48 protein-coding genes (1 of these 48 running past the window's edge) are annotated in these 57494 nt (G+C 71.3%); 27 read left to right on the top strand and 21 right to left on the bottom strand.

What is annotated here, in order from left to right; all coding sequences use genetic code 11:
* Positions 1–1635, top strand: the 3' portion of a protein-coding gene (locus MZC64_RS41385) for an ABC transporter permease (protein ID WP_247764847.1). Its footprint begins 834 nt before the window's first position; the window shows 1635 of its 2469 coding nt (coding positions 835–2469); its start codon lies off the left edge, out of view; its stop codon occupies positions 1633–1635.
* A 184-nt stretch (positions 1636–1819) separates the two neighbouring features.
* Here the strand turns inward: MZC64_RS41385 and MZC64_RS41380 are convergent, their stop codons facing one another.
* Together MZC64_RS41380 and MZC64_RS41375 are read right to left on the bottom strand one after the other, a co-directional pair.
* Positions 1820–2683, bottom strand: a complete 864-nt coding sequence (locus MZC64_RS41380) for an NAD(P)H-binding protein (RefSeq protein WP_247764848.1) — start codon at positions 2681–2683, stop codon at positions 1820–1822.
* Positions 2684–2774: 91 nt separating this feature from the next.
* Positions 2775–5450: an FAD-dependent oxidoreductase gene (locus tag MZC64_RS41375; protein ID WP_247764849.1), complete on the bottom strand. Its 2676-nt coding sequence runs from the start codon at positions 5448–5450 to the stop codon at positions 2775–2777.
* 171 nt (positions 5451–5621) lie between these two features.
* Between MZC64_RS41375 and MZC64_RS41370 the strand changes: the two genes are divergently transcribed.
* Positions 5622–6086 carry a PaaI family thioesterase gene (locus MZC64_RS41370; RefSeq protein ID WP_247764850.1) on the top strand — a complete coding sequence of 155 codons (465 nt, stop codon included), beginning with the start codon at positions 5622–5624 and terminating at the stop codon, positions 6084–6086.
* A gap of 146 nt (positions 6087–6232) precedes the next feature.
* Here the strand turns inward: MZC64_RS41370 and MZC64_RS41365 are convergent, their stop codons facing one another.
* The gene (locus MZC64_RS41365) at positions 6233–7171 is read right to left on the bottom strand and encodes a catalase family peroxidase (protein ID WP_247764851.1); all 939 of its coding nucleotides are present in this window, start codon (positions 7169–7171) and stop codon (positions 6233–6235) included.
* A 133-nt stretch (positions 7172–7304) separates the two neighbouring features.
* On the opposite strand from MZC64_RS41365, the gene MZC64_RS41360 reads away from it, so the two are divergent.
* The 7 genes from MZC64_RS41360 (at position 7305) to MZC64_RS41330 (ending at position 19812) form a co-directional block, all read left to right on the top strand.
* The gene (locus tag MZC64_RS41360) at positions 7305–7979 is read left to right on the top strand and encodes a TetR/AcrR family transcriptional regulator (RefSeq protein WP_247764852.1); all 675 of its coding nucleotides are present in this window, start codon (positions 7305–7307) and stop codon (positions 7977–7979) included.
* Between the two features lie 11 nt (positions 7980–7990).
* Positions 7991–9097, top strand: coding sequence for an NAD(P)/FAD-dependent oxidoreductase (locus MZC64_RS41355; RefSeq protein WP_247764853.1), 1107 nt, complete (start codon positions 7991–7993; stop codon positions 9095–9097).
* A gap of 134 nt (positions 9098–9231) precedes the next feature.
* Positions 9232–13530 carry a hypothetical protein gene (locus MZC64_RS41350; RefSeq protein ID WP_247764854.1) on the top strand — a complete coding sequence of 1433 codons (4299 nt, stop codon included), beginning with the start codon at positions 9232–9234 and terminating at the stop codon, positions 13528–13530.
* 112 nt (positions 13531–13642) lie between these two features.
* Complete coding sequence (locus tag MZC64_RS41345) at positions 13643–13867, top strand: mersacidin/lichenicidin family type 2 lantibiotic (RefSeq protein ID WP_247764855.1); 225 nt, start codon at positions 13643–13645, stop codon at positions 13865–13867.
* A 92-nt stretch (positions 13868–13959) separates the two neighbouring features.
* Positions 13960–17244, top strand: a complete 3285-nt coding sequence (locus tag MZC64_RS41340) for a type 2 lanthipeptide synthetase LanM family protein (RefSeq protein WP_247764856.1) — start codon at positions 13960–13962, stop codon at positions 17242–17244.
* Entirely contained in the window at positions 17241–17657 is a 417-nt protein-coding gene (locus MZC64_RS41335; protein WP_247764857.1) for a hypothetical protein, read from the top strand. The genes MZC64_RS41340 and MZC64_RS41335 overlap by 4 nt, the downstream gene beginning before the upstream one ends.
* Positions 17658–17670: 13 nt before the next feature.
* Entirely contained in the window at positions 17671–19812 is a 2142-nt protein-coding gene (locus MZC64_RS41330; protein ID WP_247764858.1) for a peptidase domain-containing ABC transporter, read from the top strand.
* Between the two features lie 88 nt (positions 19813–19900).
* Here the strand turns inward: MZC64_RS41330 and MZC64_RS41325 are convergent, their stop codons facing one another.
* The 3 genes from MZC64_RS41325 to MZC64_RS41310 all read right to left on the bottom strand — a co-directional run bounded on the left by MZC64_RS41325 (position 19901) and on the right by MZC64_RS41310 (position 25651).
* Complete coding sequence (locus MZC64_RS41325; protein WP_247764859.1) at positions 19901–20170, bottom strand: LuxR C-terminal-related transcriptional regulator; 270 nt, start codon at positions 20168–20170, stop codon at positions 19901–19903.
* Positions 20171–20234: 64 nt separating this feature from the next.
* Positions 20235–22895: an AAA family ATPase gene (locus tag MZC64_RS48370; RefSeq protein WP_282106721.1), complete on the bottom strand. Its 2661-nt coding sequence runs from the start codon at positions 22893–22895 to the stop codon at positions 20235–20237.
* Positions 22892–25651, bottom strand: a complete 2760-nt coding sequence (locus MZC64_RS41310) for an AAA family ATPase (protein WP_247764860.1) — start codon at positions 25649–25651, stop codon at positions 22892–22894. The genes MZC64_RS48370 and MZC64_RS41310 overlap by 4 nt, the downstream gene beginning before the upstream one ends.
* A gap of 304 nt (positions 25652–25955) precedes the next feature.
* On the opposite strand from MZC64_RS41310, the gene MZC64_RS41305 reads away from it, so the two are divergent.
* Genes MZC64_RS41305 through MZC64_RS41290 form a run of 4 tightly spaced genes read left to right on the top strand, consistent with a single transcriptional unit; the run spans position 25956 to position 28510 of the window.
* Positions 25956–26462, top strand: a complete 507-nt coding sequence (locus MZC64_RS41305) for a YbaB/EbfC family nucleoid-associated protein (RefSeq protein WP_247764861.1) — start codon at positions 25956–25958, stop codon at positions 26460–26462.
* Positions 26463–26474: 12 nt separating this feature from the next.
* Positions 26475–26822, top strand: a complete 348-nt coding sequence (locus MZC64_RS41300; RefSeq protein ID WP_247764862.1) for a WXG100 family type VII secretion target — start codon at positions 26475–26477, stop codon at positions 26820–26822.
* A complete protein-coding gene (locus MZC64_RS41295; RefSeq protein WP_247764863.1) occupies positions 26819–27955 on the top strand; it encodes a hypothetical protein in 1137 nt (378 codons plus the stop codon). Before MZC64_RS41300 ends, MZC64_RS41295 begins: the two co-directional genes overlap by 4 nt.
* Positions 27956–27964: 9 nt before the next feature.
* Positions 27965–28510 (top strand): hypothetical protein, encoded by a 546-nt coding sequence (locus MZC64_RS41290; protein ID WP_247764864.1) that lies wholly within the window; start codon positions 27965–27967, stop codon positions 28508–28510.
* Here the strand turns inward: MZC64_RS41290 and MZC64_RS41285 are convergent.
* Entirely contained in the window at positions 28497–29945 is a 1449-nt protein-coding gene (locus MZC64_RS41285; RefSeq protein WP_247764865.1) for an MFS transporter, read from the bottom strand. The two genes, MZC64_RS41290 and MZC64_RS41285, sit on opposite strands and share 14 nt — an antisense overlap.
* Positions 29946–30133: 188 nt before the next feature.
* On the opposite strand from MZC64_RS41285, the gene MZC64_RS41280 reads away from it, so the two are divergent.
* Together MZC64_RS41280 and MZC64_RS41275 are read left to right on the top strand one after the other, a co-directional pair.
* Positions 30134–30973: a GNAT family N-acetyltransferase gene (locus tag MZC64_RS41280; protein ID WP_247764866.1), complete on the top strand. Its 840-nt coding sequence runs from the start codon at positions 30134–30136 to the stop codon at positions 30971–30973.
* 196 nt (positions 30974–31169) lie between these two features.
* Complete coding sequence (locus tag MZC64_RS41275) at positions 31170–31616, top strand: MarR family winged helix-turn-helix transcriptional regulator (protein WP_247764867.1); 447 nt, start codon at positions 31170–31172, stop codon at positions 31614–31616.
* 183 nt (positions 31617–31799) lie between these two features.
* On the opposite strand, the gene MZC64_RS41270 is transcribed toward MZC64_RS41275, so the two are convergent.
* Complete coding sequence (locus MZC64_RS41270; RefSeq protein WP_247764868.1) at positions 31800–32393, bottom strand: TetR/AcrR family transcriptional regulator; 594 nt, start codon at positions 32391–32393, stop codon at positions 31800–31802.
* A 57-nt stretch (positions 32394–32450) separates the two neighbouring features.
* Here MZC64_RS41270 and MZC64_RS41265 point away from each other — a divergent pair, with 57 nt between their 5' ends.
* Positions 32451–32801, top strand: a complete 351-nt coding sequence (locus tag MZC64_RS41265) for a hypothetical protein (RefSeq protein ID WP_247764869.1) — start codon at positions 32451–32453, stop codon at positions 32799–32801.
* Between the two features lie 11 nt (positions 32802–32812).
* Here MZC64_RS41265 and MZC64_RS41260 read toward each other — a convergent pair whose 3' ends face one another.
* From MZC64_RS41260 to MZC64_RS41245, 4 genes are read right to left on the bottom strand one after another with little or no spacing between them, the layout of a single operon-like run.
* Positions 32813–33460, bottom strand: a complete 648-nt coding sequence (locus tag MZC64_RS41260) for a response regulator transcription factor (protein ID WP_247764870.1) — start codon at positions 33458–33460, stop codon at positions 32813–32815.
* Positions 33453–34697 (bottom strand): sensor histidine kinase, encoded by a 1245-nt coding sequence (locus tag MZC64_RS41255; RefSeq protein WP_247764871.1) that lies wholly within the window; start codon positions 34695–34697, stop codon positions 33453–33455. The genes MZC64_RS41260 and MZC64_RS41255 overlap by 8 nt, the downstream gene beginning before the upstream one ends.
* Positions 34688–35449 (bottom strand): ABC transporter permease, encoded by a 762-nt coding sequence (locus MZC64_RS41250; RefSeq protein WP_247764872.1) that lies wholly within the window; start codon positions 35447–35449, stop codon positions 34688–34690. The genes MZC64_RS41255 and MZC64_RS41250 overlap by 10 nt, the downstream gene beginning before the upstream one ends.
* Positions 35446–36360, bottom strand: a complete 915-nt coding sequence (locus MZC64_RS41245; RefSeq protein ID WP_247764873.1) for an ABC transporter ATP-binding protein — start codon at positions 36358–36360, stop codon at positions 35446–35448. Before MZC64_RS41245 ends, MZC64_RS41250 begins: the two co-directional genes overlap by 4 nt.
* A gap of 120 nt (positions 36361–36480) precedes the next feature.
* On the opposite strand from MZC64_RS41245, the gene MZC64_RS41240 reads away from it, so the two are divergent.
* Together MZC64_RS41240 and MZC64_RS41235 are read left to right on the top strand one after the other, a co-directional pair.
* Positions 36481–37995 (top strand): NAD(P)/FAD-dependent oxidoreductase, encoded by a 1515-nt coding sequence (locus MZC64_RS41240; protein WP_247764874.1) that lies wholly within the window; start codon positions 36481–36483, stop codon positions 37993–37995.
* Positions 37992–38414 carry a DUF6314 family protein gene (locus tag MZC64_RS41235; RefSeq protein WP_247764875.1) on the top strand — a complete coding sequence of 141 codons (423 nt, stop codon included), beginning with the start codon at positions 37992–37994 and terminating at the stop codon, positions 38412–38414. The genes MZC64_RS41240 and MZC64_RS41235 overlap by 4 nt, the downstream gene beginning before the upstream one ends.
* Here the strand turns inward: MZC64_RS41235 and MZC64_RS41230 are convergent.
* From MZC64_RS41230 to MZC64_RS41220, 3 genes are read right to left on the bottom strand one after another with little or no spacing between them, the layout of a single operon-like run.
* Positions 38404–39654 (bottom strand): AAA family ATPase, encoded by a 1251-nt coding sequence (locus MZC64_RS41230; protein WP_247764876.1) that lies wholly within the window; start codon positions 39652–39654, stop codon positions 38404–38406. The two genes, MZC64_RS41235 and MZC64_RS41230, sit on opposite strands and share 11 nt — an antisense overlap.
* Entirely contained in the window at positions 39651–40511 is an 861-nt protein-coding gene (locus tag MZC64_RS41225; protein ID WP_247764877.1) for a tetratricopeptide repeat protein, read from the bottom strand. The genes MZC64_RS41230 and MZC64_RS41225 overlap by 4 nt, the downstream gene beginning before the upstream one ends.
* Positions 40508–40951: a hypothetical protein gene (locus MZC64_RS41220; protein ID WP_247764878.1), complete on the bottom strand. Its 444-nt coding sequence runs from the start codon at positions 40949–40951 to the stop codon at positions 40508–40510. The genes MZC64_RS41225 and MZC64_RS41220 overlap by 4 nt, the downstream gene beginning before the upstream one ends.
* 53 nt (positions 40952–41004) lie before the next feature.
* Here MZC64_RS41220 and MZC64_RS41215 point away from each other — a divergent pair, with 53 nt between their 5' ends.
* The gene (locus MZC64_RS41215; RefSeq protein WP_247764879.1) at positions 41005–41460 is read left to right on the top strand and encodes an NUDIX domain-containing protein; all 456 of its coding nucleotides are present in this window, start codon (positions 41005–41007) and stop codon (positions 41458–41460) included.
* Here MZC64_RS41215 and MZC64_RS41210 read toward each other — a convergent pair.
* Genes MZC64_RS41210 through MZC64_RS41200 form a run of 3 tightly spaced genes read right to left on the bottom strand, consistent with a single transcriptional unit; the run spans position 41457 to position 43240 of the window.
* Positions 41457–41813 (bottom strand): hypothetical protein, encoded by a 357-nt coding sequence (locus tag MZC64_RS41210; RefSeq protein WP_247764880.1) that lies wholly within the window; start codon positions 41811–41813, stop codon positions 41457–41459. The two genes, MZC64_RS41215 and MZC64_RS41210, sit on opposite strands and share 4 nt — an antisense overlap.
* A complete protein-coding gene (locus tag MZC64_RS41205; RefSeq protein WP_247764881.1) occupies positions 41810–42817 on the bottom strand; it encodes a WXG100 family type VII secretion target in 1008 nt (335 codons plus the stop codon). Before MZC64_RS41205 ends, MZC64_RS41210 begins: the two co-directional genes overlap by 4 nt.
* Positions 42818–42832: 15 nt before the next feature.
* The gene (locus MZC64_RS41200; protein WP_247797781.1) at positions 42833–43240 is read right to left on the bottom strand and encodes a hypothetical protein; all 408 of its coding nucleotides are present in this window, start codon (positions 43238–43240) and stop codon (positions 42833–42835) included.
* 229 nt (positions 43241–43469) lie between these two features.
* On the opposite strand from MZC64_RS41200, the gene MZC64_RS41195 reads away from it, so the two are divergent.
* Positions 43470–44885 (top strand): hypothetical protein, encoded by a 1416-nt coding sequence (locus tag MZC64_RS41195; RefSeq protein ID WP_247764883.1) that lies wholly within the window; start codon positions 43470–43472, stop codon positions 44883–44885.
* Between the two features lie 158 nt (positions 44886–45043).
* Here MZC64_RS41195 and MZC64_RS41190 read toward each other — a convergent pair whose 3' ends face one another.
* Genes MZC64_RS41190 through MZC64_RS41180 form a run of 3 tightly spaced genes read right to left on the bottom strand, consistent with a single transcriptional unit; the run spans position 45044 to position 49093 of the window.
* On the bottom strand, positions 45044–45463 hold the full coding sequence (locus MZC64_RS41190; protein ID WP_247764884.1) for a hypothetical protein: 420 nt from the start codon (positions 45461–45463) through the stop codon (positions 45044–45046).
* Complete coding sequence (locus tag MZC64_RS41185; RefSeq protein ID WP_247764885.1) at positions 45456–46100, bottom strand: response regulator transcription factor; 645 nt, start codon at positions 46098–46100, stop codon at positions 45456–45458. Before MZC64_RS41185 ends, MZC64_RS41190 begins: the two co-directional genes overlap by 8 nt.
* 14 nt (positions 46101–46114) lie before the next feature.
* A complete protein-coding gene (locus tag MZC64_RS41180) occupies positions 46115–49093 on the bottom strand; it encodes an endo-alpha-N-acetylgalactosaminidase family protein (protein ID WP_247764886.1) in 2979 nt (992 codons plus the stop codon).
* Between the two features lie 169 nt (positions 49094–49262).
* Between MZC64_RS41180 and MZC64_RS41175 the strand changes: the two genes are divergently transcribed.
* The 7 genes from MZC64_RS41175 to MZC64_RS41145 all read left to right on the top strand — a co-directional run bounded on the left by MZC64_RS41175 (position 49263) and on the right by MZC64_RS41145 (position 57350).
* The gene (locus MZC64_RS41175) at positions 49263–50156 is read left to right on the top strand and encodes an ABC transporter ATP-binding protein (protein ID WP_247764887.1); all 894 of its coding nucleotides are present in this window, start codon (positions 49263–49265) and stop codon (positions 50154–50156) included.
* Between the two features lie 11 nt (positions 50157–50167).
* Positions 50168–50884, top strand: a complete 717-nt coding sequence (locus MZC64_RS41170; RefSeq protein WP_247764888.1) for an ABC transporter permease — start codon at positions 50168–50170, stop codon at positions 50882–50884.
* A 14-nt stretch (positions 50885–50898) separates the two neighbouring features.
* Complete coding sequence (locus MZC64_RS41165) at positions 50899–51990, top strand: sensor histidine kinase (RefSeq protein WP_247764889.1); 1092 nt, start codon at positions 50899–50901, stop codon at positions 51988–51990.
* Positions 51987–52592, top strand: coding sequence for a response regulator transcription factor (locus tag MZC64_RS41160; protein ID WP_247764890.1), 606 nt, complete (start codon positions 51987–51989; stop codon positions 52590–52592). Before MZC64_RS41165 ends, MZC64_RS41160 begins: the two co-directional genes overlap by 4 nt.
* Positions 52593–52700: 108 nt before the next feature.
* Positions 52701–55415: a BTAD domain-containing putative transcriptional regulator gene (locus MZC64_RS41155; protein ID WP_247764891.1), complete on the top strand. Its 2715-nt coding sequence runs from the start codon at positions 52701–52703 to the stop codon at positions 55413–55415.
* A 307-nt stretch (positions 55416–55722) separates the two neighbouring features.
* Positions 55723–56910 (top strand): oxygenase MpaB family protein, encoded by a 1188-nt coding sequence (locus MZC64_RS41150; protein WP_247764892.1) that lies wholly within the window; start codon positions 55723–55725, stop codon positions 56908–56910.
* 11 nt (positions 56911–56921) lie between these two features.
* On the top strand, positions 56922–57350 hold the full coding sequence (locus MZC64_RS41145) for a nucleoside deaminase (protein WP_247764901.1): 429 nt from the start codon (positions 56922–56924) through the stop codon (positions 57348–57350).
* Positions 57351–57494: the final 144 nt, after the last annotated feature.

Here is a 57494-nt window from a genome sequence, read left to right as displayed (position 1 = left end):
GAACTTGCCCTAGCCCGTTGTGTGGGGGCGTCGGCGCGTCAGGTGTTCGCCAGTGTGGTCGCTGAGTCGGCGCTGGTCGGCACTTTCGCGGCAGCGCTCGGGCTCGGCCTGGGTATCGGTGCCGGGTATCTGGCGCTGGCGGTGATGGGCGCGAGTGGAGCCGGGCTGGGCACCGAGATGTTCACCCTGACGCCGCTGACCGTGGCGCTGAGCATGCTCGCCGGTGTGGCTGCCACGATGGCTGCCGCGTTGCTGCCCGCGCGGGCAGCAACGCGGGTGGCACCGATCGCGGCGCTGGGCGTTCAGCCCGAGTCGAGGACGCATCGGTTGCCGCGTTCTCGACTCGTGTGGGCACTGGTGTTGTGCGCCGCCGGGGTGCTCGGCGCCGTCGCCGGACTCGCCACCAACGCGCGGATTTACCCGCTGGTACTGGTCGCGGGCGGCGGGCTGCTGTTCTTCGTCGGCGTGATCGTGGCCGGACCTGCGCTGGTCCGGGTGCTGGCCGGAGCCGTCGGTCTGCCGTTTCGCCGATTTCTTGGTGTGCCGGGGAAACTGGCCGTGGCGAACGCGCTACGCAACCCCAGCAGAGCAGCGACCACGGTGCTGGCACTCATCATAGGCATCACGCTCACCACGGGCGTCTCGGTGATCACCAGATCGTTGGAGTCTTCTGTTGGAGCCGGTGTGGGTGCGGCGATCCCCGCCGACTACCTCGTCACCCCGCCGGGTACCGACGCTGACGTGACTCTGCCGCGTTCGATCAGCGTGGACCTGCGTGGCCGGTCGGAGGTCACCGAGCTGACCCAGGTCCGCGAGGCACCGGTGACCGTCAGGGGTGAGACCGCGATGATGTCCACGATGGAGGGTGCCATCCGGCCTGCGGTGGTGCGGGGGTCGCTGGCGGGCTTCGGGCGTGACCAGGTGGCCCTGCGGCCCGAGCGCGCCGCCGAACTTGGCGTGGATGTCGGCGACACACTGGCCATGACGGTCGGCGACCGTCTGGTCCGGGCTACGGTGGTGGCGCTGGTGACTGGAAACGTCGTGCCGCGCACCTTGGCGTCGCCATCCTGGTTCGACGAACTGTTCCCGCATCGCGGCGACACCAGCCTCCTGGTCCGCTTCACTCCCGGCCTGCCCGCCTCGGCGAGCCGCGCGATCATGGACAAGGCCACCGACCCTGTGCCCACTGCGAAGATCATCGCAACCGCCGACGCCAAGGATCGCTTGGAAAGCTCGCTGAACCAGGTCACCACCGTCGTCACCGGGTTGCTGGCCTTCGCGGTGCTCATTTCACTGATCGGCATCGCCAACACGATGACGCTGTCGATCCTGGAGCGTTCCCGTGAATCGGCCATGCTCCGCGCGCTGGGACTGGCCCGCCGTCAGCTCCGGCTTATGCTGATCATCGAGGCAATGATCTTCGGTATCGTCGGCGGCCTGGTCGGCGTGGCACTGGGCACCGGCTTCGGCTTGATGGCCGCGCGGGTGATCAATGACAACATCGTGCTGAGCCTGCCGTACGGGCGGATCGCGCTGATCCTGGTGGGCGCGGCGCTCGCCGGCATCCTCGCAGCGCTGATACCGGGGCGGCGGATCGCAAAGGACTCGGTGATGGCCTCGTTGGCGCGCAACTGATGCCCATGGGGCCTGACCGAGTGGCCGGGCCACCTTCGTTGTCGGCTGGCTGACGGATCGAGCAGGCTGGTGCGGGCGGGACAGACGGTGCCATGGGGTTTCTCCGCACGGGGCATGTCACCGGATTGTCCGGAACGGGGTTGTCCGGCGCCGAGGATTCGCACCGGACAACCCGAATTCCGTACTACAGCGCCGTGCGAAGGAACTCGGCGAGGGTGGTGCCGGGGCGGCCGGTCAGGCGGGGGATGTGGTGGGTGAACACGTCGGCCCAGCCGTCGACCGCGCTCCGCCAGAACATCTCGCCGGCGCGGAGGGCGTCCGGGTTGTCCCTGGCGGGCGGGGGCAGGCGGGTGGCGAAGGACTCCAGGGGTTCGTCGACGGTTGGGTCGTGGCGGACGGGGCGGCCGGTGGCCTCGGCCAGGGCGGCGGCGATGCCCGCGTGGTCCAGGGGCTGCGGGCCGGTGAGGTCGAGGATCTGGCCGTCGTGACCACCGGTGGCCAGCACGGCGGCGCCGGCGGCGGCCAGGTCGTCGCGGGTGACGTAGGCGATGTGGCCGGAGCCGAGGGTGCCGGGCAGGACACCGGTGTCGACGGCCTCGCGCAGGGGGAGCAGGAGCTGGAGCATGTCCATGTAGATGCCGTTGCGCAGCAGGGTGAACGGCAGGCCAGAGTTGAGCAGGAGTTGTTCGGTCTCGCGGTGCTCGAACAGGATCGGGCTGGCGTTGCCGGGTTCGCCCGCGCGGATCATCGAGGTGTACAGGAACCCGCCCACCCCGGCCTGCTGGGCGGCGGTGATCGCGTTGGCGTGCTGGGCGGTGCGGCGGCCAACCGCGTCGGTGGCGACGACCAGCACCCGCTCGGCGCCGCCGAAGTGCGGGAGCAGGGATTCCGGCTGGTCCAGGTCGCCGTAGTGGGCCTGGACGCCCAGGTCGGCGAGCTTGTCCGGGGTGCGGGACAAGGCGATGATCTTGCCCGCGTCCACGTGCTCGCGGAGGTGGGTGACGATGCGGCGGCCGAGCTGGCCGGAGGCGCCGGTGACGACGTGCATGGCTGGTTCCCTCTCGATGATGTGCTGACCATCGAGAGGGAACCAGCGTCGGGGTCAGCCGGTAAGAAGGCACATTGATGTGCCCGCCTCGCTAGGCGTTGAGCCTGCGGGACATCAGCTGCCCGTCGCCGCGGCGGACGCCGGCCACCAGCACGCCGTCGGTGCCCGCGCCGGCGGCCACCGGGCCGGTCAGCGCGCCGCCCAGGTCCTGCCAGGCAGTCCAGTTGCCGCCGTCGAGGTGGCTGCCGTGCAGGCGGCCGGCCCGGTCCAGGCCGAGCAGCCAGGAACCGGCGCCGGTCAGACCGACGGTCGGGTCCAGTCGCGGACCGGCGGGCAGGGCGCGCCAGGGCTGCCAGCGCACCGCCAGCTCACCGGTCAGCTCGATCGCCTCGAAGGCCCGGCCTGCCGGGTCGACTACCAGCGTCCGGACCACGCCGTGTGGATCGCGGAAGGCCAGCGGGTGGCTGCCGGGCTGGGCGCCCAGGTCCTGCCAGGCGGTCCAGCCGCTCGCGCCGCCGGGGCCGGTCTGCGCGCTCCACCGCACCTGCCCGGTGGGCCCGGCGGCGATGACCACGAGTTGGTCGCTGCCCTGGAAACTGCGTCCGCACACACTCGGCGGACCGCCCAGTCGCCCCGAATTCACCGGTGTCAGCCCGGCCCACGGCCCGCCCGGCCAGTGCGCCCAGGCCTGCAACAGTGCGCGCTGACGCTGGAAATCACCGCGGGCGAACAACTCCAGGCGGCCGTCGGCGTGTGCCGCGCCCACCGGATCGCCGTCGATCCCTTCGCCGTCAAGCTGTTCCCAGCGCGGGAAATCGCCGTTGGCTTCCTGGCGGCTGCGCAGCACCCGGCCGGTGGCGTCGGCGGCCAGGATCTCCAGTCGCCGTGCGCCCGCGAGTACCACCACCCTGGCCTGTGCGCCGATCGGCTCCGGCCGGACCGGTCGCCAGCCGCTGCCGATGGTGTTGGTGGAGTGCACGATCCGGCGTTCGTCGGCGACGAAGACCTGGTTTCCGGCCAGGGCAGGCGCGCCGCCCGCGCGGATGCCGCCGTCTGTCCACTGTGTCCAGTCGACCGGCCGGTCGACCTCCAGGCCGCGGCGGCGGGTGAAGGCGGTGCTGAACGTGGTGGATTCGCCTTCTGCGGCGGCGAGTTCGCCTCGCCAGGTGGTGAGCGCGCCGCCGAGGACCTGGGTGGTGCCCGCGCTGTCGAGTTCGTTGAGCTGGCCCCAGTGCAGGCGGCCGCCGTGCCGCACCGCGAGTTCGTGCAACAGGGTCAGCGCCATCCGGTTGCCGACCAGCCCGCGCAGCATGGCCACCTCGATCGCGCAGGACCGCTCGAACGGGGCCGGGGCCAGCAGTGACCGGCTGCCGCGCAGGAACCGCAGCGAGACGTACCCGCCGAGCGCGATCCCTTGCGCCCGCAGGGTTTCGAACACGCCGAGCACCCCGTCCACCCGCGCGGTCAGGTTGCCGTCGGCGGGGAAGAACAGTTCGGCGAAGTCCATCCGGAAGCAGTCGGAGTCGTAGTCGAAGAAGTCGCCGACCTCCCACCGGGTGCCGTGCACCAGCCAGGGCTGGTTGTCCGAGGGCCGCCGGGACGGTTTGAGCGCGTCGGTCACCGCCGAGGTGGCCACCTCCACCAGCTGCGGCAGGCCCAGCGTGGTGGTCAGGTTCAGCAGATCCGCGAGCACATCACCCAGGCGGCGGTCGGTGGGCAGGCCGAGCAGCTTGGCCACATCGGCCAGCAGCGGCGGCAACTCCTTGGCGCACAACGCCTGCCCGATCTCCGGCGGCAGAGTCGACCGCGAACGTTCGTCGAGTACCGGGGTGCTGGCCTGATCGCCGAGGCCGAAAGCCCGGCCGGCCACCGGAAGTTCGGTGTGTGGCAGTGATTTCCGTTGGCTCACCAGGCATTTGCGGTCGCCGTCGGCCTGGGTGACCGGGTTGATCAGGACCTCCAGGAACTCGTCCCCGGCCACCGCCTGATCGATCCGCGCGCCCAGTCCGGGAGACAGGGTTCGCCAGGTGCTCGGCCAGCGGTGCTCGACCAGCGCTACCTCGGTCTCGTCGTGCGCGGCCAGCACCGCGGTGTGCACGATGCCGAAGCGGCCCAGCGCGAGCACCGCCGCGTCCAGCGCCGCGTCACCGCGGAGTTCCCGCACGGTGGCGCCCGGCGGCAGCTCACCCTCGGCGATCAGGTTGTCCCGCAACAGGTTGACGTCCACCACGGCGATGCGCTGCACCAGGGTCAGCTGCCCGCCGGAGCCGACCAGCAGCAGCGCGTGCAGGTAGTCGCCGATGGCCGGGCGGGCCGCGTCCCCGCCGTGCGTGCCGGTGCCCACCGCCCCGGCCAGGCTCTGCCCGCACGCACCGCCCAGCGTCGGCAGGGTCCAGCGCCGTCCGCGCAACAACTCCGCGGGCGGGCCGGGTCGGCCGTCCGGACGGGGTCTGCCGTCCAGGGCCAGGCACAGGTTGCGGATGGTGATGCCGCCGCCCACCGCCACCAGCAGCCGGTCCGCCGGGCCGGGCTGGGCGATGGCGGACTGCACCGCCGCCGGGAACCCGGACAGCGCCTCGGTGCGCACCACCACCCCCTCGCAGTGCGCGGGCGCGGAGTAGGCCCAGGCCGAGCCGGCCGCGTGCACCGGCAACCCGGCCGCCTCCGCCTCCCGCACCACCTGGCACAGCTCGGCCAGGCTCTTCGGCGTGGCGAACCCGGCCACCGGGGCCTCGATGTTCTGGGTCCAGTTCTGGAACGTGTCCATACAGACGATCCCCCTCGTCAGTCCTCCCCGCGTGCACCCTTTCGAGGCGGACGCGAACTGACAAGTCCCTTCCGGGCAGACCTGTGGGCACCCTCGGCTGCCACCCGCCCGCCGGGGAGCCCGGGGCAGGGCTTACCTTGTCATGATCGTGTGAAGTGGGAGGGTGGCCCGATGGGGGACAACGAGTTCGGCGCGCTGTGGGAGCGATCGACCGGCGAGCAGATGCTGGTGGCGATGGCCGACGGCCGCGCCCCGCTGCCCCGGCACGCGGTGCCGATCGGGCTGAGCCTGCGCGAGGTGGTGCGCGGCCGGGTCACCCTGCGCTGGAAGCCCACCGAGGACGCCTGCAACTCCGCCGGTCAGGTGCACGGCGGCTATCTGGCCATGGTCCTGGACGACGCGGGCGCGATGTCCTGCGTGACGCTGACCGACCGGTACCGGCCGATGCTGACCATGAGCCTGCACATCGACTACCTGCGGCCGGTGCTGGCCGGGGTGGAGTACGTGGCCACCGGCGTGGTGGTGCACCCCGGCAAGCGGCGGATGCTGGCCGACGCGGAGATCACCGACGCCCAGGGCCGCCGGGTAGCCCGCGCCAGCGGCAGCTTCACCCCAAACCTGAGCTTCAACGGCTGAGCTGGATACCGCCGAGTTGGCCCAACTGGTACGCCCGGTTGGCCCAAGTGGGCGTACGACTTGGGCCAACTCGACGGTGGGTGGGGCCTGGAGGTAGGGATGGACGCCGCGCGGCGGCCCCTGCGCCACCGCGCGGCGTCCTGGTCTCAGCCGCCGTGGCTGCGGCGGGCGAAGGAGACGGCGTAGGCCCGGGTGCGGAAGGCCAGCACCGGGTCGTCGGACAGGTCGATGCCCGGCGTCACGCGGGTCGGGTCGAAGACCTGGCCTGCCCAGTGCTCCTGGTCGGCGGACTTCGCGGTGATGTCCAGGTGCCCCACCGCGATCTCGGTCCGCTCGGCGGGCCAGGCCTTGGTGCAGTCGTTGGTCGGATCGCCGTCCTCGCCGAGCTGCACGTGCAGGGTGAACCGGACCGGGCCGTTCAGCAGGCGCTGGGTCAGCTCCTCGGTCAGGTACTCCGGGGTCTGGTGGCCCGCGTCCTCGGGGGACAGCTCCTGCAGGCCTGCGGCGGGCTCCCACCGGTAGCGCACGAACCGGGACTCACCGGCGGCGTTGGTCCACTGGAAGGCGTGGATGGCCCAGTACTTGGCCGTGCCGTAGCTGACCGGGATGGGCATCGCGCCCGCGGCGGTGAAGCCGGGGATCGCCTCCGGGTTGTCCTTGATGTAGGCGCCCAGCAGCGCCGGGTCGTTCTGCCCGGTGTGCGGGTCCTTCTTCAGCGCGCCCAGCAGCTTGACGAAGTGCTCCGGGGTGGAGACCACGAACACCGGCAGGTTCACCGCGACCAGGTCGGTGTCCACGCCGTGCCCGAGGTGGAACTTCACCGCGATGCCGCGGCCGGAGCGGCGGCCGTCCGGGCTGTGCGGGTTGCCCTCGGAGTTGGAGAAGCGCACGGTCGCCTGGACCGGCTCCTGCTGCAGATGCGCGGCGGTGGTCAGTTCGGCGGCGGCGCCGGTGGGGGTGAAGGTGGCGTCGAAGCAGACACCGCGGGCGTGCGCCCGGCGATACCCGGGGTGGGTGCCGGAGACCTGTTCCATGCCGTCAACGGCGTCGACAGCAAGGTCATGCGTGGTGGGAGAGCTGGTCATAGCCGCAGCGTAAGCGCTTTCCAGCAGGTGGATGTCCTACAAAACGCCGACTTGAGATCAGCATCCTGGAAGACATCGTGGGCTTGCTCACGACGAACGCGTTCGTGACGAACATGTTCGTTATAGTGGTGCCATGCCCGCCGAGAATGATCAACCCCGAAGCCGTCGCGAGCGCCCGGCCAAGCCCGCGCTGAGTCGCGAGTCGATCATCGGCGCCGCGCTGGAACTGGTGCGCGCCGAGGGTTTGCCGCGGGTCACCATGCGCCGCCTGGCCCAGGAACTCGACACCGGCGCGGCCTCGCTCTACGTCTATGTCCGCAACACCGCCGAACTGCACGCCGCGGTGCTGGACGAACTGCTCGGCGCGGTCGACCGCGGGCCGGGCGGGGACTGGCGGACCCGGCTGGAACGGCTGCTCACCTCCTATACGAAGGTGCTCTTCACGCACCCCGGCCTGGCCCAGTCCGCACTGCTCGCCCGGCCGTCCGGACCGCACTACCTGAACCTGATCGAGACCATGCTCGCCCTGCTCGACGAGGGCGGGATCCCACCCGGCACGGCGGCCTGGGGGGTGGACCTGCTGCTCCAGCACGCCACCGCGACCGCGGCCGAACACAGCGAGGCGGCCCAGGATCCGGCGGACTGGGCAGCGTTGTCCTCGGCTATCCAGCGCGTCCCGGCGACCACCCACCCGCGGATCGCCGCGGCCGGCCAGGACCTGCTCTCCGGCACCCCGGAACAGCGGCTGTCCTGGGGTTTCCAGCTGCTGATCAATGGCCTCGCGCACACCCCGCGCCCCATCGACTGACGGAGTCCACCATGACCCACCATCCCGTAGTGATCATCGGCGCCGGTCTCGGCGGCCTGACCCTGGCCCGCGTGCTGCACCAGCACGGCATCGAGTCCGCGATCTTCGAACTGGACACCGGGCCGGACGCCCGGCCGCAGGGTGGGCTGCTGGACCTGCACGAGGACACCGGTCAGGCCGCGTTGCGTGCCGCCGGGCTGTATGAGCAGTTCCTGGCCGCGGTGCACCCGGGCGGCCAGGCATTCCGCATCCTGGACCGGCAGGCCGTGGTGCACCTGGACGAGCCCGATGCGGACGGCGGCCGTCCGGAGATCCCGCGCGCGGCACTGCGGAATCTCCTGCTCGACTCACTGCCCGCGGGCCTGATCCGGTGGGGTGCCAAGGCAATCGGCGTGCGCGCGCTCGGCGACGGACGGCATGAGATCACCTTCGCCGACGGCCCCTCGGTGACCACCGAGCTGCTCATCGGCGCGGACGGCGCCTGGTCCAAGGTTCGCCCACTGGTGTCCGACGCCGTACCGGGCTACACCGGAGTGTCCTTTGTGGACCTCTACCTGCACGAGGCGGACGAACGGCACCCGGCGGCCGCGGCGGCGGTCGGTGGCGGGATGATGTTCGCCCTGGGGGAGGGCCGCGGCTTCCTGGCCCACCGCGAACCCGGCGGCACCCTGCACATCTACTGCGCGCTCACCACCGAACCCGAGGCCATCACCGCCACCAAACCCGCGTTGCTGGCCGAGTTCGCCGACTGGCACGAGCAGCTCCGGGGATTCATCACCGGCGCGGAGAACCCCCTGACGAGCCGCCCCGTGCACGCGCTGCCCATCGGCCACCGCTGGCCGCGCACCCCGGGCGTGACCCTGCTCGGCGACGCCGCGCACCTGATGTCGCCGTTCGCCGGTGAGGGCGCGAACCTGGCCCTGATCGACGCCGCCGAACTCGGCGCCGCGCTGGCCAAACACGCGGGCGAGCCGGAGACCGCGCTGGCCGAGTACGAGCAGGCGCTGTTCCCGCGCAGCGAGGCCGCGGCCGCGATGTCGGCGGACGGCCTGGTGCTGTGTTTCCGCCCGGACGCCCCGCTCGGCCTGGTTGAGCAGATGGCCCAGTTCCGCGCCTAGGCCCTGGTCAGCCGGGGTATTCCGGCGCCGGTGGAAAGAGGATACGGCGCACCCCTGTCGCCGCGCCGGAACGCGGCCAACACTCTGCACGCCGACGGCCGCCCGGCCCGGCCAGCAGACAGGGGAGATCAGCGATGTCCAGACCCCGCACGCCCAGGTTCGGCGGCGCCCTGCGCGCGGCCGCCTGCCTGGCGCTGGTGGTGCTGACCACCGCCACCGGACTCAGCGCGCCACCCGCCGCCGCGGCGGCCCCGGCGGCCGTGCCCGCGGTCGCGCCACCCACCCGGTGCGCCTTCCCGGTGACCGGCAAGATCGCCCAGCGCTGGGCCGCGCTGCGCGGGGAACACGGTGGCCTGGGCTGCCCCACGGCGGCCGAGGGCGGCATCCCGGGCCGCAACGGGCGCAAGCAGGTCTTCGAACGCGGCGAGATCGCCACCGCGCCCGATCACGGGCCGGACATGGTGCTGGCCGCCTACCTGCGCGGCGCCGAGGTCGTCCTGGACTGGGGTGTGATGGACGGGCCCGAACACGGGACCTGGCGGCTGCACTGGACGCACAACGGCGCCTACGCGGGCAACGACGGCTTCACCTTCCGCGACCCGCGCTCCGGCACCTACAGCACCGTGCTCGGCCAGGGGCACGGCCGCTACGAGTTCGCCGTGGAGGGCATGGACCGGGAGACCCACTCCGACCGGGGCCGCACCGTGCCGGTCGGGGTCAACCTGGCCGATCTGCGCGCGCAGGCCGACTGCGGGGCGGTCCAGGTGGTCAACGGCACGCACGCGCAGCGCTGGCAGGAACTCGGCGGCAAGGACGGCATCTTCGCCTGCCCGAAGAACAACGCGTTGCCCACCGATGTCTTCGGCAAGCCGGAGGGGTCGCGGCAGTCCTTCGACCACGGCACGATCAGCACCTGGTTCCGCACGGTCGACGGCAAACCCTGGCTGGCTACCGCCTCGGCCGCCAACCACCTCAACTGGGTGCACCTGCGCTGGCACTCGCCGGACTTCTACGAGCGGTTCGTGATCGAGGTCAAGGGCGCCCAGCCGGGCACCTACTACAGCCGGGTGCCCGACTTCGACGGCGGCTTCATCGGTGCCCGGCGGGCCGACGGCGCGGTGTCCTTCCGGGCCTTCGGCCCCTCGGAGGTCACCATCCACGGCTGCCGGGCCAAACCGCTGGGCGGCGGGGTGGACTGCAACTACCCGGTGATGCAGACCAACGTGCTGCCCGACGGACCCAGGTCGATGGACCTGCCCGGGCTGACCACCGCCGATCCGGCCCAGGCCATGGCCAAACTCGGCGCCCGGCAGGCCGAAGCCGTGCGGTACTACGCCTGTTACCGGGTGGCCGAGCCCAACGGCCCGGACAACTCGGTCTTCTACCCGGAGCGCCCCGGCGACGACCAGGGTGTGCACCTGGCCGCGATGCTGGAAAGCGTCCGGCTCTTCGGCCAGGACTTCGCCTGTCCCGGCCAGCGCCCGGCGGTCGATCTGGCCAACGAGTTGCTGCGCAACCTGCGACCGCACGGCACCGGCACCTCGCACAAGGGTTTCTCAGCCGGACCGGCCTCCTGCCCCAGCCGGGTCGGTGACTACGACACCTTCCTCAAGTCGCTGATGATCATCGTGTACCGGCACTGGGACTTGCTGCGGCAGGAGACCCGGCAGTGGATCACCGGGCAGCTGATGACCGAGACCGGCCCGCATTCCCAGGACGATGAGAAGATCCGGCTGTGCGGGCTGGTCGACCTGCCCGAGTCGGAGAACCACCGGCTGATGATCGAGGCGGCCAAGTACCTGTCCAACCAGGTGCTGCTGGACCAGACCGGCAAGGCCGAGTTCCACAACGGCGGCAACGGCATGCGCGACGAGCTGCTGAAGATGCTGCACCGCTTCGCCCAGTTCGACCTGCTGGAGTTCAACTCCCGCAACTACACCCGCTACTCGATGCAGGCGTTGTTCAGCCTGCACGACTTCGCCCGCGACGAGGAGATCCGCACCGGCGCGCGGATCGTGCTGGACTACCTGACAACCAAGTTCTCCGCCAGTAGCAACGGGTTGCGCCGGGCCGGGCCGTTCCGCCGGGTCACGCCGAACATGGACTGGAAGAACAAGGTCTACTTCGCCGGCGGCTCCGACCCGCAGACGCCGTTCTTCATGCTGTGGACCGGTTTCCGGCCGGTGGACAACGCGGGCGAGCAGGACATGTGGTTCATCGCCCCGGATGAGCGCGGCGCCGGGTGGAAGGGCCGGGACGTGATCCCGGAGTGGTGGTCGCATGAGGCCGCGATCGCCTCGATGACCTGGTACCTGCCGCCGAACTCGGCCATCCGCACCGCGATGGCCCGGCCGGATCAGCCCTACCAGGTGGCCTACTACCACGGTGAGCGGCCGCGGCTGAGCTTCGCCAACGAGAATGCCGCGGGCGGGGTGGAGATCTACGCCCAGTCCAAGTCCTTCACCGTCACCGCGGGCGGCATGTGGCTGCCCAGCGGGTACGGGCTGGACGAGTGGTTCAACCGGTTCGCCGACAACGAGAACTACGCCTTCGCCCAGGCCACCACGCTGCTGCCGGTGCGCAACCACAAGACCGCGCCCACGGTGTGGGAGAACCTGATCCGCTTCAACGGTCGCGGTGACCTCAAATCGAACGGGAGCGGCGGCTGGTACTACAACGAGCGCGGCGTGGTCAACACCTGCGTGCAGGGCGGCTTCGCCTGCGGGCTGAACCTGGTGGTGCCCAAGGTGTGGCAGGACTGCGCGGTGCGCGATGTCAGCAAGCCGAACTGGGAGTTCCTCAACCTCAACACCGACGCCTGTGGCTGGCAGGGCATCTCGCTCGCGATCCGGTCCACAGTGGACAGTGAGATGGCATCGAAGGGGGTCAAGGGAAACGGCGGGTTCTTCTACGCCGCGGAGACCACGGACCTGCCGTACGCGCAGTTCGTGGACAAGGTGTACAACGCCAACAAGGGCCTGCCCGAGGTGCTGGAGGTGGGCAAGGAGCACACGTTCGTCAAACCCGACGGCAAGCCGCTGACCTTCTTCCTGCGCACCCCGGACAACAGCTACCACGCCCCACAGGTGGCCTCGGTGGACGGCGTGCGCAAGCCGAACTGGTCCAGCACCCCGCTGGCCCAGGGCGAAGCGCTCAGTACCGCCGGACACGACGGCCTGATCACCTTGGCGGACAAGGCATGTGGCAGCCGGACCGAACTGGACTTCCGCGCCGAGCTGAAGCCGGTGGTCCGGGCCAACCACGGCAGCTGCGGCATCACCCAGGCCGAGGCTGCGCTGCACGAGGCAACCAGGTTGTGGGGTCAGGGCAAACGCCCCGAGGCCGCGGCCAAGGGCCAGGAGTCGCTGGGGCTGCTGCGGCAGGCGGCCAGGGACGACCGGCGGGCAACAGTCCTCTTCGGACAGTGGGCGCGCTCGCCGATCGCGCAGTACCTCGGTGACGCCGAGGCGATCTCGGTGCTGCGTGAGGCGGTGAGCGGCTACCGGATGCTCAAGCTGCGCGAGCCCGAGCAGCGGGAGCATCAGGCGTATGAGGCCACCCTCGAACTCGACCTGGGCATCCGGCTGTACAACGCGGGGGATCGGTCGCAGGGTGCCGCGCACACCCGGATCGCGCTGAACCTGGTCCGGGATCTGGCCGCGGTGGACAAGAAGTACGCCGAAACCGTGGCCACCTGGGGGAACTGGCCGGTGAGCCCGTACCTGGCGGCCACCGGGCAGGGTCCGGAGGCGCTCGCGGTGCAGCGCGATTCCCGGGAGATCTACCAGCGCCTGGTCGCCGAGCAGCCCGGTAACAAGGAGTTGCGCAGCCGGGAGCAGCAGGCGCTGATCGGTCTGGGCACTCGGTTGTGGGAGGGCGGCGACCGGCCGAACGGCCTGGCCGCGGTGCTGGAAGGCGTTGGCCTGGCAAGGAAACTGGCCACCGAGGACCTCGCGTACGCCACCGTGTTCGGCGAGTGGCTGATGAACCCGGCCAGCGGCTACCTGGCCGAGTCCGGACGGCAGGCCGACTCGGTGACCCTGTTGCGCGAGGCGGTCGACACCTACCAGCGCCTGATCACCGCCCAGCCACAGACCGCGGTGCACCGCTACAACAAGGGCCGGGCCTTCATCTCGCTCGGACATCGGTTGTGGCACAACGGAACCAAGGACGAGGCCACCGCCCGGGTACTCGACGGCATCGCCCTGGTCCGCCAGCTGAGCACGACCGACCCGTCCTACCGGCCAACCTTGGCCGAGTGGCTGATCAACCCGGCCAGCCACTACCTGGACGGCACCGGCAAGCGCCCGCAGGCGGTGGACGGGGTGAAGGAGGCGATCAACCTCTACACCGCGCTCAACGCCACGGATCCGGCCACCTACGGGCCGAAGCTGGCGGCGGCGAAACGTCGGCTAACCGAACTAGGTGGCTGATTGTCCGAATCGCGGAAAAGAGTGTGGGAAACTGAAGTGATTCTCGGCGTACGTTCTTGGTGTCAGCCGAAATGGCTGGCGATATATCCGAGACAATTCCCGAGGAGCACTCATGGACATCGTGCGGGTTTGGAAGGACGCGGAATACCGTCGGTCGCTGGGCGTGGTGGCGCACCCGGCCGGTGAGGTCGACCTCTCCGACGCGACGCTGGCCACCGTGGCCGGTGGGGCTGCCGGAACCTGGGTCTGCCCCAGCAAGTTCCTCTGCCAGACCACTCAGCTGACCACGACCACCACCACCGCGCAGACCGCCAAGAGCGTCTGCCACTGCCCGTAAGGGTCCCGCCGGGGCCGTGCCTGCAGAAGGCACGGTCCCGGCGTTTTCATTTCCCGCCGCTCGTTTCGATAATTCCGAGGAGGGCAGGACGCATGTCCGTGCCGACCCACGCCATTCCGGCCGTTCCGAACACGGCCGTCGACCTGCCCTGGGAACTCGCCGCCACCATTGCCGAACGCCTGCGCGGAATTGCTCCAGCGCCGCGCTCCGCCGCCGAATCGGCCGACGGCGCCCGTCGCCTCCGGCTCTGGCGGGAACTCTCGCCGTTCCAGACCGAGGACCTGGACCGCGCCTTCGCACCGCTGGGGGTCAGCGCGGCGGAACTCGCCGATCTGCTCGGCGAAGCGCCCGAGCGGCTGCGCGCACGTCTGGGTGACGAACCGGCCTGGGTGCGGCAGTTCACCGCTGCGCTGACCAACGAGAAACCGCTGCCGCCCGAGGTGGACGTGCTGCCCGAGCACCTCGGCTTCGCCGAACTGGTGCGCCCGCAGCTGCGCCTGACGCTGGGCTGGCTGGCCGCCGCGCTGGACTGGACCACGTTGCCCGCCGGGCTGCTCACCGTGCTGGCCAACGGGATCCCGATCCTGCCACTGGCCCAGGCCGTGCAGCGCACGCTCACCCTGGAACTGAACGTGGCCAGAGTCCAGGGCAGGCTCGCCGGCGACACCCCGGAGGACCGGTTCCACAGCTTCACCCAGGCCCTGCGCGACCCCGAGACCGCGCTGACGCTGTGGCGCGAGTACCCGGTGCTGGCCCGACACGTGCAGGGCGTGCTGTGCCGCTGGTTCAGCACCAGGGTCGAGTTCGCCCAGCACCTGGCCGCGGACCGGGCCGAGCTGATCACCACCGTGCTGGGTGGCGCGGATCCGGGCCGGGTGACCGAGGTGGGCTTCGGCTCCGGCGACACCCATCGCGGCGGCCGCACCGTGGCCATCGTGCGTTTCGAGCGGGCCACCGTGGTGTACAAACCCCGCTCCCTGGCCGTCGACCTGGTGTTCAACCGCTACCTCGACTGGTTCAATCAGCGCGATCCCTTGCACCCCTTGCGGGTGCTGCGGGTACTCGATCGCGGCGAGCACGGCTGGGTCGAGTTCGCCCAGACCGGCCCGTGCGCGGGCGCCGAGGAGTTGCGGGCGTTCTACTGGCGCACCGGTGCCCTGCTCGGTCTGCTGCATTCCTTGCGCGCCACCGACATCCACATCGAGAACATCATCGCCGTCGGGGCCGATCCGCTGCTGGTCGACCTGGAAGCGTTGTTCCACACCAATCCGTGGGAGGGCGACGGCGCGGAGCTGTCGCCGCCGCAACGCGTCTACGCCGAATCGGTGCTGCTGGTCGGCCTGCTGCCGCAACCGGTGGTGGTGCGCGATCCCGAGGGCCGCAGCTTCACCGCGGATCTGTCCGGGGTGGCCGGGCGCGGCGGGCAGAGCCTGGAGGCGGTGCCAGTGCTGGAGGCCATGGGCACCGATGAGATGCGGGTGGTCAACCGGCACGTGGACACCGAGGGCTCCGGCAACCTGCCCAGCCCGGCCGACGGCGCCGAGGTCCGGGTGCAGGAGTACGCCGGTGACGTGCGGGCCGGGTTTTCCTTCTGCTACCGGCAGATCCTGGCCGACCGCGAGCAGCTGCTGGCCCCCGGCGGGCTGGTCGGCGAGTTCGCGGGGGTGACGTTGCGGCTGATCCTGCGGGCCACCCGGTTCTACGGCCGGGTGATGGAGGAGAGCCTGCACCCGGACTTCCTGCGCGATGCCACCGACCGGCAACGCGCGCTGTCCCGGCTGTGCGAGGCCCCCGAGGATCTCGGCCAGGCCACCGAGGTGCTGGCCGCCGAACTGCGCGCGATGTGGCTGGGCGACATCCCGTTCTTCGAGTTCACCCCTGGCGCGCGGGACCTGCTCCTGGACGACGGCCGGGTGCTGCCCGCGGTGCTGGACCGGGCGCCCCTGGAACTGGTGCGGGAGCGGATCGGGAGGATGAGCGAGATCGACCTGCGCCGCCAGCTCGGCCTGATCCGGGACTCCTTCTTGTTGCTGGAGGCCGGTCCCGAGGCCGGCGCGGTCCGCGCCATCCCACCGCGATCCGCCCCCGGCGCGTTGTCCGCCGAGGTGGAACCGCTGTCCAAGGACGAGTTGCTCGCGGTCGCTGAATCGGTGGGGGAGAGCCTGCTGAGCAGCGCACTCGCCGAGGGCAACCGGATCGGCTGGCTGGGCATCGACCTGGCCGACGAACGGCACTGGCAGATCGCGCCCGGCACCCAGGACCTCTACGGCGGCCTGGCCGGGATCGGCCTGTTCCTGACCTACCTGGCCAAGCACACCGGCCGGGACCGCTGGCACACCGCGGCCGGACTCGTCGCCGACGAGGTGGCCCGGCTGACCGCCCGGCGTGCCAGGGAATGGGCCAAGCTGTCCAGCCACCAGCGCGCCAACCTGGTCCGCGATCTGCCCTGGGACGTCGGCGGTTTCGGCGATCTCGCCGGCGGGATCTACTACCTGGCGCACGCCGCGGCCGTGCTGGAGCGGCCCGGCTACACCGACCACGCCGCCGAGGCATTGCCGTTGCTGCGCGCGGTACTGCACCGGGACGAGTCCTACGACGTGCTCGGCGGCTCGGCAGGCGCCATCCTCGGCCTGCTAGCCCTAACCGACAGTCCACATAGGACAGAGGCGCTCCAGTTGGCCGAGCTGGCCGCCGATCACCTGCTGACCCACCGCCTGGACACCGAGTCCGGCTACGGCTGGATCGCCACCGGCGCCACCCAGCCGCTGACCGGGCTCTCCCACGGCGGCGCGGGTATCGCGATGGCCCTGGCCCGGCTGCACGCGCTCGCCCCGCACCCGGACTACCTGCGCACCATCACCGGCACGCTCACCCACGAGAACAGCCACTTCGTGCCCGGCGCGGCGAACTGGCTGGACCTGCGCGAGTACACCCCCGAGGGCGGCGCCAGCCACGCCTGGTGCCACGGCGCGCCGGGCATCGCACTGGCCCGCCAGGACCTGCTGCGGCACGATTTCCTGGCCGGGCAGGCAGATCAGCTGCGCGCCGACCTGGCCGCCGCGATGCACACCACTGCTGTGGTGCAACGGGTCTCGGCGGACTGGGGCGGACTGGGCAATCACAGCCTGTGCCACGGCGAACTGGGCAACCTGGACATCCTGCTCAGCACCGGCGCCCTGCCCGCACCCGAACTCGACCTGCTGCTCGCCGCCCAGCTCGCCGACGCCGAACGGACCGGCTGGCGCTGCGCGGTGCCCGAGGGCACCAGCACCCCCGGCCTGATGCTCGGCCTGGCCGGGATCGGCTACGGCCTGCTGCGCTTCGCCGAACCCCAGGCCACCCCGTCCGTGCTGCTCCTGGAAGCACCCGCCCGATGAACGAGCTGTACCGGCCCGCGGCCGTGCGCGCGCACCTGGCCGCCCCGCGCGGCGGTGAACCCGAGGACCCGCACACCCGGCCGATCCGGCCGCGCTGGTGGCCGGCGGTGGCCGCGATCGGCATGCTGGCCGCCGCGGTGGCGACCTGCCTGCTGGTCCGGGTGCCGGTCACCGCGCGCGCCACCCCAACCGCGGTGGACGGCGAGACCGTCACAGCTCTGGTGGTCAACGGAAAACAGCCCGACCTCGGCGCCGTCGCGGAGGTGACGACCGGCGGCGGCACCTTGTCCGGCGAGGTCGTCGCGGGCGCACCCGAGTTGCGGATCCGGGTGCCGGGGCTGGCCGCGGACCGGGTCACCGCCATCGCGATCAACCTCGGCAGCCGCCCGTTGCTGCTCGACCTGCTGGACTGAAGGGGGAAACACCGTGCGCACGCGCCGAATCCGGGTCGAACTGCAGAACACCAACGCCGAATGCGGACTGGTCTGCCTGGCCATGATCCTGTCCAGCCACGGCTGCGCGATCTCCTCCCAGGAACTGCGCGACCGGCTCGGCACCGGCCGGGACGGCACCAGCGCCCTGGAACTCCTCCGCGTGGCCAGGGAATGGGGCCTGCACGCCGAGGCCAGACGAGTCGAACCAGCCGATCTGTCCACAATGGACACACCGTTGATCCTGCACTGGAACTTCAGCCACTTCGTGGTGCTGGAACGTTTCACCGCCGACCGGATCACCATCGTCGACCCGGCCTCGGGCCGCCGGGTGGTCTCGGCCGAGGAGTTCGACCGCAGTTTCACCGGCGTCGCCCTGGTCCTCACTCCGACCCCGGCCATGCCCCGGCGGACACGGCACACCCTGCGCGCGCTGATCACCTTTGTCCGCACGGTCTTTCCGCGAGCCAGGGCGGTGGTCGCGCTGGTGGTGCTGTGCTCGGTGCTGCTGGTCCTGCTCGGCCTGCTGCCCGCCCTGCTCACCCGGTACCTGGTGGACGAACTCGTTCCCGGCGGCCAGCCGGGCGCGCTCACCGCACTCGGCCTTGGCCTGATCGCCTTCGTCGCGGGCCAGGCCATGACCGGCTACGCCCGCGCGGAACTGTTGGTGTACCTGCAAACCAGGACCAGCCGGAACCTGTCTACCCGGTTCCTGCGGCGGCTGCTGGACCTGCCCTACTCCTACTTCCAGCTACGCACCGGCGGCGATCTGCTCAGCCGGTTCGGCAGCAGCGAGGTGATCAGGGACCTGGTCACCGCCCAGTTCCTGGCCGTGCTGCTGGACGGCGCGCTGGTGCTGCTCTACCTCGGCGTGCTCTTCGCCGGCTCGGTGCCCTTCGGCCTGGCGGTGGCGGGCACCGGCGTGCTCAACCTGGTGGTGCTGTGGGTGTTCGCCCGGCGCGCACACGAACTGACCGAGGTGCAACTCAACCGGATGGCCGGCACCCAGAGCTACCTCCTGGAAACGGTGGTCGGGGTGGAGACGATCAAGGCATCCGGCGCCGAGGACCGGGCCTACCAGCGCTGGTCGCGGATGTTTGACCGGCAGCTGCGGGTGAGCATGGACCGGCAGTCCCTGGACAACCACCTGGAGCTGTGGCTGACCGTGCTGCGGGTCGGGATGCCGTTGGGACTGCTGTGGTTCGGCGCGTACCTGGTGCTGGGCGGGCAGCTCGGACTGGGGGAGTTGCTGGCGATGAACACCCTGGCCGGCTCCGTGTTCGCACCGCTGACCTCGCTTGCTATGACCGGCAAGTCCTTCCAGACCGTGGGCGTGCACCTGGGCCGGATCCAGGACGTGCTGCGCGAACAACCCGAACAGCCCGACCGCGAGCACACCATCAGCCCGCGGATCAGCGGCGAGATCGAGCTGCGCCAGGTCAGTTTCGGCTACGGCCCGGAAGCCGAACCCGCGGTGCGCGAGGTCTCGGTGCACTGCCCTGCGGGCGCGAAGATCGCCATCGTCGGCCGCACCGGCTCCGGCAAAAGCACCCTGGCCCGCCTGCTTCTCGGCCTGCACCGCCCGAGCACCGGCACGGTCAGCTTCGACGGCATCCCGATGGGTCTGCTGGACCTGACCGCGTTGCGCGGCCAGTGCGGCGTGGTCATGCAGACCCCGCACATCTACAGCGGCTCCATCCTGGACAACCTCACCCTCAAAGCCCCCGACGCCACCTTCGACGAGGTGGTGCGCGCCGCGACCGTGGCCGAGGTGCACGAGGATTTGATGCGGATGCCGCTGAACTACCACACCGTGCTCTCCGAAGGCGGCGCCGGACTGTCGGGGGGCCAGCTGCAACGGCTGGCCATCGCGCGGGCGGTGCTGGGCGAGCCCAGGATCCTGCTCTTCGACGAGGCCACCAGCCACCTGGACGCGGCCACCGAGGCCGCCGTGCAACGGAATCTGGACGAGCTGGGCTGCACCCGGATCGTGATCGCGCACCGGCTGAGCACGGTCCGCAACGCCGATCTGATCATCGTGATGGGCGAGGGCGCGATCACCGAACTCGGCTCGCACGAAGACCTGCTCCGCAGCGGCGGCCCCTACAGCACCCTGGTCGAGTCCCAGCTGATCTAACCGCCCCCACCCACCCGCCGCCGTCGAGTTGGCCAAACTCGTACGCCCAGTTGGCCAAACTGGGCGTACGACTTGGGCCAACTCGGCGTTAGCTCGCCTCCGGCTCCGCGATCTCCCTGGCCACCCGCGGCGGCCAGGAACCGGCGACCAGCACCCCGGCCGCGTAGGCCCTGGCGACTAGGGTGACCCGGTTGGAGGCGGCGAAGGCGCGCTGCATGGCGGCCAGGTGGTATTCGACGCCGCGCACGCTCAGGTGTAGCCGGGCGGCGAGGCGCTGGGAGGTGGCACCGGCGGCGATGCCCTCCAGGATGCGAGCGCGGGTGGCGCTCAGGGCGGCGGTCCTGTCGTGCGCTGTCACCAGGTGATGATCTCGCCGGGATCCCCGCGAAGGCACCGTGGAACCACCACGAAAACAACGCGGATCAGGCCCGCAGCTCAGCCCGGCCGGTGATGCCGAGTTTGCGGTAGGTGGCGCTGAGGTGGCCTTCCACGGTCCGCTCGGTCAGGCCCAGCCGGGTGGCGATGTCCCGGTTCGTGCAGCCGTGCGCGGCCAGCGCGGCGACCCGGGACTCCCGGTCGGTGAGCGCGCCCGGACCGGTGGCCGGGCGGGGTGCGGCCGCGGCGCCGAGCCTGCGCCGGGCCGAGGCGGCCAGTCCGCAGGCGCCACAGGCGAAAGCCACCGCCCGCGCCTCGGCCAGGGCCTCGCGGGCCAGGCGGCACTGTCCGGCGGCCTGGCGGGCTTTGCCCAGGTCGAGCAGGGTGCGGGCCAGGTCGAGGCGGGCGGTGGTGGGGCGGAGCAGGGCCGCGGAATCCTGGAGCAGGTCCAGGCCGCGGCTGCCGCCGGTGACCAGGCCGAGGGTGCGCTTGGCGATGCCGAGTGCCAGGCCGGTGCCCCATTCCGCGGCCAGTTCGTGGGCCTGCTCGGCGAGTTCGCCGGCCAGGTGCGGTTGCTCGCGGCGCAGGTGGGCGCGGGCGGCCCAGGACCGCCAGTCGGGGGCGGCCGGGTTGCGGTGACCCAGTCGGGACTGGCGTTCGCCGCAGCTCAGCAGGTCGGCCAGGCCGCCGTCGAGATCACCACTGGCGAGCCGGGCCCGGCCGCGGGCGAGCAGGAAGGAGTTCCACAGGTAGGAGGATTCCAGGGCCGGGGTGCTGACCACGGTGTCCAGCAGGCGTAACGCCTGTTCCGGGCGGTCGCGGTCCACCAGGGCCTCGGCCAGCAGGCCCAGCGGCACCAGGTGCGGGAAGCCGGAGACCTCGGCGGGCAGCAGGTCGAAGGTGGCCCGCGCGGTGCGGATGGTCTCGCGCAGTTCGCCGTCGGCGGCGGCGTGGGCGGCGCGCAGGGACAGCATGATCGCCTGGTCGAATACCGAACCCGACTGCTCGGCGCGGTCGATGGCGGCGTCGATGTGCTTGCGGGCCAAGGTGTTCCGCCCCGACCACAGCAGCACCCACACCGGCGCGGCCGCGGCGACCCCGGCCAGCGGCCTCGCGCTCGCGGCCAGTGCACGCCGGGCCAGCGCGGCCGCCGGAGTGGCCGGGCCGCCGAACAGGGCGGAGGCGAAGGCGAGTGCGCCGAGCAGGGTTCGCTCGCCCTCGCTGTCGCCAAGAACGTTGTGCCGCAACCGGTTCACCTCGGCCCCGGCCTCGGCGGCGGTGCTCTCATCCAGGACACCCCAGGTCAGCCGCCGGGCATCCAGGGCCAGCGCGGCCTCCCGGTCGACTGGCCGCAGCCGGTCCGCCGTGCGGGCCAGCACCCGGACCGCCTCGTCCAGGCGGGATTCGCGGACCAGGTCGTCGCCGAGCACCTCGGCCACCGCGCGCTGCCGGGCCGGGTCGGTGAGCTGTTCCAGGGCCTGGGCGAGGTGCCGGGCGCCCGCCGCGGGCTGCGCCACCGACTCGGCCAAACCCAGTGCCACCACTAGATCCAGGCGGTCCGCGGCCGGTGGTGGTTCGGCCAGTGCGCGGCGCAGGTAGTGTGCGGCGGCTTCCGGCGCGCCGCGCTGGGTGGCCTGGTCGGCGGCGGCGCGCAAGGTCCACACCGGCCAGTCCTGACCCGCAGGTGACAGCCGGAGCAGGTGCGCGGCGATCTGCTCCACCGGCGCGCCGACCGCGGTGAGCAGCCGGGCGGCCGCCCCGTGTAGTTCCTGCCGCCGCGGCCCGCACACCCCGGCGTAGACCGCCTCCCGCAACACCGGGTGCGACCAGCTCAGCGCGTTGTCGGCAAGGAGCCCCGTGGCCCGCAGTTCCGCCGCGCACCGCCCGGCCTGCTCGATGTCCATTGTGGACAGTGCGGCGGGCAGTCCTGGATCGGCGGCCTCGCCGAGCACCGCGAGGGCCTCGGCGAAGCGCCACACCTCCGGTGGGAAACCGGACAGCCAGTCCAGCAGCGAGCGCCCGAACACCTGCCCGCCGAATCCGCTCAGCCGCCGGGCCGGATCCTGGGCCAGGGCCCGGCGCAGCAGCCCGGCCAGCAACGGGTTGCCACCGGTGAGCCGGTGACAGGTGGCCGGTTCGGTGCCGGTCAGGGTGGCGATCGCGGACTCGCTCAGCGGGCCCAGCGGCAGGTGCGTGCAGCCGGATTCCGGCCCACCTGGCCGCAGCAGCAGTTGCAGCAGCCGCAGGCGTGGGTGGCGGCCGCGCAGGTGCGCCAGCCAGCGCAGCGAGGCTTCGTCGGCGAACTGGGCGTCGTCGACGACCAGCACCGCCGCCCGCGCTCGCCCGAGCACGGTGCGGGTGAACGCGCACAGCCCGTGCGCCACCGCGAACGGATCCCGCCCGCCCTCGGCGATCCCGGTCAGCGCCGCGCGCGCCGGACCATGGCACGGCTCGGCCCCGGCGAGCACCGGTTCGAAGAGTTGCCGGGCCACTCCGTAGCCGAACTCGCGTTCCAGGTCGTCGCAGTGCGCGCGCAGCACCAGCACCCCGGCGGGCAGCCGGGCGGTGAAGGCCCGCACCAGGCTGGTTTTGCCGATCCCGGCCGGTCCGGTCACCAGCACGGTCCGCGCCGCACCGGCGCATACCCTGGCCAGTTCCGCGTCGAGCCGGGCCAGTTCGGCCGCCCGCTCCAGCAGTTCGCCGCTCATCCCGGCCAGCTCGGCAGTTCGGCCCGGGACCTGATGCCCAGCTTGCGGTAGCTGGTGCTCAGGTGGGTTTCCACCGTGCGCAGGGTCAGGTGCAGTTCGGCCGCGATCCGCCGGTTCGTGTAGCCGCAGGCCGCCAGCTCCACCACTCGCCGCTCGCTCTGGGACAGCGCCGGTATCCCGGCCGCCGGCCGGGTCGGACAGCGCCCGCCCGCGGCGGCCAGCCGGTCCCGCGCGGCCGCGGCCAGGCCACCGGCCCCGCACCGGTCCGCGGTCTCCAGGGCGCGGCGCAGGGTGCTGCGGGCGGCGGGCAGGTCACCGCGCTCGGCCTGGAGCGCGCCGGTGTCCAGCAGTGCCCTGGCCAGTTCCACCGGGGCCCCGGCGAGCAGACCGGTGGCCTCGGCGAGCAGCGCCAAGTCGCCGGTGGCCAATCCCACCAGTCCCTGTGCGGTGCCGATGGCGCGCGCGGTGCCCCACTGCCGGGCTAGTTCCAGGGACTCCTCGGCCAGCCACAACGCTTCCGCGGTGTCGTCCAGGGTGAGCAGTGCGCGCACCGCCCAGGCCCGCCAGGGCACCGCGACCGGGTTGTCGTGCCCGGCCGTCCGCATCACCTCGCCGACCGCCAGCAACTCGGTCAGCCCGGCCCGCACCTCGCCGCGTTCGATCCGGATCCGGGCCAGCACGGCCTGGTGGAACTCGGCCCCGATCACCGTCCTGGTCACCGGCACCGCGAGGCTGTGCAACAACTCCTCGGCCTCGGCCGCCCGGCCCTGGTCCAGCAGCACCGAACCGTGCACGCCGAGCTGGATGAACCGCTGGAACCCGGCCAGCTCCTCCGGCACCAGCTCATCGGCCTGCCCGGCGAACAGCTCCGCCTCGGCCAGCTTCCCCGCGAACAACGACACCTGGGCGCGCAGGGCCAGATGCAGGCCCAGGCCCAGGATGGCGTGCGTGCGCCGGGCCCCGGCGATGGCCTGATCCGAGTAGTGCGCGGCCAGGTCGAGTTCGTCGGCCCAGGTCAGCGCCGCGACGCTGGAGGTGTGCAGCGGATTGGCCAGTTCGGCCACCGGGGTAGCCCGCAACGCCCGCGCGGCCAGTGCCGCGGTTTCCGCCGCCGGGGCGTTGTACAGCGCTTTCCCGTGCGCCAGCGCGACCAGTCCGACCCGCTCGCCCGGGGTGGCGCAGGGGAGCGCGGCGCCGTCGGTGGCGAGGACTTCCGCCCGGTGCGCGGCCGTGTGGTCCACGCTCATCATCAGCCAGCGTCCACGCAGGATCCGGGCCACATCAGGTTCGGACCCGGCCAATTCGTCGGCGGCGCGGCCGAGCACCTCGATCGCCTCCGGCTCCCGGCCCTGCCCGGTCAGCGTTTCCGACAGTGCCACCGCGACCCGCAACCGGGTGGGCGGATCGGCGATCTCCGGCAGCACCCCGAGCAGGTGCTCGATGCCCGCGGCCGGACTGACGAAGGTCGCGGCGAGTCCGTGCCGCACCAGCACTTCCACCCGCTCGGCGGCCGGGGGCGGTTCGGCCAGCGCACGGGCCAGGTAGTCCGCGGCCACATCCGGCGCGCCGCGGCCGATCGCCTGGGTGGCCGCGCCGCAGAGCAGGCTCACCGTCCACGGATCCGCGGCGGGCGCGGCCTGCCGCAGATGCGCGCACACCTGTTCCAGTGGGGCGCCGTCGTCGTGCAGCAGGGTGGCGGCGCGGCGGTGCCAGTCGTCCCGCCGGCGCGGGCCGAGCTGCTCGTAGACCACCTCGCGCAGCAGCGGATGACTCCACCGCAGCGGCAGTCCCGGTCGCAGCAAACCCAGCTGCCACAGGTGATCCCCGGCCCGGTGGCAGTCGGCCAGGTCCAGTCCGGCCAGCCGGGCCAGCAGGCCGGGATCGGCGCATTCGCCCAGTACGGCCAGTGCCCCGGCGAAGGCCCGGCCGGCCTCGGTGAACCCGGCCAGCCAGCCCCGCACGGTCGCGGCGAACCGCAGGCTGGTGAACCGGGACAGCTCCCGCGGCCCCGCCGGGTCCATGGCCAGGGAGCGGGCCAGCAGCGGATTGCCGCCGGTGGCCTGGTGACAGGCCCGCACCAGCTCCGGCGTTGGCGGCTCGGCCAGCGCGGCGGTCAGCAACCGGCCCAGGCCGGCCTCGCTGAGCAGGCCGGGCCGGATCAGCCCGCAGCGCGGATCAGTGGCCAGCCAGGCCAGCGGATCCGGTGGCGCGTCCCGGTCGCTGGTCCGCCTGGTGAGCAGGAACAGCACCGGGTAGCCGCGCAGCCGCCGGCCCGCGTAGCGCAGCCAGCGCAGCGAGGGCGCGTCCGCCAGGTGCGCGTCGTCCACCACCAGGATCAGCGGTCCGCGGCGGGCGGCGTTGGCGCACAACCAGTACAGCCCGTGCAGCACCGCGAACGGCGCGTCCGCGGGCGGCTCGGCCCCGGCGTCCTCGGTCAGCACCAGGGCGGCGGGCCCGGCCGGGCCGGAGAGCAGATCGTCCCGGGCCACCCCGGCCAGCAGCGGCCGGAAAAGCTGCCGAACCATGCCGAATGCCGGGGCCCGTTCCCATTCCCCACACCAGGCCCGCAGCACGGTGGCGGTATCCGCGACGGCGCCGTTGGTGAAATGTTGAACCAAACTGGTTTTGCCTATTCCAGCCGGGCCTTCCACCAGTACCACCCTGGCCGACCCGGCCGCGGACAGTGCCGCTTCCTCGGTCAGCCTGGCCAGCTCATCCTCGCGGTCCAGCAGCTCAGGGGTGGTGCGCGGGCCCATGAGCATCCCTCTCGATCCGGCGGCATCGCATTTCTCCAGTCAGGTTAACCCCGGTTTGTACCGGGAATGTCACGCCCGCCCGGCGAAGGGATCGAATTGTCTGATCGCCATTCTCGCCGCTGTTGTCGAAATAGGTAAATAAACGGTAATCGGCTACCCGATAACCGTTGACCGTTCCGCCCGGCCCGCGGGGCAGCCCGCCACGCCGTGTGCGATCCTGGCGAACCCGGGCGTTTCCCCTCCGCGGAGCGGGTCCGCCCGTCATGCTGTTGGCCCATCGTTGCCCCGGAGCGAGGAGCGAGAAGTGTCCGCCGACTTGGAGCGGCTTGCCGCCGAGTTCGAGAAGTTCCAGGCCAAGATCAAGCAGGCCGAGGTGAAGTTCGCCGGCGTCGGGGAGATGCAGGAACGCCTCGGCCAGCTGGAAGCCTCGGTGACCTCGCCGGACCGCACCGTGACGGTGACCGCGGCCGCCGGTGGCACGGTGACCGGCATCCAGCTCACCCCGGACGCGGTGCGCCAGCCCGCCCCCGCGCTGGCCGCCACCATCATGTCCACCCTCACCGCCGCGGTCGCCGAGGCCGTGCGCCGCCAGGCCGGCATCGTGGACGACACCGTCGGCGCGGCCTTCGGCCTCAGCGCCACCGAACAGGTCCGCCAGGCCCAGGAGGCGAATCTGGGAACCGCGGTCGAGGAACTCACGTCACACCACGGCAAAGCACAGGCCCCGCCGCAGGCTCGCCCGGTCAAACGGGACGACGACGAGTACTTCGGCGACTACAGCGTGTACGGCGACGAAGAACCCCGGCACTGAGGACGGCAGAGGATGACAGGCCCCGGCAAGGTGAAAGTCAACGTTCCCGCGCTGACCAACTACGCCAAGCAGCTGGAGTACTACAGCTCCGAGGCGGACAAGTTCGGCCGCCTGGTCGACCAGGCCGATGTGACCAATGAGGCCTGGGGTGTCATGGGCGCCTTCGCCAAGGGCGCCTACACCGACCGGCTCGGCGAGCTGCGCGAGCTGCTGGCGGCGATGAAGGAGGGCGTCGCGGACCTCTCCGGCAAACTCCTGGACACCGCCGCGATCTACAAGGGCGCCGAGGACGACGCGGTGATCAAGTTCGGCAAGCACGAGGCCAAGATCGACGGCCCGCGCGGGGGGAAGAAGTCATGACCGAGCCACGGCAGAGCATCGCGGACGGCCTCAACGTCTCCCAGTACGACGAGAGTTTCGCCGCCAACGCGGACCGGGCGGCCACCAAGACGCCGATCATCGGCGACGCCTACAAGGCGGGCAAGTCCATCGCCGCGCACGCCCAGGAAATGGGCCAGGCCCAGGACGCCGGCGATCTGGCCTCCTCCGCGGGCAAGCTGGCCGGCGACGGCGCGGCATTCGTCGGCGGGGCCGCCGCGGACGTGACCACCTTCATGATGGACCCGATCGGCTGGCTGGTCAGCAACGGGCTCAACATCCTGCTCGAACTCGTGCAGCCGTTGCAGGACGCGCTGCACCAGGTCTCCGGCGATGGCCCGGCCATTGGGCACGCCTCGGACAACTTCGTCACCATGGCCCAGGGGTTTGTCGCGCTGGCCGAGGACTTCGAGAAGACCGGTGACACCTCGCTCAAGGACTGGGTGGACGAGGCGGGCGACGAGGCGCGCAAGGCCCTCGCGGACTTCTCCACCGGCATCCGCGGCGTCGGTTCCTGCGCGGGCTCGGTGGCCGAGGTGCTGCAGATGTGGTCCATGGTGATGGTGGTCATCGAGGAGGTGATCAAGGCGATCATCTCGGAGTTGATCTCCTGGCTGATCACCATCTGGCTGCCCGCGCTGGCCACCTCGATCATCTCCTTCGGCAGTTCGGTGGCCGCGGCCATGACCGCCTCCATCGCCAAGGCCGCCGCGGTGTTCAAGAAGGTCATGGGCTACCTCGGCAAGTTCGGCAAGCTGCTCAACATGTTCATGGAGTTCCTGGCCAAGTACGCCACCAAGGTCATCGAGTTCACCGGCAAGCTCCGGGTGGGCAAGGTGGTGGAAAAGGGCGACCGGGCCATCCCGCTGATCGGCAAGGTGGCCGACCGCACCGTGTTCCAGCCCAGCCGCCGGGTGATCACCACCGGCTTCGGCACGCACACCGGCGTGGGCCCGCTGGCCACCGGCATTGGCATCAAGGCCGGGGCGGGCGCGGGCAAGGGCGTGTACAAGGAAGGCAACGAGGAACGCAAGGAAGACGGCCCGATGTTCAACAAGAGCGGCATCGGCGGCGATCACAGCGTTGAGGAAACCCGCGGCAACCTGGACATGTAGCGTCGCGCCATGGCTGTCCCGAATCCCGAGTTCCGGCCGCGGGTGCGCGCCCTGGTCGAAGGCCAGTGGCGCGAACCCGTGGTCGTGCTGCACCTGGGCGATGTCGGCCCGGACTTCTTCGTGCCAGGCAGGCGCAAGGACGGCACGATCAAGGGCAAACGCCTGATCCGCCGGTTCTTCTGGAACCTGATCCGGATCCCGGTCGGGACCGTGGTCAGCGTGGTGCTCTCGGTCATGGGTGGCGGCGCGGCCAGCATCTTCGGCGGCAAGGGCGCGGTGCGCGGGCCGGAGCACGCCCAGGCGCTCGGGCTGGTCGACGCGGCCAAGGCGGCGGACAACCCTTGGCTGGTCTACTCGCCCTCGCACCTCGGCGTGGTGGACACCGGCTACTCCGACGATCCCGCGACCAACGAGCCCGCCAAGCTGGTCTGGCACGAGACCGCGCCGCACGCGCCCCGGCTGTGGCCGCGCAAGCAGACCCTGGTGTGGCCGGACAAGTCGGAGTTCCGGTTCGACCTCACCCACGAGGAACTGGGCATTCTCAAGCAGTCCTGACCCGCAGGGTGCGGTTGCGCAGTTCGGCCACGCCCAGCCCGAGCGCGATCATGGTCAGCAGGGCCGCGCAGACCATGGAAATGCTCAGGGACAACGGATAGTCCGCGCCGGTGGCGCTGATCGCGGTGTGGAAGACGGTGGCCAGCACCGCGGTGCCGACCGCGGTGCCCAGCCGCTGCCCGGTCTGCAACGCGCCACCGGCCACCCCGGCCATGGTGGTGGGCACGCGTTCCAGGGTGAGCGTGGTGTTGGGGGAGATGACCATTCCGCCACCGATGCCGGCGATCAGCAGCGGCAGCACCATGGCCCAGCCCAGCGAGTGCGCCGGGACGAGCAGGGCCAGCCCCGCCACCGCGAGCAGGCCGAAGGTGACCAGGCTCAGGCCGGTGACGGTGAGACGGCGGCCCCAGCGCTCGATCAGCCGCCCGGCGATGATCGCCGAGACGGCCGAGCCGACCGCGAACGGGGTCACCGCCAGCCCGGACTCCAGTGGCGTGAAACCCAGTCCCTGCTGGAAAAACACCGCGAAGACGAGCCAGATGCCGGTGAACGCGCAGAAGTAGACGGTGCCCAGGGTGGCCCCGCTGGCAAAGCCCGGCACCGTGCTGAACAGCCGCAGGTCCAGCAGTGGCGGGCGACCCAGCCGGACCAGCCTGCGCTCCCACCACACGAAGACCGCGCCCAGCACGATCGCGAGCGGGAACAGCCACCACACCTGCCCCAGGTTGCCCTGTTCGATCTCCAGGATCGGGAACAGCACACCCACCACGGCCAGCCCCAGCAACACCGCGCCGAGGAAGTCCAGTTCGCGGGCCACGCCGCGCAGCCGGGCCGGGGACTTCGGCAGCAGCCGGGCGGCCAGCACCAGGGCCAGCGCGCCGATCGGGATGTTGACCAGGAACACCCAGCGCCAGCCCTCGGGATCGCCGAACACGGCCAGGATCACCCCGCCCAGCACCGGGCCGACCGCGGTGGAGATGCCGACCACCGCGCCGAACAACCCGAAGGCGCGTCCGCGTTCCGGGCCGCGGAACAGTTCCTGGATCAGTCCGGTGTTCTGCGGGGTGAGCAGCCCGGCCGCCATGCCCTGCAACAGCCGGGCCACGATCAGTAGCTCCGGCGTGGTCGCGGCCCCGGCCAGCGCGCTGGTGAGCACGAAGCCGGTGAGCGCGATCAGGAACATCCGGCGGCGGCCCAGCGCGTCACCCAGCCTGCCGCCGAAGACCAGCACCAGACCGAAGGTGAGCGCGTAGCCGGAGACCACCCACTGCACGCCGCCCGCGGTGGCGGCCAGGTCGCGCTGGATCGAGGGCAGTGCCACGTTCACGATGCTGACGTCCAGGAGCACCATGAACCCGGCGGTCAGCGTGACGGCCAGGGCCCGCCAGCGCCGCGGGTCCGGTTCGGCTGGCAGTTCCGGTTCGGTTGGGGTCACCCCGCCATCCTCGCGCGAAATCCGCGGAACGGCGCGCCGAACCTGTCGAATCACTATCCATCCGGGGCCGGAAATGGCCAAAAGTGCCAGACAGAATGCACGGTGTGGGCGGCGGTCCTGGAATGCGGGGGAAATACCGTAGTTTCGCGATCAGCCACGAACACCGAGGCAGGGAGAAGGAAATGAACATGCGCACTGTGCTGAAGGCGGGGGTGTCGGTGGCGGCCGGTCTGGTGCTGCTGGGCCAGGCCGCCCTCGCCTCGCCCGCCGATCTCGCCGACACGGCCAACCAGAGCTGGCTACGGGTGACCCAACAGTTGATCAGCGCGCTGCCGCGGTCGGTGGACCAGCCGGGCAAGGACAGCGCCCTGCTGGTCAGCTTCCAGCCGCAGGCCCGGATGAACGGCGTGTTCGGCATCGCCCGCGACCCCGACCTGGGTGAGCTGGCCCGGTTCGCGGCCAGGATGCCCGGCTACAACCTGCCGTGGGTGCTGCGGGTCCGCGGCAACGGCACCGCCAAGATCAAGGCCCTGGCCAGCGGTTATGGCCTCACCGAGCAGAGCACGCGGGACCTGGCCGTGCTGAAGGCCGGGACTCCGCTGCCTGGCATCAGTATCCCGGGCGCGGTAGTGCGCGAGGTCGACGGCCGGTCCGCCGGGGTCTTCCTGGACATCGCGGTCAAGGCCACCGGGGTCGACCGGAACAGCGTGCGCGACCTGTTCCGTCCCGAGCTGTTCGACCTGCCCGGCGCCAGCGCCTACGTGGTGGAGCGGGACGGCAAGCCGGTGGCCACCGCGCTGGGTATCCGCGGCGGCGGCATGGTCGCGCCGTACTACCTGTTCGCGCTGCCGGAGGTGGCCGGTCAGGGCTACGAGCAGCTGGCCACCGAGCGGCTGCTCAAGGACTCCTTCGCCGCCGGAGTCAAGGGCGCGCTGATCGGCACCGAGCCCACTAATGAGGCACTGGCTCGCACCCTGGGATTCCGCACGGTGGACACCTGGACCACTTACAGCGCACCCCGCGGGTAATCCGGAATCAACGCAGAAGAACCGCCGGTGCGAGAATTCTCGCACCGGCGGTTCGCTTTTTGTCGAGCGGCGAAAAACAAATTCGCGCACGAAAGAACGCCGACCGCCTCGATGGCCGGAGTCGCCCGTGGTCGTTCGCCAGGTTACATAGCATGCTATATATTTGCAAGGTATGGACCTCGGGTAGGGTGGCCGCATGGTCTCCGACCTTGAGGTGGACGAGTTCGCCCAAGCCTGCAACCGGGTCTACGCCCTGATGCGCCGCAACCGCAGCAGCCTGGCGGCCAGCTCGGTCGCCGGGCAGCTCTCCGAGTCCCAGCTGATCCTGCTGACCCCGCTGGCCGAACACGGCCCGCTGCCGGTGGGCAAGGTGGCCAAGCTCGCCCGGGTCTCCCAGCCCACCGCCACCCGCGCGCTCAAACAGCTGGAAACCCACGGCATGGTCCGCCGTGACCGGTCCACAGTGGACGATCGCACCGTGCTGGTCGCGCTCACCCCCGAGGGCGCGGCCGCCCTGGACGGCGCGGTGGACCGGATGCGCGAACTCCAGCGCGCGGCCCTGGAGATCCTGCCGCCCTCCCGCCGCGCCCCCATCGTCAAGGCCCTGACCGAACTGGCCAAGGCCATCGACCAGTCCAGCTGATCCCAAGTCCGGTCCGCACCGCACCGGCGTGTTGGCCGTTGTCGTACCCAGTCTTGGCCGAACCGGTACCACTTGGGCCAACTGGTACGCCCACTTGGGCCAACTCGGCGTACCAGTTGGGCCAACTCGCCGTCCACAACGGCCAACTCGGCGTCCATAACGGCCAACACGGTGGCGGGGTGCTTAGCGTGGGGTGGCGAAGGTGTGGAGGTGGGCCAGGGCGGACTGGACTGCGTGGATCAGGTGTTGGCGGGAGCCGGTGGCTCGGTGTACGACCGCGCCGCCCTGTAGTGCGCTCACCATCAGGGCCGCCAGGGCGGCGGGGTTGGCTGAGGGCAGCAGGTCGCCGCGGTCGCGCATGGCTTGCAGGCCCTCGGTCTGGAGTTCGATGAGGTCCTGGTAGGCCCGGCCGGCCAGGCGGCGCAGGCGGGGTTCGGGCTCGATGGCGCGTCCGGCCAGCGAGGCGAACTCCCCGGCCTGGTCGAATCGGCGGGTGCTGGTGAGGTCGTCGGCCCAGGTCTGCCAGTGCGCCCAGGTGTCGAAGTCGCCGTAGCGGTGCCGGAGGTGGGTCAGGCAGCGGTCGATCTGGCGGGCCGCGGCGGCGGCCAGGAGTTCCTCGCGGCCGCCGGGGAAGTAGTGGAAGAGCTGGCCCTTGCTGGTGCCGGTGGCGCCGAGCACCGCGTCCAGCAGGAAGCCTTCCCGGCCGCGCTCGGCGAGTTGGTTGGCCGCGGCTTCGAGGATCCGGCCGCGGGTGGCGGCGCCCTTTCCGGTGACCATGTCGCCAGCCTAGCTTTGGACTCGAAAGTCCAAAAACTTCTGGCTACCGTCGGCGGCATGAACCTCAACGGACCGATCACCCGCCGCTTCGTCACCGGGTTCAACGGGCTGGTCCTGCGGTTGCGCGACTCAGCCTGGCTGGGTGGCTTCCTGCGCAGGCACTTCACCGTGGTCACCTACACCGGTCGGCGGTCCGGCCGCACGTTCAGCATTCCGGTCGGCTACCGGCGGGCGGGTGACATCGTCACCATCACGGTGATGCTGGCCGAGGCCAAGACCTGGTGGCGCAACTTCCTCGGCGAGGGCGGCCCGCTGACCCTGGAACTGGACGGGGCGCCGCGGACCGGGCACGCGGTGTCCCGGCGGGTCGGCGGCAACCGCGCCAGTGTGCGGATCACCCTGGACTGACAGGTCCAGACTCAGCGCCCGCCAGGGGTGAGCAGGCCGCGCCGGAAGCCCTCGGCCACCGCCGCCGCCCGGTCGCGCACCCCGAGTTTGGCGTAGACGTGCTGGAGGTGGGTTTTCACTGTCGCCTCGCTCAGGAACAGCCGCTGTGCCGCCTCCCGGTTGTTCACCCCGGCCGCGACCAGTTCCAGGATCTCCAGCTCGCGTGGGCTGAGCGGTTCGTCCTCGGTTTTGGGTGTGCGCAGGCGGCCCAGCACCACCGCGGCGACCGCGGGGGAGAGCACCGACTCGCCGCGGGCGGCGGCGCGCACCGCGCGGAACAGCTCCGGGCGCGGGGTGTCCTTGAGCAGGTAGCCGGTGGCGCCGGCCTCGATCGCAGGCAGCACATCGTGATCGGCGTCGTAGGTGGTCAGCACCAGCACGTGCGCGCCGATCCCACGGGCACGCAGGGCCCGGATCGCGTCCACACCACCGAGTTTCGGCATCCGCAGGTCCAGCAGGATCACCTGCGGGGCAAGCGCTTCGGCCAGGGTGACGGCCTCGGCGCCATCGGCGGCCTCGCCGAGCACGGTGAACCCGGGCTCCCCGGCGAACATGCCGCGCAACCCGTCCCGGACCACCGGGTGATCGTCCACGATCAGCAGCGTGATCGGCTCAGGCATCCCGCACCCCCACCGCGGGCACGGTGGCACAGACCGCGGTGCCCGCACCCGGTTCGGACTCGATGACCAGCCGGCCCGCGAGCCGCTCGACCCGCTGCCGCATGCCGTGTAGCCCGAACCCGGTGCCGTCCACTGTGGACTCAGCAAAGCCGCGGCCGTCGTCGCGCACGTCCAGGCTCACCACATCCTCCATATAGGACAGTGTGACGCCGACCCGGCTGGCGGCGGCGTGTTTGCCGACATTGGTGAGGGCTTCCTGGGCGATGCGCAGCAGACTGCCCTCGATTTCCGGGTGCAGGCGGCGGATCGGGCCGGTGGCGGCGTAGTCGGCGCGCAGGCCGGTGACCGCGGACCAGCGCTGGGTGGCCTCGGCCAGGGCGGTGGAGAGGCCGGATTCGGTGAGCGGGTGCGGGTTGAGCGCGGCCACCGACCGGCGGGCCTCGACCAGGTTGTCCCTGGCGAGTTCGGCCGCGGCCCGGACGTGGTGCCGCCAGTCCGCGGGCTGGGTGGCGGCTTGTTCCGCGGCCTGGAGCTGGGTGACGATCCCGGTCAGGCCCTGGGCCAGGGTGTCGTGGATTTCCCTGGCCAGCCGCTGCCGTTCCTCCCGTACCCCCGCCTCATGCGCTTGTTCGAGCAGCCGGGCCTGCAACTCGGCGTTGTCGGCCATGCTGCGTTCCAGCCGCCGGTTGGCCTCGGCGAGTTCGTCGACCATGTGCAGCCGTTGCACGCTGCGCGCGGTGATCACATCGCCGAAGGTGCTGAACAGGCTCACCAGCACCACGATGGCGATCATGAGCAGCAGGAAGACCAGCCAGGCCGACAGGGTGTCCGGCAGGCCGCGGCTCAACGAGGCCATGGCCAGGAACGCGACCGCGGTCACCCCGGCGTACTTCCACCGGCCGGGCAGCCGGTGCCAGGCGTGCACGTAGCCGGTGAAGGCGAACAGCCCGCCGTACCACTCGCCGCGCGACCCCAGCAACGCCATCAGCACCAGCAGTCCGGCGAAGTAGCCGAACATCAGACCGGGGCGCTCGATCCAGGCCGGGTGCAGGGTGATCCACCAGGCGATCCAGGCCGCGGTGAGCGCGGCCAGGCCGATGGTGCCGGGCAGGGCGTGCAGGTCGGCCCGAAGCCCGCTGAGCGCGGTGGCCACCAGGAGCAGCAGGTAGGGAACAGCCTCGGTGCGCCGCAGGATCCGGCGTTCCCAGGCGTCCAGCTCGCGGTGACTCAGACCCACCGGAACAACCTAACCGCCGTGACCCCCGCGACGAGTGCGAACACCCCCAGCGCCAGCAACTGACCCACCGCCGGGGCGCCGCCCATCCAGCTGGTGACCACGGTTTGCAGGGTCGCGCCGAGCGGGGAGTGGCGGCCGATCGCGGCCAGCCAGTCCGGCATCGCCTCCCAGGGCATCCAGAATCCGGCCAGGAACATCTGCGGGAAGAAGGACAGCGGGCCGAGTCCACCGGCGGCCTTGGCGTTGGGGGCGAGTGCGGCCACCAGCAGACCGATGGAGAACAGCGCGGCGATGCCCAGCACCAGCGATAGGGCCAGGCCGAGCGGGTTGGCCGGGGCGGGCAGACCGAGCGCGAGCACGGCGACGGTGGCGACCAGACCGGTGGCCGCGACCGCGATCCCAGCCTGTACCAGCAACTGCGCGCCCAGTAACGCGGCCGGGCTGACCGGGGTGGTGGCCAGTCGGCGCAGCACGCCGCGTTCCCGGTAGGCGCCCAGGACCGAGGGCAGGGTGAACAGGGCGAGCATGCCCAGCGCGATGCTGATGCCCAGTGCGGGCAGGAAGGCCGGTATCGAGCGCGAGCCGCCGGGCGGGGCGCCGCTGCTGGACAGGCCGAAGACCAGCACCAGGCCGACCGGCAGCGCGGCCACCACGATCACCCCGGCCGGGTCGCGGAAGAACAGTTTCAGCTCGGTGGCGGCGAAGGTCAGCACGCGGTTCACGGCAGTTCCCTTGGTGGCGGTGGGGCTCATGCCGCCTCGTCCAGGCGGCGGCCGGTGAGGGCCAGGAAGGCGTCGTCCAGGGTGGCCCGCTCCAGTCGCAGGTCGATCGGGATGACCTGCTGGGCGGCCAGTGCGGAGGTGAGTACGTGCAACAGGTTGCCGTGCCCGGTGACGGTGAATTCGGCGCCGTCCCGCCGGATCTCGGTGACCTCGGGCAGCGCGGTCAGCGGCCGGGTGTCCAGTGCCGCGGAGGGGCGGAACCGGACGGTCTGCGCACTGTCCACTGTGGACACAAGCTCGGCCGGGCTGCCGATCGCGGCTACTCGACCGTTGTCCAGCACGGCGATCCGGTCGCACAGCCGTTCCGCCTCGGCCATGAAGTGGGTGACCAGCAGGACCGTGACGCCGCGATCCCGGATGCCCTCGATCAGCGCCCAGGTGTCCTTGCGTGCCTGCGGGTCCAGGCCGGTGGTCAGCTCGTCCAGGATGGCGATCTCCGGGTTGCCGATCAGCGCCAGCGCGATGGACAACCGTTGCTGCTGGCCGCCGGAGAGCTTCTCGAACCGGGTGTTCGCCTGGCCCAGCAACCCCAGGTCACTCAGCAATTGTTGCCAGGGCAGCGGATCGGGGTAGAAGGTGGCGTAGAGCTGGAGCGCCTCGCGCACGGTGATCCGGTCCGGCAACCGGCATTCCTGCAACTGCACGCCCACCTTGGCGCGCAGGGCGGCCGCGTCGCGCCGGGGATCCAGGCCCAGCACGGAGATCCGGCCGCCGTCCGGGCGGCGCAGGCCCTCCACGCATTCCACCGTGGTGGTCTTGCCCGCGCCGTTGCGGCCCAGGATGCCGAAGATCTCGCCGCGTTCCACGGTGAAGGACACCTCGGCCACCGCGACGTGCTCGCGGTAGCGCTTGTGCAGGGAGTCGACCTCGATGACTGGCATGCCTTGAGCCTGTCCTGTGCCGGCAGGTCACAGGATCGCTCAGTCCGGTGGAGTGCGTCGGCGGTTGGTTGAGCCGGAATCAACTGATCGGTTGATGCGCCCGCGTCGTAGAGTCGGGTCATGCGGAGCCTGGCGATCATCGGGGGCGGACCGGCCGGACTGGCCACCGCGCGAGCGGCCCTCGAAGCCGGGCTAAAGCCGGTGCTGTTCGAGCGGGAGTCGCAGCTCGGCGGGGTGTGGCGGCCGGGCACCGGCGCGGCCTGGCCGGGCATGACCACCAACCTGTCCCACCAGCTCTGCTCCTTCTCCGACCGGGTGTGGCCGGCGGGCACCCGGGATTTCCCGCTCCGGGACGAGGTGCACGGCTACCTGTCCGGCTACGCGAACGGGCTGACTCCGCGCTACGGCTGCACGGTCACCGAGGTCGCGCCCGCCGGCCGCGGCTGGTCGGTGACCTGGACCGAGGTCGGCCGCGAGCACCGCGAGGTCTTCGACGCTGCGGTGCTGGCTTCTGGGGTGTTCTCCCGGTCCTGGACACCCGAGCTACCCGGGGCCTTTGGTGGGGAGTCCGTGCACAGCAGCGGCTACCGTGGGCCCGGCGGGTACGTAGGCAAGCGAGTGGCCGTGGTCGGGATGTCCTTCAGCGGCACCGAGATCGCCGCTGAGCTGGCTGAGGCCGGGATCGAGACCACCGCGGTGACCGGGCGGCCGTTCTGGATCCTGCCCCGCTACACCAACGGCGTGCCCCGCGACCTGCTCGGCATGACCCGCGGCCGCCAGCACGAACGCGAGCAGCTCCCGCCACCCGAGGCCAACCGTGCCGCGAACACCCGTTACCACGCCCTCGGCGGCAACCCCGGCCGGTTCGACCCCCGGCTCACCCTGGACCCGTCCGCCACCCTGCCTCCGCACCTGGTCGCCTCCGACCGCCTACCCGCCCAGCTCGACGCGGGTGCGCTGCGGATCGCGGTCGGTCACGTGGTCGCCCTGGCGGACAACGGGTTGCGCCTCGCTGACGGGTCCACAGTGGACTGTGACGCGGTGATCTGGTGCACCGGCTACCGCCCCGAACTACCCCTGCCGGACCCGCTGCTGGCCGAGATCGACTTCGCCGACGACTGGCTGCAACCGTTGCTGCTGCACGGCTGTACCTTCCACCCGGCACTGCCCGGACTGGCCTTCGTCGGCGTCTACCGCGGCCCGTTCTTCGCGGTCATCGAACTCCAGGCCCGCTGGGCGGTCGCCGTGCTCTCGGGCCAGATCCCACCGCCCACCGACGAGGAGATGCGGGCGGGAGTCCGGGCCGAGCTGGACATCCGGCTGGCCCGACCGCGACCGCAGTTCCCGCACGGCGACTACGTGGCCTTCGCCGACCGGCTGGCCACCCAGTTCGGCGTGCTGCCGTCGCTGGATCCGGCGGGGGAGTGGTACCAGCAGCTCTGGCACGGCCCGGTGATCGCCGGGCACTACCGGCTCACCGGACCGGGCGCGAAACCGGAGATCGCCGTGCAGCAGCTACGATCGGCCCAGATTCGACTAAGCCAACGTCGAGTTTGCCCAAGTCGTACGCATAGTTTGCCCAACCGGGCGTACGACTTGGGCCAATTCGACGGCGGAGGAGGGCGGGCGGTGTGACGATCACGGCGCAGCAGCTTTTCGCCGCGCTGCCCGGCCGGTGGCGGTTCAGCCGGGTGATCACCGGCCAGGGCAGCGCGATCGGCGAGGCCCGGTTCGAGCCGGTCTCCGGCACCGAACTGCACTACCGCGAGGACGGCACACTCACCCTGGACTCCGGCTACACCGGCCCGGCCTACCGCGAATACCGCTACCAACTCGACGGCGAGGTGCTCCGGATCTGCTTCCCGGACGGCCGGACCATGCACACCCTGCGCCCGGACGCCGCCGAGGCCACCGACGTGCACCTGTGCGGCGCGGACGTCTACACCGGCCACTACCGCCTGGCCGACCAGGACACCCTGCACATCTCCTACCAGGTGGCCGGACCGCACAAGGACTTCACCATCGCCACCGTGTTCCGGCGGGTCAGCGGCTGAGCCTGCGCCGGACTTCCTTGGTCGCCAGGTACTGGGCCACATCGGAATAGCGCTCGGACTGGTTGGCGAACTCCACGTACGCCTTGGCCCGCACCAGCCAGTCCACAGTGGACGGACGAATCTGCGCGACGGCCTGTTCCAGCTGGGCCATCCGCAGTGGCGGCTCGGAGCCGGTGCGCAGGGCCTCGTCGATCACCGCGTCGATGGCGCGTTCGGTCACCGCGCGCAGATCCGCGCCGCTGAACAACGCGGTCGGCTCGGCCAGCCGCGCCGGATCCACCCCGTCGGTGGGCGCGGAAGCCAGTAGCACCCGCATGATCTCCACCCGGGCGGGCTCATCCGGCGGCGGCACGAACACCACCCGGTCGAACCGGCCCGGCCGCAGCATGGCCTCGTCCACGTCCCAGGGCGCGTTGGTCGCGGCCAGCACCAGCACGCCGTCGTTGTCCGAGCCGATCGCGTCCAGCTCCTGCAACAGCACGTCCACCAGCCTGCGGGCGTCCGAGCCGTGGTGCTTGTGCCGGGAGAAGGCCAGCGCGTCCAGCTCGTCCAGGAACAGCACGCACGGCGCCTGGGCGCGGGCGGACTCGAAGGCGGCGTGCAGGTTCTGCTCGGAGACCCCGAGGTAGGGGTCCATCACGTCCTCGATCCGGACGTTGACGAACGGCAGCCCGCACTCCCCGGCGGTGGCCCGAGCCATCATGGTCTTGCCGCAGCCGGGCGGGCCGTAGAGCAGCACGCCACCTCCGGTGCGCCTGCCGTACTTGGCGTACAGCTCGGGCCGGGACAGCGGCAGGATGATCATGCGGTGGATCAGCTGCTTGACCTCGGTCATGCCGCCGACCTGGTCGAAGGTCAGGGTTTCGGCCCGTGCCGCCGGACCCGCCGGGCGTTCGCCACCACGCCCGTCGGCGGTGACCTTGATCGCGCCGCGGGCGGCGAGCAGCTCGTCCACCAGGCGCTGCAACTTGCCGACGCCCTCCACGATGCCGGCCTGTCGCGCGTGCTCCAGACAGGCCCGCAGCAGCGGCAGACGCCCTTCGGCGGCGGCCAGTTCGCCGATGTGCACCAGGGATTCGGTGAGATCGGCGTCGTGGTGCAGCAGCCAGTCGTACTCGTCCAGCGCCGCCGGATGCTGCCCCGCGCCGGCCAGCTCCTCGGCCAGCATCAGCCGCAGCATGGCGTCCTCGGGGCTGGCCGCGACCGCGCGGCGCAGGGACTCGATCCGGTGCTCGCTCATCGGTTTCGCTCCAGCCAGCGGCGCACCAGCGGCGGCGCCACCCACGAGTAGAGGCAGTACACGACCCAGCAGACGGCCAGCGCGGTGGACAACGGCCACAGCCCGGCCATCCGCAGGCCCATCAGCACGATGATGAAGCCGATCCACAGCTTCATCGGCCCGATCCGGTACATCGGCCGCAGCGGGCGCAGCAACGGATGCGCGGCCAGCCGGGCCTCCCGAGCGGCCTCCACGAAGGCGGCGTTGCCGGGTTCGGCGGCCGCGGCCGCGCGGAAGGAGCGGTAGGCGCCGTCCACATCGCCGAGCTGGGCGGCGGCGTTGCCGTGCATGGCCCGCGCCGCACTGCTGTCCGGATCGTGCGCCAGGCTGTTCGCGCTGTGCCGCGCCGCCTCCGCGTCCTGTCCCTTGGCCAGCGCGACCATCGCCCGCACCTGGCCGACGGACTGCAGGTGCGGATCGATCCGGGCCGCCCGCTCCACCAGCTGCTCGGCCTTGTCCACCTGACCGGCGGACAGGCACAGCCGCGCGTAGTCGCACAGCAGCTGCGGGTCCTCCGGATCCTGGTGCAACGCGGTGAGCAGGGCTTCCTCGGCCCGCGGCCAGTCACCCAGCTCGTGCTGGGCGTTGCCGAGCACCCGCAGCAGCGAGTGATCCGGGCCGAACCGGCTGATCCCGTCCGCGGCGACCTGGGCGGCCTCGGCGGAACGGTCCAGCATCCACAGCGCGGTGGCCCGGAACAGCGTGGCCGGATAGCCGACCGCGTCCTCCCCGTGCAACTGGGACAGCGTGTCCAGGGCCCGCTCGGCCTGGCCGATGGTCAGCCAGTGCTGAGCCAGCGCGAAAGTCTCCGCACTCACGAGGCCACCACCACGATCGCCACCAGCACCAGTTCCGGCAGACCAAGCCCGAACACCGCCGCCAGCCCCGGTTTCCACAACCGCGCGTGCTCACCGCCGCGCAACTGGAAAACCCGCTCCGGCGTGTGCTGCAACCGAGCCATCGCGAAATACGCCAGCAACGCCACCACCCGGATGATGATCCGCAACGGACTGGAGGTGATCAGCTCCGCCAGCAGCGAGGCGATCACCAGCTCCGCGGTCAGCGCCGCCGCGCCGATCACCAGCAGCCAGCGCCGGTCCCGCGCGGGCACGCCCAGCCGGCGCGAGTTGAGGTAGCCGATGAGGGTGACCGCCAGCACGCCGCCGAAGAAGGCGACATAGGCCTGGCTGGCCACTCGCCAAGGCCGTTGGGTCCCGGCTGACGTGCGGATCGTCGGCCGGAGCAGATCGTCGGACACCGTGCCCCCTCCAGTTCCGCAGGAAGCCTACGCGACCGGACTAACCTGAGCCGATGGCGCGGCGAAGTGCGGGCATCCTGGTCCACCGCAATGGCGACAACGGCCCGGAAGTCCTGCTGGGACACCTGGGCGGCCCGTTCTGGGCGAACAAGGACGAGGCGGCGTGGTCCATCCCCAAGGGCGAGCACACCGGCGACGAGCCGCCGGAGGACGCGGCGCGGCGGGAGTTCCTGGAGGAGCTGGGGCTGCCCGTGCCCGAGGGGGAGCTGGTGCCGCTGGGGGAGGCGCGGCAGTCGGCGAAGGTGGTCGCGGTGTGGGCGCTGGCCGGCTCGGTGGACCTGGACCGGGTGGTGCTGGGCACCTTCGAGATGGAGTGGCCGCCGCGGTCGGGGAAGTTCGCGGAGTTCCCGGAACTGGACCGGGTGGCCTGGTTCGACCTGGAGACGGCCGCGGTGAAGCTGGTGAAGGGGCAGCGGGTGTTCCTGGAGCGGTTGGCGGCGCGGCTCTAGAGATCGGGGCGGGGGTCGAAGTCCGGGTCCTCCTCGATCGCCTCGCCAATGGCCTCGCGGTTCGCCGCGACCATCCGGTCGATGTGGCCGCGCAGCAACCCAGCGGCCGGGCTGGTGCCGTTGAAGACCGACTGCCAAGTGTCCTGGCCGTCGTCAACGCGGCGGGCGATCGCTCGCATGTCATCGCCCAGCTCACCCCGCAGCGCGGCCTGCTGCAGCGCGGCCAGCTCCTCGCGGGTGGGCTGGTTCTCCCGCTCGAAGCGGTACAGCTCCTCCTGAGCCTGGCCGATGGTCGAATCCAGCTCGTCGATCGCGGCGCGGAAGGCGGCCTCGTCGAACTCCGGGGTGGTCATCGCGGCGCCACCGCCGACGGAGCGGGCGGCAGCGAATCAGCGGTGAAGGCCGAGGCACAGAGCTGGATGAACGACTTGACCATGGTGAGCACGTTCCAGAACGCCATGATCACCTTACGGGCACTGTTGATCATTGTGATGGCTTCTTTGACCGTTTTGATCAACTTCCACTGGCCGTACAGCGGGATCGCCGCGTTGCTCAGCCCGGCCATGACGATGCTGATCACCGTCTTGATGATGTCGACCACGCACTGCGCCATCTTGACCGCCTGGTCCACGCAGTCGTGCAGGTGCCCGGCGAGCTGGCGCATCTTGCCGCCCTGATCGGTCAGGGCCGTACCCCATTTGCCCATCTGCGCGCCCGCGGCATCCGAGGCGGCCCCGATCCAGGTGCGGCCGATGGCGGCCTTGCCGGAGTTGAGGTTGGCCTGTACCGCGTCCACGCAGTCTGCCACCGCGCGCCAGGCCGAGACCTGCATGGACGCTTTTCCGATGTCCCCGGCGATCCACTTGGTGACGTACTCCCGAGGGTCGTGGCCGCCGACCCACACCACCAGTTCGCACACCTTGTCCAGCACGCAGCCGAAGGAGACCTGTGGGAGCTGGGCGGCGCCGGGGCTGGGCGGGTTCAGCTTGGTCTGGGCGGAGGTGACGTCGTCGAAGCCGTTGGCCACGCCGTCATCGCTGGTGTGCAGCGTGACCCCGCCACCCATGTTGGTGATGTGGTTGCGGGACTTGACGTCCGCGGCCTTGTACTCGTCCGCGCTTGCGGCGAGCGCGGCCTTCTCGGCGCCAAGGCCGGTGCTGTCGGCCTGCAACATCGCGTGCGCCTTGGTGAGCATCGCCGCGTAGTCACCGGTGATCAGCTCCAGGACCCGCCCGAAGTCCGCGTCAGCGATCTTCCCGGTGGCATAGCTTTGCGCCGAGTTCACATCACCGGAAGCCCGGCCAACCTGACCCGCCCAGCCCCGGAGATCGCTGATCTCCACCGCAATCTTGGACACGCCGCCTCCGGCCGTTCAGTGAGTTCGCCAGAAAAGGATCATGAGAACGATCTGGAGCGCGAACACGCCGAGGATCACGGTCCACTGCCTGCCAAAGCTCCAATGCCGTGCGACGGCGATGAGCACAAGAGCGGTCCCGGTCACCGCCGCGACCACACCCCCGATAATCCAGGGCAGATCGCCTGAGCTGCCGCCGATGAACCCGACGATCACCGAGAACAACACGGCGCCGATGAGCATCCAGTCCCGGAGGAACCCCTCGGCCAGCGCCACCAGCGCACGCGGCAGGAACCCGCCCCAGGCTCGCCGGCGTTGCGCCGGGTCCGCGGCCTTGTCCACCGCGTCGGCGTGTTCGTAGGCCGAGCGGAACAGGGGACCGTCTTCGTTCGTGGGTTCACGTTGGCCATCAGCCATGACGGTCACCATAGCGGTCCGTGTCGCTACGGTGCGTGAGAATCCGGTTATCGGCCAGTCGCGCCGGGTTCTTGGTGTTCGGCCGGTTCAACGGCCAGCGACTGGTCGGTCGTTCGGGCCAAGCAGTCACGCCAGGTGGCCGCTTCCTGTCACGCTTTGACCATTTCCGGGAACCCTCCCCACCCGGCTGCCCACAATGAGTCACGGCCTGAACCTGTGCCGCGACCGAGGGGACGCCATGGACTACTACCAGACACTGCCGGTGCCGGAACCCGCACCAGTGGTGCCGCGGCGGCACGACCCGCTGGCGGTGGCCCTGGGCAACGCCTCGCTGCTCGGCCTCGGCTACCTGATGCTGCGCCGCCGCCTGCTGTTCGTGCTCACCGCGCTGGTCACCATCCTGCTGCTGGTGCTGCTCGGCGCGGTGTCCCGGAGTGGGTGGTTCGAGTTCGTGGTGCTCGCCTGGTGGCTGACGATGATCGCGCACGGCTTTTTCCTGGCCCGCCGCGCGGAACGGGTGGTCAGCGGCAGGCAGCGGCTGGTCGGGCTGAGCGCCACCGTGGCCGTGGTGCTGGCGGTGGGGCTGCTGCGCTACGACGCCACCGGGATCGAGCAGACCGTGGCCGAGGCCAAGCAACGCGGTGACTGCGCGCAGGCGATGTCCGCGCTGGACCGGGTCTGGCTCGGCCATCACCTGGCCGACGCGCCGCTGACCGTGCGCGGCGAACTCACCGTGGACGCCTGCCGGCGGATCCAGCTCGCCACCGGCAGGCTGACCACCGCGCTGCGCGGTGACGTCAAGGAGCTGACCCAGGGTTACGACGGCCTCACCTCGGTGCTGACCGACCTGCCCGGCCACGAGAACATGGTGCGGGAACTCGTCAGCGGCTTCCTCGGCGGCCTGCCGGCCAAGGAGCCCTGCCAGACCGTTGCGATCACCGACTGGCTGCGCCAGCGCAAACCCGCGGGCAACGTGCTGGACCGCTCCACCGAGGTCGTCGGCCGCACCGCTCCGGCCGCGCTCACCGGCTGCGCCGACGGTTTCATGAACGCCAAGGACTGGGAGAAGGCCCGCACCCTGTTCCAGCAACTGCTGGAGCAATACCCCGGCCACGAACTCACCGGCAAGGCCCAGGACGGCGCCCGCAAAGCCACCCTGGAGATCGAACTCGCCAACGTGCGCAACCTGCTCCGCGGCTCCAACCCCGCCTACTGCACCCGCCCCGCGCCCTACAGCGGCGCCGCCCCGTACGCCAAGGGCACCAACCGCGCCATGATGTTCGGCAACGACGCCTTCACCGGCAGGCTGCCGGGGGAGTGGAAGGTCGGCGACGCGGCCGAGGCGGTGCTGGTGGTCTGCGCCGGCGCGAAGGAGTACGGCGCGGCGGTGCGCACCTGCCCGTACCAGAAGCGCACCCCGCCGCAGTACCGCACGGACGTGACCTTCCACAAGATCGCGATCCCGGTGAAGGCGTACGAGCTGCGCACCGGCAAGCTGGTGGTGGACCAGAAGGTGGAGATCACCGGCTCGGTGTGTCCCAGGACCATCGAGTACCGCAGTTACCTCACCGATCTGGGGCCGCCGTCGAAGTTCTACGTGTCCGAGTCGGACAAAGAGGTGCAGGCCGCCTTCGGCTGGTTCATCAACCAGTGACCGCTGCGGCCCCGATCGATGGGCTGCCTGAGCAGCACCCACCCGTTACCGTGTTGGCCGCGTGGGCGTACCACTTGGGCCAACTGGTACGCCCGCTTGGGCAAAGCTGGCGTACCGGTTGGCCCAACTCGCCGGAAGACAGGACTCGGGCCACATGCTCAGATCCGCCGTCGGTCCAGTGCCCAGTCCACCAGCACCGTGCCGCCCAATCCCACCGCGCCGACCAGGCCGAGTGGGATTGCCTGGAGTCCGCTCACCACGCCCAGCAGGTCCAGCCCCATCCACACCCCCGCCGACACCACCGCCGCGACCGGAGCGATCACCACCGCCCACCCCCGCCGCCCGCCGGCCGTGGCCGTCCGGGCGGTCACCGTCGGCGTGGCCGCCGCCAATGCCCAGCACAGCAACCACAACACCACCAGCGCCAACGCCCCCAGCACGCTCACCCACAGCGCAGCCTGATCCGCGAACACTCCGATCAGCACCGTGGTCACCAGTGGCGCCGCCGCGAACCCGCCGAGCAGCACCGCCAATCCCAGCCGCGCGTACAGCGGGATGTGCCGCCCCGGCTCAGCCATTGAGGTAGGCCAGCACGGCGAGCACCCGGCGGTTGTCGTCCTCGGCGGGGAGCAGGCCGAGTTTGCTGAAGATGTTGTTGGTGTGCTTGGACACGGCCTTCTCGGTGATGAACAGCCTGGCCGCGATGGCGGCGTTGGAGCGGCCCTCGGCCATCAGGCTCAGGACCTCGCGTTCGCGGGGGGTCAGGGCGGTGACGGGTTTGTCGCGGGAGTGCCGGGCCAGCAGCTGGGCGATGACGTCGGGGTCCATCGCGGTGCCGCCCGCCGCGACCCGGCGGACCGCGTCCACGAACTGCCCGACGTCGGCCACCCGGTCCTTGAGCAGGTAGCCGACGCCGCCGGCGGAGTCGGACAGCAGCTCACGGGCGTAGAGCTGCTCGACGTACTGGGACAGGATCAGGACGGGGAGGCCCGGCAATCGGCGCCGGGCCTCGATCGCGGCCCGTAGGCCCTCGTCGGTGAACGTCGGTGGCAGTCGGACATCGCACACCGCCACGTCCGGTCGGTGCCTGACGAGGGCTTCCAGCAGGTCACGGCCGTTGTCCACGGCAGCGACCACCTCGAAGTCGTGCGCCTGGAGCAGCCTGATCAGGCCGTCGCGGAGCAGGACGAGGTCTTCAGCGATTACGACGCGCACGGGCTCATTCTGGATCACCGCCCGCCGGCGCCGAGATCGAACACCGCAAACTCGTCCAAAGTGAACTCCTCACCGTTGCCCTCGGCCGGCCTGCGCAGGCCCACCCAGGTGTCCCCGGTACTCGATGCGGTGAACTCGACGGTGTGCGTGCCGGGCTCGCCGCGGGCGGGCAACGGGGTGACCGAGACGTCCCGTGGCGCGCCGTTTGCTGGATCCTCGCCGACTACCCAGCTGTAGGCGGTACCGGCCGCGGCGTACTTGAAGCTCACCCGGTAGCGGTGCCCCGGCTCGAAGCGGACGGTGGCCGGAGTGGTCCGGTACACCAGGTGCGCGGCGTACTCGAAGGACTTCAGGCTCCAGCCGCCCTCAAGCACATCGTCCACCGCCTTGCCGTTCCAGCCGCGCTGGGTGAACGGCGCGTTCTTCTCCGCCAGGTGGGTGCGCGCGTCGGTCGGCGCGATCTCGCCGCCGGGCACGAACGGCCCGAAGCCCTGGTCCACCCGCTCGAAGTCCCACCGCTTGCCGGGATCGGGCGCGGCGACCACCCGCAGATCGTCCAGCCGGACCACGGCCTCGCCCGCGCCGACCCGGACGCCGACCTCGGTGCTGCCGTCACTGGTGAAGAACACCCGGATCCGCTGCGACCTGGTGCCCTTCTTCTCCTCCGAGGCCACGATGTTGGTCACCGTGGAGCGGTCCAGCCGGGTTTCCTTGTCCCCGGCGAACACGGTGACCGGCCGGGATTTGCCGGGCTCGACCTCCACCATCAGCGAGGCCGCGTACTGCCCGCGCGGCAGCACCAGCCGCTGGCTCAGGCTCGCCGCGCCACCACGCACCACGGCCTCCCGCTGGCCGCGGTCGTTGGTCTCGACCTTGGCCGCGCCGCTGGTCCGCCAGCCGGTGAGGTCACCGGAGTCGAAGCCGGGGTTGGCGGTCGGGGTGCCCTCGCCGTAGCCCAGCCGCGGCGCGGGAGCCGGGGTCTGCGCGGTGACCAGGTACGGCGTGCGGGCCTCGGCGGTGATCGTCACCTTGCCGTCGCGCACCGGCAGCGTGCCGACGTGCCGCCGTCCGTCGTCGGTGAGTCGGTAGAGCTGCAGACTGGGCTGCCCGGCCAGTTCGGCAGGCAGTTCCCAGGTGCTCGTACCGCCCGCCGGGTTCCAGTGGTAGGCCTTGTCGGGTGCGGTAGGCGACCAGGGCAGCAGATAGGCGCCGTTGTCATAGAGCAGCCTCCCGTCCTTGCGGAACTGGCGCTTGCCGCCGGGTGCGGTCACGCTCACTCCGCCGTCCAGTACAGCCTCCACAGTGGACAGACGTTGCACCGGGAAGTGCTGGAGGTACTTGGTGGGCAGGTTCTGCTCGAAGGTGTTGGCCAGGAACGCCCGGTAGTCGGTCTCCCCGGTCCAGCCCTCGAACTCCACGATCCGCGCGCCCATCAGCAGCGGGTGGTGCACGAAGACGTCCTTCTGGTGGTTGCGGGCCAGCCGGATGATGCTGGAGTTGATGCCGCGCAACGCCTCGCTGCTGTAGTCGATGTCGGTGGCCCAGTGCGTCCACAGCGTCTCGCGCTCCAGCCGGTGCGACCACTCGGTGGCCATCTCCCAGCCCAGTTTGCGTACCTCGCGCTGCAACCGGTCCGCGGTCCACCCGGTCTCGCGGAACACGTCGAAGTACAGGAAGTCAAGCCCGCCACGGGTTTCCCGCTGCAACTGGGCCAGTCTGCGCGCGATATCGCCGGAGTTGAGGTCCCGGCGCTGGTCGATCCGGTAGGACTGGTCCATCCAGGCCCACTGCTTGTTGTTCTTGTCCACCAGCGTTTCGGAGAACGCCCGCGCCTCCGGGTAGGACTCGGTCGCGTTGACGTGCACCCCGAAGTCGGCGTTCCAGCGCTTGCCCTTTTCCAGCAACGTGTTCAGCCCGCCCAGGCCGCCGGCCCGCTCGTTGTAGTGGCCGCCGTAGTCCGGGTGCGCCGCGTCGTGCCCCTCCGACTGGTAGCCCTTGAGCAGCACGAACTGGCCGAGCCCGTCGGTGGCCAGGCTGACCCGCTTGGTGTCGTCCAGGGTGCGGGTGAACGGGTGCGTGGCCGAGGAGGCGATGTTGAACGGAATCCGTTGCACCACCCGGTCCTTGGTCTTCTCCCAGCCCTTGGGCTGCCACATGATGTCCCGGAAGGCGATGGCCGCGTCCTGCCAGTCCAGCACGTTGTCGCCGTTGCGCTCGCCAGTCAGCGTGACCTTGGCCCACGGCGCGGGTTCGGTGTCCGGGGAGCCCTGGGCGCGGTGCGTCCACCGTCCACTCCAGACACTCACCGCCGGGCCGTCCGGGGTCTGCCTGGCCTGCCGCCAGACCCGCCCGTTCTCATCCGCGCCCGCGCCGCCGTTGTTGTCATAGGTCGAGTTGGTCTCGATGGCGGCGGCCAGCTTGCCGGTGCTGACCATGCCGTAGGCCGAGCCCAGTGGCGCGGCATCCGGCGGGGTGGCGGCGGTGACCGGGTAGATCCGGTCGCCGTTGCCGTTCTTGTTCAGTTCCACCCTGGCCGCGGCCACCTGCGGCGCCGGATCGGCGGCGCGCACGGTGAGCAGGTCGTGCCCTGGGATGTCGATGGTGCCGACCCGGAAGGCCGGGGTGTCCCGGACCTGGTCGATCCGGAAGGTCACGGTCCGTCCGCGCAGGGCCAGGCTGGCGTCCAGGCGCACGCCGGACAGGTCGGGGAAGGTCAGGGCGTAGCGCACCGAATCCCCGGCGGACCTCGCGGTGCCGGTGACGCGCTGGTCGGCGCCGTTGAGCTGGATCGAGGTCAGCGGCGCGGACCGGCCGTGCAGCACCGCGCCGGAGCGGCGGTCGGTGTAACTGACCACCCTGGGGAACTCCGCGCCCACCGCCACGCTCAGCTCGGCCGACCGCAGGGTCAGCGCTGGCTGGGCGACGGCGGTGAGTCCGGGCGTGAGCAGGGCGAGAGCGGCCGCTAAGGCCAGGAGTGACTGGCGGGTCGACACGGGCACCTCCACGATCGACTGCGCGAATGTGCTTGTTTTAGGGCGCTAAACATCATTAGTCAACAGACGAACGATCAGAACTGAACAGCCCAACCGCAGGACATTTGTCCTACCCAGCATTGGACAAAGCTCTCTTACCTGCGGAAACGCCAGGAAATACGGTTGGCCCATGAACGAGGCAGTCCACCTCCACGCGGTCACCAAGGCCTACGGACCGGTACGCGCGGTCAACGGAGTTCACCTGAGCGTGCCCGCGGGGCAGACGGTGGCCTTGCTCGGCCCCAACGGCGCGGGCAAGTCGACCACGATCAACCTGATGCTCGGCCTGCTCGCCCCGGACTCCGGGCAGGTCAGCCTGTTCGGCGGCACCCCGGAGGCGGCGATCCGGGCCGGGCGGATCGGGGTGCTGCCCCAGGACGCCAAGCTCATCCCGCGGGTCACCGTGGCCGAGCTTGTCGACTTCGTCCGGCGCAGCTATCCCTCCCCGCTGCCGCTGGCCGAAGTGCTGGGACTCGCCGGGCTCACCGACCTGGCCAAGCGCAAGGCCGATGCCCTGTCCGGGGGGCAGGCGCGTCGGGTGCAGTTCGCGCTGGCCATGGCCGGTGACCCGGAGCTGGTGGTGCTCGACGAACCCACCACCGCGCTTGATGTCGAGCACCGCCGCGAGTTCTGGACCTACCTGCGCGCCTTCGCCGCCCGCGGCCGGACCGTGCTGTTCTCCAGCCACTACCTGGAGGAGGTGGCGGAGAACGCGGACCGGGTGGTGGTGATCTCCAATGGCCGCACCATCGCCGACGCCACCCCGGACGAGCTGCGTGGCCGGGTCGGCGGGCGGACCGTGTCGCTGGACCCGGACGGCCGCAGACCCGATGAGCTGCAACGGTTGCCGGGGGTGCTCTCGGTGTCGCTGCGCGGTGGGCGGGCCTACCTGAGCAGCGCCGACTCCGACGCCACCGTGCAGGCGCTGGCCCAGCTCGGCGCGATCCACGACCTGGAAGTCACCGGGGCCGGACTGGAAGAGGCATTCATGGCGCTGACCGCGTCGGATCGGACGGCTGTGTGATGCTGGGATACGTGCTCATCGAGTGCAAGAGGTTGTTGCGGGACACCGGGTTCCTGCTGATGAGCGTGCTCACCCCGCTGGTGATGTACGTGGTGTTCAACAATCTCAACGTGGCCATCGGCCAGGAACCGCGGCAGGCCGCGCTCTACACCATGGTCAGCATGTCCGCCTTCGGCGCGATCAGCGGCGTGCTCAACAGCAGCGTCGGCGTGGCCGAGGACCGGGCACTGGGCTGGTTGCGGCAACTGCGGCTGACCCCGTTGTCCCCGTTGCGGATCGTGCTCGCCAGGGTGCTGATCTCGATGCTGCTCGCGCTGCCGCCGATCGTCTCGGTCTGCATCGCCGGCGCGCTGATCAATGACGTCCAGCTGTCCGTGCCGAGCTGGCTGGCCGCGGTCGGCCTGCTCTGGGTGGGCACCGCGCCCTTCGCCGCGGCCGGCATCGGCATCGGCTACCTGCTCTCCGTGCGCACCGCCCAGCTCGCCAGCGTGTTCGTCTACATCGGACTGTCCATGTTGGGCGGTCTGTGGATCCCGCTGGCCGCCTTCCCGGACTGGCTGGCCGACCTGGCCCGGTTCACCCCGACCTTCCGCTACGCCGACCTGTCCTGGGCGGTGGTCTTCGACCGCGGCCCCTCGATGGGCGGGATCGGCGTCCTGATCGGGTGGTTGGCGCTGTTCGGGGTGTTCGCGATCTACGCCTACCAGCGCGGTGGACGCCGGGCATGATCTACGGTGCGGGGATGGGTACGAGGCCGGTGACCGACCGTCTGCACGGACAGCTGCCGCCGGTGGCGATGCTGCCCTGGCTGGCCTCGCTACTCCTGCCCGCACTCCGCGCCGACGCCCTGGGTGCCACCGCGCTCGGGGCGTTCGCGCTGACCTACGGCATCGCGGTCTACCTGGTGCTCAACCAGCGCGGCCCGTCCTGGGCGCCGATCGCGCTGGCCGTGCTGCTCACCACGATCGCCGTGACCTGCGCCAGGGAGTTCGGCGACTTCTGGTACCTGCCGATGCCGTTCGTGTTCGCGGTCTGGTCGCTGATCACCGTGGACTACGGCGCACCGCTGGTGAACGTGGTCGGTGTGCTGGTGGTGCACCTGCTCGGCGTGTGGGTGGGCAGCGACGCCCCACCCATCGTCATCGGCGCCTTCCTGACCTTCCTGGCCGGCATGCTGACCTTCGTGGTCCTGCGGCTGAGCCGGGCGGTCGCCGAACTGGAGGCGGCCAGGGAGGAGCTGGCGCACACCGCCGTCGGCCAGGAACGACTGCGCTTCGCCAGGGACCTGCACGACCTGCTCGGCCACACATTGTCCCTGGTGGTGGTCAAGGCGGAAGCGGTCCGCAGGCTGATCCCGCGCGATCCCGGCAAGGCCCAGGAGCAGGCAGCCGACATCGAGGCGGTCGGTCGGCGGGCACTGACCGAGGTCCGGCAGGCGGTCTCGGGCTACCGCGAACCGAGCCTGAACGAGGAGCTGGCCGGTGCGCGCGCGGCGCTGGTCGCGGCCGGGGTGACGGCGGAGTTGCCGGAGCCGGGGGAGTTGCCGGGGGCGGTGGGACCGGTGCTGGGCTGGGTGGTCCGCGAGGGCGTGACCAACGTGCTCCGGCACGCCCGCGCCCGCCGCTGCGTGATCGAGTTGCGGACGGCGGACGGCACCGCGGTGCTGACCATCGCCAACGACGGAGCACCACCGGCGCAGGACGCCGTCACCTGGGGAAACGGCCTGTGCGGCCTGACCGAGCGAGTCCAGGCCGCCGGTGGTGAACTGACCGCCATCGCCACCCCGGGCGGCTTCATGCTGCGGGTGTCGGTGCCAACCGGGGAGACGTCGTGATCAGGGTTTTGCTGGCCGAGGACCAGGGCATGATGCGCGGCGCGCTGTCCCTGCTGCTCGGCCTGGAAGAGGACATCGAGGTGGTGGCCGAAGCCGCCACCGGCGACCAGGTCCTGCCCCAGGCCCTGGCCACCAGCCCCGACATCGCGGTGCTGGACATCGAGATGCCCGGCCGCAGCGGCCTGGAGGCCGCGGCCGACCTGCGGCGGGCGCTACCGGCCTGCCGGATCCTGATCGTCACCACCTTCGGCCGCCCCGGCTACCTGCGCCGGGCCATGGAGGCCGGGGCCAGCGGTTTCCTGGTCAAGGACGGTCCGGTGGAACAACTGGCCGCCGCGATCCGCCGGGTGCTGGCCGGTGAACAGGTCATCGACCCCGGCCTGGCCGCCGCCGCGCTCCGCTCCGGCCCCAACCCGCTGACCGACCGGGAACGCGAACTGCTGGCCGCCGCCGCGGACGGCGCCACCGTGTCCGACCTGGCCACCCGCCTGCACCTGTCGGAGAGCACGGTCCGCAACTACCTGTCCTCGGCCATCCAGAAAACCGGCACCCGCAACCGGATCGAGGCGGTGCGCGCGGCCACCGAACACGGCTGGCTGTGACGCCGTCACGGTGACCCCACCCCCCAGCGGCGGGTCACCGTGACGACGGCGTCGACCGTAGTCAGACGCGCTGTCACCGCGCTGTCCGCGCTGACTAGACTTGATCGGATGCCGGAGCTGTCGATCCACCTGCTGGGCCCGTTCCAGCTGCTCGTGGACGGCGCCGAGGTCCCGGTCCCCAGCGCCCGCCAGCGCGCGTTGCTGGCCACCCTGGCCCTGGCCGCCGGGCATCCGGTCGCGGTGACCGCGCTGGCCGAGGCGGTCTGGGGTGACGAGCCGCCGGCGAACGTGCGGGCCAGCCTGCACACCAACGTGATGCGACTGCGGCACCTGATCGGACCGGAGCGGATCGGCACCGAACCCGACGCCTACCGGCTGCGCGTCCCGGCGGCGGCGGTGGACGTGCACCGCTTCCGCGATCTGCTCACCCGCGCGGGCCACAGCACCGACCCGGCGGCCGAACGCGTGCTGCTGGACGCCGCGCTGGCGCAATGGCACGGCGCGGCCCTGGAATCGCTGCCGCTGCTCGCCGCCGAACACGAGCCCCGGCTCACCGAGCTACGCCTGCGCGCCACCGAACGACTCGCCGATCTGGCCCCCGACCCCGGCCTGGCCGACCGGCTGCGCACCCTGCTGGCCGCGCATCCGCTGCGCGAACCGTTGTGGGAACGGCTGATCCGCGTCCTCGCCCAGACCGGACGGCGGGCCGAGGCACTCGCCGAGTACGCGGCCTGCCGGGAGTTGTTCGCGGCCGAACTCGGCGTGGAACCCGGGCCCGCGCTGCGCGAGCTGCACCTGGAACTGCTGGCGGACAAGGACGAACCCGCGCCGGTGCCCCGCCAGTTGCCCTTCGACATCGGGCACTTCACCGGCCGGGCGGGCGAACTGACCGCCCTGGACCGCGCGGCGCAGGCCGGATCGGTGCTGGTGATCGAGGGCAGCGCGGGTGTGGGCAAGTCCGCGCTGGCCGTGCACTGGGCGCACCTCAACCGGCACCGCTTCCCCGGCGGCGAACTGTGCCTGGACCTGCGCGGGCACGCCGACGCCGCCCCACTGCCGGTCAGCGCGGCCCTGGACACGCTGCTGCGCGGCCTCGGCCTGCCCGCGCGGGCCATACCGTCCACAGTGGACGAACGCGGCGCGCTGCTACGGGCCACCCTGGGCACGCGGAAGGTGTTGTTGCTGCTGGACAACGCCCGCGATGCCGACCAGGTCCGCCCACTGCTGCCCGGTGGCGCGGCCGTGGTCCTGGTGACCAGCCGCACCCAGTTGCGCGGCCTGATCGCCAGGGACGGCGCGCGGCGGATCACCCTGGGCGGCCTGTCCGGGGCGGACGCGGCCGCGTTGCTGGGCCGGGGCATCGGGGCCGACCGCGCCGCCGCCGAACCCGAGGCGGTGCGCCGCCTCAGCACGCTGTGCGGACAACTGCCGCTCGCGCTGGTGCTGGCGGGCGAACGCGCCTCCCGGTTCCCGGACACCCCCGTCGCCGAACTGGTGGACGAGCTGAAGGACCAGCGCTCCCGGCTGGACGTGCTCACCGACCCGCAGGACCCGCGCACCGACCTGCGGGCCGCGTTCCTGTTGTCCTACCAGGGCGTCCGGCCCCCGGCGGCCCGGCTGTTCCGGCTGCTCGGCCTGCACCCCGGACCCGACGTGGACCTGTGGGCCGCCGCCGCGCTGGCCGGCACCGGCCCCCGGCTGGCCCGCGCCCTGCTGGACGACCTGGTCGCCGCGCACCTGATCGCCCAGCCCCGTCCTGGCCGCTACCGCTTCCACGACCTGCTCCGCGTCTACGCCGCCGAACGCGCCGACACCGAGGAAACCCCGGCCGAGCGCGTCGCGGCCCTGCACCGCCTCACCGAGCTGTACCTGGTGCTCGCCGCCCGCGGCCGGGCCCTGCTCTCCGGCTCACCGCGCCTGGCCGAGGTCTGCGATCCGGACTCTGGCCAGCCGGACTGGCCCAGCTTCAGCACCGCCGCCGGCGCGCTGACCTGGTGCGAAGCCGAACACGCCAACCTGCTCGCGCTCACCCGTCAGCTGGCGGGGACCGGCGTGCTCGACCCGGTCTGGCGCCTGCCCTGGCTGCTGCTCGGCTACCTGCGCAACCGCAGGCACCTGGCCGACTGGGTCGAACTGGCCCGCCTGGGCGTGGTCGCGGCGGATCGCCTCGCCGACCCGGTGGCCCGCTTCCACGCCGCCAACTGCCTGGGCGTGGCCTACAACTCGGCCGGCCGCGCCGAAGAGGCCCGTGGTCAGTACCGGGAGGCGCTGGCGGTGGCCGAGGAGATGGGTGATCGCACCAAGGCCGCGGTGCTGCTCAACAACCTGGGCACCTGGCACTACGACCGTGGCGAGCACGCCGAGGCCGTGCACTACCAGGAGCGGGCACTGGCCGAGGCGGAAGCGACTGGATCACCGGCGGAACTGGGGATCCCGCTGCTCAACCTCGGCGGTTCGCACGCCCGGCTCCGCCAGTTCGCCCAGAGCCTGCCGTACAACCAGCGCGCACTGGCCCTCTTCGAGCGTGCGGGCGACCGCTTCCACGCCGCCATCGCCCTGAGCAACCTGGCCGAAACCCACTGGGGCCTCGGCGAATACCAGACCGCGCTGACCTACGCCGAACGCGCCGACGCCGAACACCGCGAACTGGGCGCCCCCTCCCAGCTGGCCAACAACCTGATCTTCCTGGGCCGGATCGCCGCCGCCCTCGGCGACACCGGGCGGGCCCGGCTGGCCTGGACCGAGGCCCGCGACATCTACCGCCGCACCGGCGATCGCAACCTGACCAGGGCCGAGGACCTGTTGGCCTGGTCAGTCCGGTGACCGCCGGGAACTTGGCGTACACGCCCGTGTACGCAGCGGCGTCGAACAGTGCCACCAGGTGGTACCCGGCCCCGGTTAGCGGCGTGCCGGGAATCGGCGCGGCGGGCGGTGAGTCCGAGGTGGACGGTGTGGGACTCGCTTGCGGCACAACAGGAATGGTGTGGCCCGAGGCGGCTTTGCCCCAGCAGATCCGGCTTCCGTCCGGCGAATCCCAACCGAGACCCGGGAAACCCTGGCGAAATCCGCCCTGGGCGAGTGAGAATCCGGGGGAGTGATCGGCCCCGACCACCCCACTGAGGAGCCTCGCATGACGACGGTCAGTCTGGATGAATCGACCGCGTTGACCAACGGCGCGTTCCGGACCACCGCCGCCCGTCGCGGGCACGCCGCGCGCACACCCGGCGCGGAGCGGCTCCAGCACCTGCGGCACCGGGCCACCACGGTGGACGCCCTCGGCGATGGGCTGGTGGCGATGATGCACCGGCTCAAGGGCGAGGGTCGGGAGCTGTTCGGCCGGGCCTGCACCGAGGGGATCGACTCGATCGAGAACCCGCCCGCGGAACTGGTCGAGTTCTTCCGGGCGGTGGAGCGGACGCCGGCCTGGGTGGATCAGGACCGGTTGCGCAGTGGCGCGCAGGCGATCAGCCGGGCGGGCAAGGCGGCGGCCTTCAGCCTGTGCGATGTGTACCTGGTGGTCGGCTTCCACTCGTTACGGGTGTGCAAGACCTTGACCTCAACCGGCCAGACCGGAAAGGCGACCAGCCGCCGGGTGCTCAACACGGCCAGCTGGTGGCTGGATGTCAGCACCCCGGGCAGCCTGGTCGTCGGCGGGGTGGGCTACGCGGCCGCGTTGCGGGTCCGGCTGGTGCACGCGCACATCCGCGATGTGCTGCTCAAGCGCGGCGACTGGGACCTGGCCGCCTGGGACCAGCCGCTCAACGACGCCCAGGCCAACCAGCTCACCCTGATGTTCTCCCTCGGGGTCATGGAAGCCACCCAGGTCCTCGGAATTCGTTACACCGCACAAGAACGCGCCGACATCCTGCACCTGTGGCGCTACGTCGGCTGGCTGGTCGGCATCGAGGAGGACATGCTCCCCGCCGACGAAGCCGAAGCGTGGCAACACCTCTGGGAACAGGCCGCCACCGAACTGATCCCGGACAGCGACTCGCGCACCCTGGCCGCCGACCTGCGCGCGGCCTACCAGCGCCCCCGTCCCGACCAGAGCGAGCTGCGGGCGCGCTGGGCCGAGCGGGTGCACACCGCGATCAGCCGGATCGTGATCGGCCCGGCCAGCGCGGATTCCCTTGGCATGCCGGATGATCCCCTCGCCCGCGCCCTGGTGCGGGTGGCCGCCGCGGTGAACACCGTGGCCGAACTGACCTACCGCCGCATCCCCGCCTTCCGCACCGCACAGGCGGTACACGGCCACGCCGCCCGCAAGGCATACGTGGACGTGCTGCGCGCCGCGCACGGCGACGGGCCGAAGCCGTGACGCCACAGGAGATGCTCGCGGTCGCCCTCGACGAGGCCCGCTCCGGCCGCGCCGAGGGCGGCATCCCGATCGGCGCCGCCCTCTTCGGCGCGGACGGACAGTTGCTGGGCCGCGGCCGCAACCGCCGGGTCCAGGACGGCGACGCCTCCATGCACGGGGAGACCTCCGCCTTCCGCAACGCCGGCCGCCAGGCCAGCTACCGCGGCACCACCATGGTCACCACGCTGTCCCCGTGCTGGTACTGCTCCGGCCTGATCCGCCAGTTCGGCATCGGCAACCTCATCGTCGGCGAGTCCCGCACCTTCACCGGCCAGCACGACTGGCTGGCCCAACACGGCGTCCAGGTGACCCTGCTGGACGACCCGGACTGCGTGACCCTGATGACCGAGTTCATCGCCGCCAACCCAGCCCTGTGGAACGAGGACATCGGCGAGGACTAGCAGCTCGGCCCGCAACCCGCCGGTGGCGTACCACTTGGCCCAACTGGTACGCCCACTTGGGCCAAACCGGCGTATGAGGTGCCCCGAGTTTTCCGGACACGTCCCCAAGTAGAATTGACGGAGAGTCCGGAGGGAACGAGACGT

This window comes from Crossiella sp. S99.2 (assembly GCF_023094165.1).
Lineage (GTDB): Bacteria > Actinomycetota > Actinomycetes > Mycobacteriales > Pseudonocardiaceae > Crossiella.
The sequence above is the reverse complement of the archived record's forward strand: the minus strand, read 5'-3'. Positions and strand labels throughout refer to the sequence as shown.

Coding starts and splice junctions, on each gene's coding strand:
- MZC64_RS41380 (WP_247764848.1), bottom strand. CDS start 2,683: ATGCACGTCGTCACCGGCGCCTCCGGCCAGCTCGGCCGCCGCATCGTC.
- MZC64_RS41375 (WP_247764849.1), bottom strand. CDS start 5,450: ATGGACACGTTCCAGAACTGGACCCAGAACATCGAGGCCCCGGTGGCC.
- MZC64_RS41370 (WP_247764850.1), top strand. CDS start 5,622: ATGGGGGACAACGAGTTCGGCGCGCTGTGGGAGCGATCGACCGGCGAG.
- MZC64_RS41365 (WP_247764851.1), bottom strand. CDS start 7,171: ATGACCAGCTCTCCCACCACGCATGACCTTGCTGTCGACGCCGTTGAC.
- MZC64_RS41360 (WP_247764852.1), top strand. CDS start 7,305: ATGCCCGCCGAGAATGATCAACCCCGAAGCCGTCGCGAGCGCCCGGCC.
- MZC64_RS41355 (WP_247764853.1), top strand. CDS start 7,991: ATGACCCACCATCCCGTAGTGATCATCGGCGCCGGTCTCGGCGGCCTG.
- MZC64_RS41350 (WP_247764854.1), top strand. CDS start 9,232: ATGTCCAGACCCCGCACGCCCAGGTTCGGCGGCGCCCTGCGCGCGGCC.
- MZC64_RS41345 (WP_247764855.1), top strand. CDS start 13,643: ATGGACATCGTGCGGGTTTGGAAGGACGCGGAATACCGTCGGTCGCTG.
- MZC64_RS41340 (WP_247764856.1), top strand. CDS start 13,960: ATGTCCGTGCCGACCCACGCCATTCCGGCCGTTCCGAACACGGCCGTC.
- MZC64_RS41335 (WP_247764857.1), top strand. CDS start 17,241: ATGAACGAGCTGTACCGGCCCGCGGCCGTGCGCGCGCACCTGGCCGCC.
- MZC64_RS48370 (WP_282106721.1), bottom strand. CDS start 22,895: ATGAGCGGCGAACTGCTGGAGCGGGCGGCCGAACTGGCCCGGCTCGAC.
- MZC64_RS41310 (WP_247764860.1), bottom strand. CDS start 25,651: ATGGGCCCGCGCACCACCCCTGAGCTGCTGGACCGCGAGGATGAGCTG.
- MZC64_RS41300 (WP_247764862.1), top strand. CDS start 26,475: ATGACAGGCCCCGGCAAGGTGAAAGTCAACGTTCCCGCGCTGACCAAC.
- MZC64_RS41295 (WP_247764863.1), top strand. CDS start 26,819: ATGACCGAGCCACGGCAGAGCATCGCGGACGGCCTCAACGTCTCCCAG.
- MZC64_RS41290 (WP_247764864.1), top strand. CDS start 27,965: ATGGCTGTCCCGAATCCCGAGTTCCGGCCGCGGGTGCGCGCCCTGGTC.
- MZC64_RS41280 (WP_247764866.1), top strand. CDS start 30,134: ATGCGCACTGTGCTGAAGGCGGGGGTGTCGGTGGCGGCCGGTCTGGTG.
- MZC64_RS41275 (WP_247764867.1), top strand. CDS start 31,170: ATGGTCTCCGACCTTGAGGTGGACGAGTTCGCCCAAGCCTGCAACCGG.
- MZC64_RS41270 (WP_247764868.1), bottom strand. CDS start 32,393: ATGGTCACCGGAAAGGGCGCCGCCACCCGCGGCCGGATCCTCGAAGCC.
- MZC64_RS41265 (WP_247764869.1), top strand. CDS start 32,451: ATGAACCTCAACGGACCGATCACCCGCCGCTTCGTCACCGGGTTCAAC.
- MZC64_RS41260 (WP_247764870.1), bottom strand. CDS start 33,460: ATGCCTGAGCCGATCACGCTGCTGATCGTGGACGATCACCCGGTGGTC.
- MZC64_RS41250 (WP_247764872.1), bottom strand. CDS start 35,449: ATGAGCCCCACCGCCACCAAGGGAACTGCCGTGAACCGCGTGCTGACC.
- MZC64_RS41245 (WP_247764873.1), bottom strand. CDS start 36,360: ATGCCAGTCATCGAGGTCGACTCCCTGCACAAGCGCTACCGCGAGCAC.
- MZC64_RS41240 (WP_247764874.1), top strand. CDS start 36,481: ATGCGGAGCCTGGCGATCATCGGGGGCGGACCGGCCGGACTGGCCACC.
- MZC64_RS41230 (WP_247764876.1), bottom strand. CDS start 39,654: ATGAGCGAGCACCGGATCGAGTCCCTGCGCCGCGCGGTCGCGGCCAGC.
- MZC64_RS41215 (WP_247764879.1), top strand. CDS start 41,005: ATGGCGCGGCGAAGTGCGGGCATCCTGGTCCACCGCAATGGCGACAAC.
- MZC64_RS41210 (WP_247764880.1), bottom strand. CDS start 41,813: ATGACCACCCCGGAGTTCGACGAGGCCGCCTTCCGCGCCGCGATCGAC.
- MZC64_RS41195 (WP_247764883.1), top strand. CDS start 43,470: ATGGACTACTACCAGACACTGCCGGTGCCGGAACCCGCACCAGTGGTG.
- MZC64_RS41190 (WP_247764884.1), bottom strand. CDS start 45,463: ATGGCTGAGCCGGGGCGGCACATCCCGCTGTACGCGCGGCTGGGATTG.
- MZC64_RS41175 (WP_247764887.1), top strand. CDS start 49,263: ATGAACGAGGCAGTCCACCTCCACGCGGTCACCAAGGCCTACGGACCG.
- MZC64_RS41165 (WP_247764889.1), top strand. CDS start 50,899: ATGGGTACGAGGCCGGTGACCGACCGTCTGCACGGACAGCTGCCGCCG.
- MZC64_RS41155 (WP_247764891.1), top strand. CDS start 52,701: ATGCCGGAGCTGTCGATCCACCTGCTGGGCCCGTTCCAGCTGCTCGTG.
- MZC64_RS41150 (WP_247764892.1), top strand. CDS start 55,723: ATGACGACGGTCAGTCTGGATGAATCGACCGCGTTGACCAACGGCGCG.
- MZC64_RS41145 (WP_247764901.1), top strand. CDS start 56,922: ATGCTCGCGGTCGCCCTCGACGAGGCCCGCTCCGGCCGCGCCGAGGGC.